Below are 55,695 nucleotides of genomic sequence, written 5' to 3'. Positions count from 1 at the left end.
TGCAGTCGGGATTCACGGTGTACGAGAGCGTCTCGTCGGTTTTGGTGGGAATTTTCCAGCGATGGAGCTCGTTTACGCGGTGTACGGCGCACGCTGCTCGGCGAACGCTTGGAGTCAAATGCGATTTTTGGAGTATTGCAACTCGTTTTAGCCCGACCGTAATGGCACGGCCAGACAAAAACGAGCGTGATTAGCCGTCAGTGTTCTGATGAGAGATGTCCCCAAGCAACGCGATTCGATAGCTTGTAGCGCGGGGACTCCTGCTGAACGCAGCTGTTGGTTTCGAGCGTCGGCAGCAATGATGAATGTGTTTGCTGCGAGCCAACACTTCCCGCCTCTGCTTACGGGTCTGGTGTCAGTTGCACGCGTCGAAACGCTTGCACCGGAAGAGACAAGAGCCTGCTCGCCAGCTTTGGCACAGTGAGTGCAGAAGGATTGCGAACCGAGCATCAAACGGCCGACATTGCGAGAAATTGCCATGGACCACACCATCGATTCCGAAATCCATCACCTGGAGCGCGTTCTATCGCTCGAGATAGCTCATCAGGTGTTCAGCGTCGACTACTGGCGCGGCAGAGTGAAGCAGTTGACCACGGCAAACGGCTTGGTGGCCGCGCAGATGCAAAGGCTACAGCGGCTTCTCGACTTTCTGGAGGACCGCGAACGCGCCGCTATTTGCTCTCAGGAGGGTGAAGGCAACGGCTCCAAAAGAGCGGGAATACGGTGCATGCAGTGGTCTCGGCGCCGAGTCTATTAGTTCTGGTGAGGCCTTATCGGTTAAGGAAACAAAATGATGACGGCTAGCGCTGCATTCGCATCAGCCTAGTCATCGGCATCATCTTCTCCATCCCCAATCAGGGGGATACAGCGCGCCTAGGCGCTCGAGGTAGCCTTCAACGTCAAGCTACCGAGGAGTGCAATGAGCGCCTACGTTTTCGCGGATGCCGAAAAACCAACATCGGCCGGTTCACCGTACACCCCGCGGATGACGCCACAGCGTCGGCTGGCCTACGCGGCGGTCGGTACGTTCATCGGATTGATGACGACCTTTCCGAACGCGCTCACCAACGTCAACCTCGGGACGATCTCGGGCTCCCTCGGCTTGTATACGGCCGAAGCGAGCTGGCTTCCAGCGCTGTATTTCGGGATGAATGCGAGCGCAAACCTAACCTTGGTGAAGGCTCGCGCGCAATTCGGCATTGAGCTGGTCACGCAGGGATTGCTGATCCTGTACGCGCTCGTCGCTGCCCTGCAGTTGCTGATGCCCGGCTTTGCAATGGCCGTTGCGGCGCGTATCGCCAACGGCCTGGAAACGGGCGCGCTGACGACCCTTTCCATCTACTACTTTTTGGTGATCCTGTCCGCCAAGCATCGCCCGTTGGCGCTCGTCATCGGTATCAGCCTGACCCAGTTCGGCACGCCACTGGCGCGCCTGGTACCGGTAGCGCTACTGAGCATCCGCGATTGGCAAGGCATGCATTGCATTGAATTGGCCGTGCCACTCCTGATCCTGGCCGCGATCCTACTGGCGCCCTTGCCGCCCAGCGATAAAGCGCGGGCATTCGAGCCGATCGACTTCATCAGCATCGCGCTGCTGGTGCCAGCAATCGTCCTCGGCTGCGAAATACTCGGTCTGGGGCGCTCAGTCTGGTGGCATGACACACCTTGGTTGGGTGACGTGCTAGCCGGCTGCGTGCTACTGCTCGCGATCGGGATCGGTATCGAAGCGAACCGCAAGCGGCCCCTGCTCGAACTGAAGTGGCTGTCGACGATCAATATCGCCCGGTTCGTCGGCATCGCACTCCTGATGCGACTCGCCTTGGCCGAGCAAACCTTCGGTTCGGTCGGGCTGCTGTCGGCGGCGGGGCTAGACAACGATCAACTGCACATCCTGTTCGTCCTGGTAGCACTGGCCATGGCGGCGGGAATGGGTGCCTGCGTCCTGACCTTGAGTGAAGCACGGCTGCCTTACCAAGTCATGCTGGCAGCCATCTGCATCGCCGCCAGCGCGTTGCTCGACAGCCATGCCAATAACCTGACGAGGCCGGAACAGCTCTACCTCAGCCAAGCCTTGATCGGCTTCGGCACCACCCTCTTCATCGGCCCGGCCATGCTCTACGGTTTCATCCAGATGATGCGCAAGGGTACCGACCACTACGTCACCCTGGTCGTCGTCTTCAGCATCACTCAGAACGTCGGCGCGCTTGCCGGCTCAGCCATGATGGGCAGCTATCAAATCGAACGCGCCCACGTGCACCGCGACGACCTATCGGCTCAGTTGGCGATCGGCGATCCGGCCGTGACCACGCGTCTCTCAGTGGGCGCGGCCGCGCTTGCGCCGATGATGAGCGACCCCGTGATGCGCGCTGCGCAAGGCGGCGCGCTGCTGGACCGATCCGTTTCCGACGAAGCGTCCGTCCTCGCCTACGACGATGTATTCCGCCTGCTGGCGTCGCTTGCTGCCGGAACGGCAGGCGCGGTCGCGCTTTCCCTGTTCTTCACCTACTTACGGCAATACGCTCGAGAGGGACAACCATGAATTCTCCGGCATCGACGTCCGCAACATGGGCGCCACCCCGCCGGCGCCACTGGGTGACGGCATTCATCGCGGTCATCGCGCTGATCGCACTACTCGCCATCGGCCGTGCCTGGGGCTGGTTTTCGCTTTACAGAGAGACGACGGAAGACGCCTATGTACGCGGGCGCACGACTGTCATTGCACCACAGGTGAGCGGGTATGTCGCGAAGGTGATGGTGCATGACTACGAGCGCGTGCGAGCAGGCGAGGTATTGGTACGCATCGACGACCGTAGCTATCTCGCTCGGGTCGAGCAAGCACGCGCGGGTCTTGAGGCGGCCGAGGACAATCTGGCCAACAACGCTCAGGCGCATGCTTCCAGCGAAGCAGCCTTGAAGAGCCAGGACGCGGGCATACTCAACGCGCAGGCGCAGTTGGCCAAGGCAAAGGCCGACATGGCGCGCATCGCGAAACTGGTCGCCGACGGTTCGGTGTCATTGCGCGAGCGCGATCAGACCGTGGCCGCGCTCGCGCTCAGCGAGGCGCAATTAAGGCAGTCACAGGCAGCGCGCGAACAAGCTCGGCAAGCGATCCTGACGGTCGAGACCGCACGCCTCGGCCTGCAGGCGGCCATTGCCCAGGCCAAGGCGCAGTTGGATGCAGCCCAAATCGACCTGGACCACACTGTCATCCGAGCGCCGGAGAGCGGGCAGTTGGGTGAAATCGCCGTGCGGCTGGGCCAGTATGTGACGAACGGAACGCAACTCATGGCGGTGGTGCCGGACGAACGCTGGATCATCGCCAATTACAAGGAGGCGCAAACCGCCCACATGAAGGTTGGCCAGCCGGTGAGCTTCACTGTCGACGCGCTTGACAGCGCGCGGTTGCAGGGGCACGTCGAACAAATCTCGCCGGCCGCGGCCAACGAGTTTTCCGTCCTCAAGCCGGACAATGCGACCGGCAACTTTGTCAAAGTGCCGCAACGCATCGGCGTTCGCATCAGCGTCGATCCGCGCCAGGATCTCGCGACGCGTTTGCGCCCCGGCATGTCGGTGGTCACGGACGTCGACACGCGTGCCGGCGCTCGCCCCAATAGCTCGACCGACACCCACGGCCCATCATGATACGTCGTCGTTTTATCGTATTGATCGGTGCCGCACTGGCCGGCTGCGCGGGTCCGCGCAAGCCGGCGCCGGTCGAATCGGCCGTGCGGGCACCTCAAGACTGGCGTGTGCCGACGAACGCCAGCGCGAACAGGCTGCGGCTCGACTGGTGGAAGGCGTTCGGCGATGCCGCGTTGGACGCCCTGGTCGCGCAAGCGATGCTGCATAGCGACGACATCGCCCTCGCCGCGGTCAACGTCGACGAGGCGCGAGCCGAGCTTGCCTATGCGCAGGCGCAGCGCATGCCGAACGTGCAGCTTGCCGTCGACGGCGGGCGCGAACGGGGAGTCAATCCGGGATTCGGCATTCCCGACGAGCAAGCCGCCGGCGAAGCCCTGGTACAAGCAAGCTATGACCTCGATCTGTTCGGCCGGCTCAAGGCTGTCAGCGCGGCTGCCCGCGCCTCGCTCCTGGCCAGCGAAGATGCACGGCAAACCGTGCGGCTGGGTGTGGCCGCCACCGTCGTGACCGGCTACTTTACGCTGCTCGCCCTCGACGCCCAACTGGCGATCGTGCGGCAAACCCTCCAGGTCCGGCGCGACGAATTGCGCATCGAGCAGCATCGCTTCGATGCCGGCTATTCAACAGCGCTCGACCTGACCCGCGCGCAAGCGGAGTTGGAGTCCACCGCGCAACGGGTGCCAAGCCTGGAGCTCGGCATCGCGCGTGCGGAAAACGGCTTGAGCATCTTGCTTGGCCGCGTACCCGGCACGATCGCGCGCCCACGCCGTTTCGATCAACTGACGCTGCCGGAGATACCGGTCGCGTTGCCGTCCGTCGTGCTTCGCAGTCGACCCGATATCGCAGCGGCGGAGGCCCGTCTCGCCGCGACCGACCACGCACTCGATGCCGCGCGCGCCGCCTTCCTGCCGGACATCCGATTGTCGGCAATGGGCGGCTTCGTCGGCTCTACACTCGTCAACGCCAGCCCTGTCAGCGTTTGGTCGATCGGCAGCAGCATCCTCGCGCCCCTGTTCGACGCAGGCCGACTGCGATCGCAACAAGACCTCGCCACGGCGCGCCGCGACGAAGCCGCCTTCGCCTATCGCAAAACGGTAATGCAGGCGTTCCGCGAGGTGGAGGATAGTCTGGCCGCCATTGCAAAGTATCGCGAACAATATGAGTCGCTATCGCGCACGCGCAACTTTTTGCAACGTACGTTCACGTTGGCCAGTAGCCGGTACCGCGAAGGCTACGCTACGTACCTGGACCAATTGGACGCGCAGCGCAACCTGCTTTCCGCCGAACTGTCATTGGTGCTGTCGCGCCTGGATCGTTTCGACGCCGCCGTCAGCCTGATACAAGCGCTGGGTGGCGGCTGGGCACCTGACAGTCAGCAGCATGGTCCGGAAAAGGATAAGTCAGCAACAGGTTGATCGGAAGCGACGCGGGGCTTCCTGAAACACAGGAAGCCCCGCTTTTTTGTGCCGCGCGCCGCATGGCAGCGCGAAACCTAGAGCGAGTCCCGGGCGGCCCTTCAGTGTCAAATGAAGTTTTCGGTGATCATCTCCCACACCTCGCCACCCTTGCCGTGCAGGACCGCCTTGGCGGTATACAACGCCATGCCGATCGCCGGTTCGGCGGCGACGAAAGGCGGCATCACCAGTTCCATCGCGTTGACTCTCACATCGAGCAGCGCCGGACCGGGCTCGGCCAACCAATCGACGACCGCTGCCTCGATCTCCTCCGCGTGGTCGACACGCCGCCCCCAAAGTCCCATGGCCTTCGCCACGTCGCCGAAATTCGGATTGTGCAGATGCGTGAAGGTGTTGAGCATGCCTTCAGCCTTCTGCTCGATTTCAACGAAGCCGAGTTTGCCGTTATTGAATACCACCACCTTGATCGGCAACCGCTCCTGGACGATCGTCAAGAGGTCGCCGAGGAGCATGCTGAAACCGCCGTCGCCGCACATGGCGATGACTTGACGTAGCGGTTGGCACTTTTGCAGCCCGATGGCCGAAGCCATGCCGCTCGCCATGGTCCCATGCAGGAGACTGGCAAAGAAGCGACGCTTGCCGTTCGCCCGCATGTGGCGCAAGGTCCACACGACAGGCGTGCCGTCATCGCAAGCGAAGAGCGTGTCGTCGTCGGCATGTTTGTCGATCAGCTCCGTTACATGGATGCCGGACAAGCCGCTGTGATATCCCGGGCGGGCGTGTTCGCGGGCGGCTTGCTCGCCTTGCTGGTAGCGCAGCACGAATTTGTCGCGGAACTCAGTGCTCTCTTGCTGCACCAGGCGCGGCAGGAGTGCCGCCAGCGTATCCTTGATGTCGCCCACCACGCCGAGCTCGACCGGATGGCGGCGGCCGATGTGGTTCGAGTCGATATCGATCTGCACGATCCTGGCTTTCGACGGGTAGAACTGGCTCCATGCAAAATCGGCACCCAACAGCAGCAAGGTGTCGCATTCCAGGATCGCCTTGTAGCCCGCTTCGTTGCCGATCAGTCCGGTCATCCCGATGTCGTAGGGATTGTCGGGCTGCAGCGCATCCTTAGCACGCGACGTGCGGGCGATCGGCGCATTCAGGCGAGATGCGGTCGCCATGATTTCCGCATGCGCGCCCACGCAGCCCGACCCGCCGTAGATAGTAATGTTGCCGCCCTCGTTCAGGATGGCCGCGATTCTGTCGAGCTCATCGTCATTGGGCCGGATGACGGGCTTGCTCACATGCACGCTGAACGGCAATTCGTCCACGGCGTCTTCGCGAGAGACGTCGGCGGGGACGATCAATACCGCCACGCCTCGCTTGGTCAAAGCGGCCTGGCATGCGGCGACGGTCTTGCGACGCGCCTGGTCCGACGAATAAACCATGTCGCAATACACGCTGCATTCGCCATAGACTTTCTTGAAATCGACTTCCTGCACCGATTGAAAGCCGAGGTCCTTGCGGACCAACTGGCTAGCGATGAGAATCACCGGCGCCCGGTTGCGATGGCCGTCGTACAGGCCGTTGATGAAGTGCAGGCTACCCGGGCCGCAGCTCCCAGCACACGCGACCAGCCCCCCCGTGAGTTGCGCTTCGGCGGACGCGGCAAACGCGCCCGCCTCCTCGTGGCGCATGGTGACCCATTCGATATTGCTTTCGGTGATCGATTCCGCGATCCGATTCAGCGTATCGCCGACGATGCCATAGCAGCGCTCGACGCCGGCGGACTCCAGAACTTCAACTATGACATCCGCTACCTTCTTGCTCATTTCAGCCTCCGCTTTGTCGGTTCCCCCGTTTGAACCAATCAAAAAACGGAGGCTCGGTTCTGCCTGATCCGGAAAGATGCGTACCTTCATCACAGGAGCACGGTCAGACTTCTCGGTCGACTATCGCACGGAGGCTCAGGCCGCTGTATCCCCCGGATGGGGGCGATGGCTTAACTGCCATCAATGCAGGACTTTCACGGGCACCCTATGCCCCGCGTGGGGGCCGCAAGGTTCGGTAGCAGTCACTGCTTATCGTGCGTCATTGCTCACGATGCCCTCGGCAATCGCGAGACGTACGATGTCGGCGTTGCTGCGCAGTCCGAGCTTTTGCATGAGTCGCGTCTTGTGCGTGCTGATCGTTTTCGCACTCAGTGAAAAGCGTTCCGCGATCTCAGTGACTGATGCGCCCGATGCGAGCAACCTGAAGACTTCGAACTCGCGGTCACTGAGCGCGGACATCGTCGGCACTTCCGTATCGAGCTTCGCGAACACGAGCGCCTCCATCAACATGGGGTCGACGAACTTTCCCCCAGACGCCACTTTATGGATGGCCGTGATCAGAACGTCAGGGTCACCGTCCTTCGTCAGGTAGCCACGGGCGCCGAGGCGCAGCGCCCGCGTCGCCAGCTCGGCCTCCGCATGCATGCTCAGCACCAGGATGCGTGGAGCCGGCCGGCTCGACGCAATTTGCTTGATCAGTTCCACGCCGTGGATACCGGGCATCGTCATATCCAGCAGAACGACATCGACACGATTGGAGCTCAGCCAGGCAAGTGCTTCCGCGCCGCTGCCCGCCTCCGCAGCCACCTCTAAATCGCGGTCCGTCTCGCAAATCCGCCGGAGCCCGCGACGGACGATCGCATGATCGTCAACGATAATGAGCCTGACCATTTAAAATGCTCCCGAAGGAATAGTTAAACTCACAGTCGTGCCAAGGCCCGGGGCGCTCTTGATCGACAGACTCCCTCCGCACATGCGTGCCCGTTCCCGCATGCTGAGTAATCCGTATGACTGAGATTCCAGCGAGGCATCGACGTCGAAGCCACATCCATCGTCGATGATCGACATGCTCAACGTCCCATCTTCGTTGGACCAATAGACCCGGACCGACCGAGCATGAGCGTGGCGAACGATGTTGGTCAAAGCGCCTTGTGCCAGCCGGAATATCGCCGTGGCAAACATTTCGTCCAGCAGCGGTTCTTCGCCATGATGGTGAAAAGCACAGGCGATGCGGTTGCGCTTCGTAAAGTCGGTCGTCAGCCACCTAAGCGCTGCCACGATCCCATAGTCCAGGGCAACCGGACGCAACGCGTTCGATACATTGCGGACAGTGGCGATCGTCCCCTCGATCATATCAATCATCTCGTCCGCGCTTCGCGTTGCATCCGCGGGCGTAATCCCGGGACGCTTCAGCAAAAACGCTTCGATCTTGAGCGCTGTGAGTGATTGGCCCAATTGGTCATGGACTTCGAGCGCGATACGCTTGCGCTCTTCCTCGCGTGCGGATTCGAGGTAGGCTGACACGCCGCTGATTCGGCCACTCAGCGCCAACGCCGCTTGGGTCCGCTCCTCGGCGCCCGCTCGGAGCCTTGATTGGCGCACGAAATGCAGGGCGACCAGCGCGACCGCGAACACCAAAGCCGCGGTCGCACCCAAGTTCCACGCGACGTCACGCCACCACCGGGCAAGTAGCTCATCCCTCGATATTCCGACCATGACGAAAACAGGAAAATGGGCGAGCCGGCGGTAGCTGTAGAGGCGGTGCACACCGTCCACTGTCGATCGCACAAGGATGCTGCCGACCGGCCCGTCGGATCGATATGAGGCGAACACCTGCCGGTTTGTAATCGGACGCCCGCTCAGCGCGTTATCCGACGGCCTGGCGAGAAACGTGTAGTCATCCTCTGAGTTGAGAAAGATCTTATCTTCCTGACCGATCGACAGCGATCGATAAAATGCTTTGAACAGCTCGATGTCGATGGTCACGAGCGCGACCCTGTGCGAGGCCGAGCGGGTGCGCGGGATGCGCCTTATCATGGGGATCACCAGCTTTCCGGTCCACGGGCTCACCACAGGGCGCAGAACGCACGGGTATTCACACTCGAGTCCTGCAAACACATTCAATGCCGATTTAGGTGGATTCGCATTGTCATAAAGGGCAATCGAATCGGCGTCGACCGTCATGGCGCCGTTATCTGTGTCGACCATCGCGACAGAATCGATGCCGGGCATACGCCGCTTGATTGCCGAAATGGCCGATTCAAATGCGCGGCCGCTCCCGCTGGCCGGATCAAGTGCCGCGTCGGCCACCGATGCAAGAACGAGTTGTGCTTGCAAGAACACACCGTCTGCGTGTTGCGCAGCCAGCTTCGCCAGTTCCTCTCCGCGGTCGTGCATCGAGCGCAACTCCTCAAGCCGCACTGTCCAGTTTCGCCACCCTTCAATGGCGAGCAGACAGACGCAAAAGAGCGTGACGAACAACACGACTGTGTGACCTTGGGGATAGTGTTTCGACATTTAGCGGCCCCGAAGCAAGAGGCTGCCGGCGATGCGCGTCGCAGCGTCTCGTGCCGGTGTGGCCGCAAATGCACGATCACAAGACATCGCGCAACGCTTTCTGTGTACCGGCGACGTCAAGCTGATGACGCCAGAAACGCATCAGGATGGCGCGAATCGCGTGGCTTTCGTCAGGCGACAGGAACATGTTCGCGTTGGGCACGACGTCGTCATGCCTCACGAGCGCCGCGAAGTGCTGCTGACACACGTTCAATCTATCGGTATCAACATCGAGACGCGCGGGAATCGAACCCTTCTCACGCGAAAAATTGATCTGCACCGTTGGATCGGTGGCCACCTCGGCCAGCAGGTCCTGTGCTTTTACCTTTGCCAACTCATCCGTTTTCGGAAACACCCATACGTCACCGCCAATCATCGCCGTCTGCACGGCCCCGATTCCGGGCAGACATCCAAAGTCTTTTCCGGCGGATAGCCCTCTCGCGATGAACTCGCCTTCGGCCCAGTCGCCCATGAACTGGACCGCTGCAAGATTGGAGATCACGAGTCGCGTTGCATCGCTCCACATGGGCGCTTGTAGCGAAGGCTCGGAGAGGTCTCTGATTTCGCCGAGGTAAGACAGGACGCGGGTGAGCTCGGGTGAAGCCGCCTGAGCCAGGTCATGATCGCGGTACAGCCTCAAGAACCGCTCCTTACCCGCCACGCCGAGCAGCAAAGTATCGAAAATTATTTCGACCTCCCAGTCTTGCTGCCCCACCGCCACTGGGACAAAACCGTGGCTTCGCGCTTTACGCAAGTCCGCGATCAACGCCTCTATATTGCCCGGGGGGACGTCCACCCCACTTTTTTTGAAGACCGCCCAGGAAAAAAAGATCGCGCCGTAGTTGTGGATGGCTAGCGGCACAGCATAGTAGTGACCGCTGCGCCGGATGATGCCTTGCACATAGGGCGGAAACACGTTCGCCCAATTATTCTTGCTCGATACGGAATCGAGCCGTCGAAGTTGCCCATCTTCGACGAGCTGATCGAATTGCCGCGAGATATTGAATTGTGCAACGTCCGGTGAATGACCCTCGCGCATCGACCGAATCGTCGTTCGCTCCGCGTCGAGCGCGCCGGGTGCAAACTGCACCGTCAGGTGTCCGCCCGACGCGTTGAAGGCGGCGACAATTTGGCTCAACGCAGCCGATTCTGAGGGCGACGACCACCAGGTCAAGAGGTTGAGATCCGATTCCTTGTGCCGGTACCGCGAGACGGCATATCCGACCGCGACGCCAAGGATGACCAGTGCCGCGAATACACCGGCTGCTGCACGTCGGGTTGACGGGCGCCTCATGTCATCTCACACGTTGAGCGGAAAATGCGGGAGATCGGCATTAATGCGCACGTTGTCGAACTGCGCCGGGCGGCAGTCAGAACATTGAAACCGTTGCCGATCGTTTGCGGGGGTAGGAATCGTCCTACGCGATATCTAAGGGTAATTTCCACGGCCGGCAAGGGGGTCGCTGATAGGCAGCTCGCAGCAGCGGAACTAAGATTTTTTTCCATAGTTAGGGAATTCAGAGCGCACCTTGATGGTGCGTGCGAACCTGTATCGAGCACGTCGATCACCGAGTCAAGAGCTTACATGGAGCGCCGAATGATCTCTTTTCCTCCTTTCCGACTGGACTGCAACAACAAATGCCTGTGGAAGTGCACTGCGACCGGCGCCATGCACAAGCTGACATTAGCTCCGCGCGCGTTCGATATGCTGGAACTCCTGATTCAGAATGCAGGCCGGCTGGTGACACACGAAGAGCTGTTGAGCGCATTGTGGCCCAATCAGTGGGTGCAGCCAGAAGTCATTAAAACGCACATCCGGTCGATTCGCTCCGTTCTGGAAGACAACGCCAGGCAGCCCGAATTCATCGAGACGCATCGTAGCCGAGGATATCGGTTCATTGCCGATATCGTATCGAGCACGTCCGATCGCCTTGTCGCGTCGCCGCCTACGGACAACATCGTCATGCCAACGTCCGGCGGGTATGCATCCGGCCATCTGGCGCTGCGGGAAATCGCTGCGCTTCTGGGACGGATCGAGGACGAGCAACCTGCCGTACCGGCGATCGAGGACACGCATAGGGCCCACTATTTGACGGTAGACTGGCTTTTCCCTTTCACACACAACTCCGAGCCTGCTCGCCTGACGGTGATCGTGAGCTATTTCCCCGAAGATGCCGTTATGACCGGTCGCCCCGCTAGCGTACTTCATTAAGACGTTCGTGCCCGGAATGTCTAGGTCAAGGCTTATGAGCGGCCTTCTCATCGTACGCATTACTGGCAGCCGATGTGCCCTCTGGCAACGCTGACCGCAAACGCCTTTTCTGGAAACTGTGACAGCCCGAGTCGAGTTGCCACTGTCACAGCTTCCGCGCGGTTTTTCACTGAGAGCTTCGTAAATAGATTCTTCGCATGGGACTTGACGGTTTCAGGCGCGATGCGCAAATGCATCGCAATCTGTTTATTGGTCATCCCTTGCCCCATGAGCCCAACGATCACGCGTTCGCGGTCGCTGAGACTCGCAGTCGAGGTCAATTCGCTGCGGGCGTTCGAATTCACATCTACGCTTCCGCCTGATTGCGACAGACGTCGCGCGCCCGATACAAGCGCAATCTGCCGTTCAACACGCTGCAGGACTACTAGGGCCTCCGTGGCATCCAACCGAACCAACATATGCCGCGCACGGGCCAGTTCAAGTCGGATTTTCGCTGCAGTTGCCGTCGACCGGTCCCTCGTAGGCGGTATGAATGGCAGAGGGCCGTCACCGGCCAATGCAAAGGTACGCCTGAATAAAGGTCCACAGGCCGTTTGCATGCCTGCCCGCGCGGAGCGAGCAGAGCAGGTATCCGCATCTAATGCCTGAGTACATCTGATACTTGCCTCGTTCATGCTTCGCTCCTGCCTATGGATCGTCGCAAGGTTACGACGATTCGATGGCTTTACAGCCTAGTCATGACTCGGCGAAGAAGCGTGATGACTTCGTTTCCGGTTGGTAAAGGATTCGTCGTTCGGGAGGATGACCGCCGTAACCCTTGCGAAAGGAGATCGCGTCAACCGGCTATTGCCCACTATCTGATTCCCGTGTGGTTTTCCCAGATCAATTCGAACTTCTCCATCGGCTCGAGCTTGCGCTGTTCGTTACGGTGGCGTTCCTCGCGATGCTTGGGTCGGCACAATGCCCGGCTTCGTGGCAAGCGTCGCGTCGTAGGACGCTCCGTCTCCGCAATGAGTCGCAACAGCTCGCGCATTCGGTCTTCGCAATTGAGAACATTATCGCTCAGCGTTCCGGTCACTTAACTGGAGTCTTGGCGCGCTTCGGGGGGAAGAACGTCACCGCGCCTTCGTGAACTTTTATTGCCAAGGCAAGATACAAACCACCCATGAGAAATAGCGTATCGCTCACGTCACATCAGCCCCCGGCGTTTGAACCAGACGACCGTGACGACAACGGACGATATTGGCAGGAGGACGCCGAGGAGCCCAAATGCAACGGGATTGTTGAGTCTCTCGATCATCCAGTTGAAATTCATCCCGAAATAGCCCGTCAGAAAGGTGATCGGCAGAAAGATGACCGATACGACTGTTAAGCGACTGATCTGCTCGCTTTGACGCTGCGCGATCGCGGTCGCGAAATGCTGAATGATCTCCGCGCCCCAACGATACCGCTCCTGGAGTCGGTGCTGTACGTCTTCCACCTGTTCGGCATAGTCATTCAGTTCCGCCGCACCCCTTTGGTCCATCCCCGGCATGGCCTCGATGCCGACGGTGGCTGATTTCACGGCAATGCTGTAACGATCAATGCTCGCCCAAGCAGTGTGCAACTGCTGGATACGACTGCTGAGGCTTCTGAAATCAATGGCGGTCGGATTCCGCTCGAACTGCACGTCAGTTGCCTGAAGCTGACCGTCGATTTCACTGACTGCATGTTCCAGTATTCCGAGTAGCAATTGCAGCACGATCGCGGCAGCACGATAAGGAGTCCCTTTCAACTGCCCAACGCGCTCGGCAAAACCTGTCATCGCTGCGTCTAGGGTGGCGGCGTCACCGTTCCAAATGGTCAGGATGAAGTTCCGCGTGCGCAGAAGGTGAATTTCGGTAAGGCCGCCGTTCGCCTCTTTGGCAAGCCATGTGACCGCACGCAATTTTTCGCGGTTGATGGTGATCCGGCCGGCTTGTCCAAAGCGCTGTGCCCATTCCCTATCGGTGTCTTCAAGCCCGAGTTGCTGCAATAGATCGGCTTGCGTGGGTTTCTCGCCGCCGACAATGTCGATCCAAAACAGGTCGTCGGAATCCAGCCACTTCGACAGATTGGCTCCGTTTTCCAGTTCTTCGACCCCACGAACGCTCGATATCCTCGCAAGAGGGAAAGACGCTTCGTGCATTTGTTCCATAGGACCTCCCGTGAGGCGGATGAGGCACATCCGGCCGCGAGGAGATCGACATCATTGAGCCGGCCGTGCGCGGACTGCGGGCGCGCGAGTGGTGGTATCAGATACGAGACCCGTACCATTCGGGACGCAAATGACCCGCCCCTCACTCCACCGTCACCGACTTAGCCAAATTCCGCGGCTTATCGACATCCGTCCCGCGCGCACACGCCGTGTGATAAGCGAGCAACTGCAGCGGCACGACATGAAGAATCGGCGAGAGCATCCCATAGTGCTCGGGCATCCGAATGACGTGAATACCCTCGCCGTTGACGATGCGCGTATCCGCATCGGCAAACACATAAAGCTGCCCGCCTCGCGCCCGCACCTCTTGAATATTCGACTTCAGCTTCTCGAGCAGCGCATCGTTCGGCGCGACCGTCACCACTGGCATCGCCTCGGTCACGAGCGCGAGCGGCCCGTGCTTGAGCTCACCGGCCGGATAAGCCTCGGCGTGAATATACGAAATCTCTTTAAGCTTCAACGCGCCTTCGAGCGCGATCGGATAGTGCATGCCGCGCCCGAGGAAAAGGGCATTCTCCTTGCGCGAAAACTCCTCCGACCAAGCGATGATCTGCGGCTCGAGCGCGAGCACGCTGTTAAGCGCCGCCGGCAAATGCCGCAAGTGCTTCACATAGTCAGCCTCGGCCGCCGCATCGACATGCCCGCGCAGTTTCCCAAGCGTCACCGCGAGCGAGAACAACGCGACGAGCTGCGTCGTGAAGGCCTTCGTCGAAGCAACGCCGATCTCCTGCCCGGCCCGCGTGAGAAATGCCATCTCGGTTAATCGCACCATCGCGCTCGTCGCAACGTTGCAGATGGAGAGCGTATGACGATGCCCGAGCTTCTGCGCATGCTTCAACGCAGCCAACGTATCGGCGGTCTCGCCCGATTGCGAAATCACCACGACGAGTGCCTTCGGATTCGGCACGGAATCGCGATAACGATACTCGCTCGCAATTTCCACCTGCGTCGGAATCTTCGCGATCGATTCGAGCCAATACTTCGCCGTGAGCCCCGAGTAATGGCTCGTGCCGCACGCCAGAATCAGCAAGCTGTCGATCTCGCGAAATGCCGCTTCGGCCGCATCGCCGAAGAGCGGCGCGTCGAACGTATCCGTCTGCGGCACCGTGTCCGCAATCGCGCGCGGCTGCTCGAAAATCTCCTTCTGCATGAAGTGGCGATAGGGTCCAAGCTCGACGGCCCCGCCGTAAGCATGCACGGTGCGGACCTCGCGCTCCGCGTCGCGGCCTTCGCGATCGCGAATGCGCACGCCGCCGAGCGTCAGTTCGGTCACATCGCCTTCTTCGAGGAAAACGAATCGCTCGGTGCTGCCCGCGAGTGCAAGCGCGTCCGATGCAAGGAAGTTCTCGCCTGCTCCTAGCCCGACGACGAGCGGCGATCCTTGTCGCGCACCCACCACGGTATTCGGCTCGTTCTTGTGCACGACGGCGATCGCATAGGCACCGTGCAGTTGCTTCACGGCCTCGCAAACGGCGTCGTACAGGCTGCCGCGGTAAAGACTGTGAATCAAATGCGCGATCACTTCGGTATCGGTCTGCGTGACGAACTCGTAGCCCTTGCCGCGCAACACCTCCCGCAGCGACTCGAAGTTCTCGATGATCCCGTTGTGCACGAGTGCGACCGCATCGCGCGAGAAAATCGGATGCGCGTTATCGGTGACGGGCGCTCCATGCGTTGCCCAACGCGTATGCGCGATGCCCGTCGCGCCCTCCAGGCGCGCCTCGCCCACCTGGGCGTCCAGATCGGCCACTCGCGAAACGCTGCGCGCACGGTGCGGCTCGCCGCCCGCCAACACGGCCACGCCGCACGAGTCATAGCCGCGATACTCGAGCCGGCGAAGTCCTTCGATGAGGACGGAAACGATGTTACGTTGCGCAACCGCGCCGACAATGCCGCACATGGGTCGTTCCTTTTTCGAGTGATGCTGTGGCCGTTTGGGCGGGCGCGCATCGTGCGCGCGCCGGCTCGCGAAACGGTCAGCCGTTTCAGCCTTTTTTCTTCACGGGACGCGTGTAATCGCGCGTCTTCTGCGTCTTCTCGTTCAGCACGAGCGTGCCCTCGGGCACGTCCTTCCAGACAGTCGTGCCCGCGGCGATCGTCACGCCGCGGCCCACGCGTACAGGCGCGACAAGCTGCGTATCGGAGCCGACGAAGACGTCGTCTTCGATGATGGTGCGATGCTTGTTCGCGCCGTCGTAGTTGCAAGTGATCGTGCCCGCCCCGACGTTCACGCGCGCGCCCACGTCGGCATCGCCGATGTACGTCAAATGATTGGCCTTCGAGCCCGCTCCGATGATCGCGTTCTTCACCTCGACGAAGTTGCCGACATGCACTTCGTCGGCCAGCGTCGCGCCCGGTCGCAGCCGCGCGTACGGACCCAGAACGGCTTGTGCGCCGACCGTCGCGCCGTCGATATGCGTGAACGGCTCGACGCGCGTCCCGGCACCGATCGTCGCGTTGCGCAGCACACAGTGCGCCCCGATCGTCACGTCGTCGGCAAGCGTCACGGCACCTTCGAAGAGGCAATTGATGTCGATTGACACGTCGCGCCCGCACGTGAGCGTCCCGCGTACGTCGAGCCGCGCGGGATCGGCGAGCGTCACGCCCGCCTGCAGCAGCGATTCGGCGATATTGCGCTGGTGTATCCGCTCGAGCTCGGCGAGCTGCGCCTTGCTGTTCACACCCAGCGTTTCCCATTCCTGATCGGGCTGAGCCGTGACGATCTCGAAGCCCGCTTCGATCGCGCGCTCCACCACATCGGTCAAATAGAACTCGCCCTGCGCGTTGTCGTTCTTCAGCGAGCCGAGCCACATCGCGAGCTGGCCCGTCGGCGCGACGACGATGCCGGTGTTGATTTCGGCGATGCGCAGTTGCTCGGGCGTCGCATCCTTCTGCTCGACGATACGCACGACGGAGCCGGCGGAATCGCGCACGATCCGGCCGTAACCGTGCGGATCATCGAGCGTGACCGTCAGGACTCCGTAACATCCGTCGATGGCCGCATCGACGAGGCGCTTCAACGTGGACGCCTTCGTCAGCGGCACATCGCCATAAAGCACGAGTGTCGGCTCGGCCGGATCGAGCAGCGGCAACGCCTGCCGCACGGCATGGCCCGTACCGAGCTGCTCGGTCTGCAGCGCGAACTTGATGTCGGGCGCGGCAACGGCCTCTTGCACGGCTTGCGCCCCGTGCCCCACCACCACCACGATGCGTGACGGATGAAGCGCCCGCGCCGTATCGATCACATGGGACAAGAGCGGCCGGCCGGCCAAAGGATGGAGCACTTTCGGCAACGCCGAACGCATGCGCTTGCCTACACCTGCGGCCAAAATGACGATGTTCATTACGTCGGCGATAAAGTCGGATTCAAGGGAGCGATTTTAGCATCGCGTCGTGCGCCTTCATGTGGGGTGACGCACGGCACAAAGCGCCGCGGCGAGGCGCAAAAGAACGATCGCCGCGCCTTCAGAGATCGTCGAACTGGGCGAATGAAATCCGCTGCGCGCCCGGCTCGTCGCCGCCACTCGCTCCCGAGTCCGCACCACCGGCGCTCGTCGAGCAAGGGTCGTCGTCGAACGCGATATCGCCGAGCGGATCGGCGGTGCCCGTCGCCCGCAATCCCGAAAACGGAAAAAGGTTCGCATCCATCAGATGCGAAGGAACGACATTCGCCAGCGCGTTGAACATATTGTCGACGCGCCCCGGAAAACGCTTCTCCCATTCGCGGATCAGCGCCTTCATCTCGGCACGCTTCAAGTTCGGCTGAGAGCCGCAGAGGTTGCAAGGAATGATCGGGAAATCGCGCAGTTCGGCATATTTCTCGAGATCGGCTTCCTTCACATAAGCAAGCGGCCTGATGACGATGTTCTTGCCATCGTCCGACTGCAGCTTGGGCGGCATGCCCTTCAACTTGCCGCCATAGAACAGGTTCAGCAAGACGGTCTGCAAGATGTCGTCGCGATGGTGCCCGAGCGCGATCTTCGTCGCCCCCAGCTCGCCGGCCACGCGATAGAGAATGCCGCGCCGCAGCCGCGAGCAGAGCGAGCACGTCGTCTTGCCCTCGGGCACGAGGCGCTTGACGATACTGTAGGTGTCCTGGTTTTCGATGTGGAACGGCACGTTGCGGCTCGACAAATACTCCGGCAGCACATGCTCGGGAAATCCAGGCTGCTTCTGGTCGAGGTTGACCGCGACGATCTCGAAGTCGATCGGCGCGCGGTCTCGCAGACGCAGCAAGATATCGAGCAGCGCGTAGCTATCTTTGCCGCCCGACATGCAGACCATCACCTTGTCGCCCTGCTCGATCATGTTGTAGTCGCCGATCGCCTGGCCGACCTGCCGCGCAAGCCGCTTGAAGAGCTTGTTGTTCTCGTAGGCTTCCTTCTGCTCGCGGCGCGTGATCGGGCGGCTCGTGCCGCGCGCGTCGCCGCTGACCTCGGCGGCCCCGTGCTCGCCACGCGCGGCGCGTTCTTCCGTCGTCTCTCGTGAGATGGATACCGTCTCGGGCGCGTTCATGCCTGGTCCTCTTTGAAGCGAAAGATCTCGACGCCCACGGCGTCGCAATCCGGGTAGACGTCGGGCTTTTCCGTCGATATGCAAACCGCCCGCACTTGAGGATGCTCGAGCATGGCCTCGGCGACGTCGTCGCAAAGCGTCTCCTGCAGGTGGATGTGTCCCTTGCCGACGCGGTGCGCGATCGTCGCGCGCATGAAATCGTAGTCGACGACCTCGTGCAACTTGTCTTCGACGGGCGTCGTCTCCTTCAACGGCACGAACAGCTCCACGTTGATGACGACGCGCTGCTCGCCGCGCTTCTCGAACTCGTGCACGCCGATGTTGATGTAAACCTCGTAGTTGCGCAGAAACAGCCTGCGGCAATCGGCGAGCCGGGGGTCCAAAAGAGCGGCAACCATGTTCGTTCCATCCAAAATGTTCGCGCCTCGCTAGAGCGACGGCGCAAAGCGGCTCGTGCGCGACTTACTGCGCCAGAAACATCACATCGCGCGGCAGCGGCACGAGGTGCTGACCGCCATCCACCAGCAACGTCGCCCCGGTCATGCCGCGGGCATCGGCCAGATAGCGCGCCGCGGCAACGATATCCTCGAGCTTCGTCGCGCGGCCGAGCGGCGTCACGCGGTGCGCGGCGGCGAAGCTCTCGGGCGTCTGGTCCCCCGATTGCAGCGTCAGCCCGGGCGCCAACCCGACGACGCGCACTTTCGGTGCCAAGGCCTGCGCAAGCGCCACGGTCGCGGTCTGCAGCGCCGCTTTCGTCAGCGTGTACGACAGATAGTCCGGGTTCAGGTTATAGAGCTTCTGATCGAGCACGTTGATCACGACCGAGCGCAACGTCTCGTCCTCGCGCGCCGCCTCGGGCGTTGCGTCATACAACTTGCGCGCGAGCACGAGCGGCGCGCCGACGTTGACGGCCATCAGCCGCAGCAGCATGTCGTAGCCGACATTTTGCGCGGTATCTTCCTCGAAAATCGAGGCGTTGTTGACGACGCAAACGGGCCGCCCGAGCGCCGCCGTGCATGCCGGCACGAGCTCGGCGACGGCCGCCTCGACGGCAAAATCGGCATGGAGCGCGCAGGCACGGCGGCCGAACGCCCGAATCTCGGCGACGGTCGCTTCGGCCTCGGCGCGCGCGCCACCGTAATGAACGGCCACGTCCCAGCCCGCCGCCGCGAACCCGAGCGAGAGCGCACGGCCGATGCGCCGGGCGCCACCGGTCACGAGGACGACGCGGCTCGTCGCAGCGGCCTGTGGGGATGCGGCGTCAGTGCCGGTACCGGATTCGGGAAACGCGCTCATTTACAATGGCCACATGATTCAGAATGCTCACGAACCCGATAGTTTACCTGTTCCCGACGCGGACGCGCTCGCGGCCTCGGCGGCGCTTGCCGGCCTGATTCGCGAAGAGATTGCCGCCGCGGGCGGCTGGCTCCCCTTCGACCGCTACATGGAACGCGTGCTGTACGCTCCGCGCCTCGGCTACTACAGCGGCGGCGCGCGCAAGTTCGGCCGGGGCAGCGGCGACGGCAGCGACTTCATCACCGCGCCGGAGCTTTCGGCGCTTTTTGCGGCCACGCTCGCCCGGCCGCTCGCGCAAGCGCTCGAAGCAAGCGGCACGCGCCATCTGATGGAGTTCGGCGCCGGCACGGGAAGGCTCGCGGCAGGGGTTCTCGATGCCCTTGGCGCGCTCGGCGCGGAATTCGACAGCTACTCGATCGTCGAGCTTTCGGGCGAATTGCGCGAACGGCAGCGCGAAACGATATCGAAGCTCGCGGGGCCGCTGGCCTCGCGCGTGCGCTGGCTCGATGCGCTGCCGGACCGGTTCGAAGGCGTCGTGCTCGGCAATGAAGTGCTCGATGCGATGCCGGTCAAGCTTTTCGCTCGCGCGGGGGGAATCTGGCACGAACGCGGCGTGGCGAAGAGCGGCGATGGCGGCTTCGCCTTTGAAGATCGGCGGGCAGGCGAGGCAGGTCTCGATTTGTCCGAGCTCGACGCGGCGCTGCTGGCCGAAATCGATGCGGAAACGGACGTCGGGACTGACTATGTGACCGAAACGCACGCCGCCGCTACCGGCTTCACGCGAACGGTGTGCGGGATGCTGACACGCGGCGCGGCGTTCTTCGTCGATTACGGCTTCCCGCGCCGCGAGTACTACCACGTCCAGCGCACGGAAGGCACGCTGATGTGCCACTACCGGCATCGCGCCCACGGCGATCCCTTCGTCTATCCGGGCCTTCAGGACATCACGGCGCACGTGGAGTTCACGGGCATCGCCGAGGCCGGCGTGGAAACAGGGGCGGATCTGCTCGGATACACGTCGCAAGCGCGGTTTCTGATGAATGCCGGGATCACCGAAGCGCTAGGCGAGCTCGATCCGGCCGATCCGGCACGCTTTCTCCCGGCCGCCAACGCCGTCCAGAAGCTGCTGTCGGAAGCGGAGATGGGGGAGCTCTTCAAGGTCATCGCCTTCTCGCGCGGTGTCGACGGTACGCTCGACGCGTTCGCGCGCGGCGATCGATCGCACACGCTCTAACGGAGCGCCGCCTCCACCGCCTCCACGCGAGCGCGGTGCACCGCCTCCTTGATCTTCGAAGGCTTGTCGGCGTACTGCTGCGCAACGGCTCCCGCATCGACGCCGCGCGCGGCCACGAGGGCTACCCTTAGCCGCTCCGCCTGCGGATATTCGCGCGTCTCGAAGCCGAGCCGTCCGCGCGCATCGGCCTCGCATGCCTGCAGCGCCTCGGCGAACCGCGCGGGCTTGCGCAGTGCGTCGGAACGCTCGAAGAGCCGCACGAGCGCAGCCGCGCCCATCTCGATCACGCGATGAATGTTGCCGTGCTCACGGGCGACGAGCACCGCGAGATCCCGGCATTCGTTCGGCACGCGCAAACGCTCGCAAAGCCCCTTCAACAGATCGACGCTGCGCATTTCGTGGCCGATATGGCGAGGCAATACGTCCTCGGGCGTCGTCGCCTTGCCCAGATCGTGCGTGAGCGCCGCGAAACGCACGGGCAAGGCATAGCCGCGCGCGGCCGCATAGTCGACTACCATCATCACGTGCACGCCCGTATCGACTTCGGGGTGGTAGTCGGCGCGCTGCGGCACCCCGTACAACGCGTCGACTTCGGGCAGCACGCGGTTCAGCGCGCCGCACTCGCGCAACGTCTCGAACATGCGCGACGGCTTTTTTTCCATCAGCCCGCGCGAGATCTCCTGCCACACGCGCTCGGGCACGAGCGCATCGACCTCGCCGGCCGAGACCATCGTCTTCATCAAAGCGAGCGTTTCGGCTGCGACGTGAAAGTCATGAAAGCGTGCCGCGAAACGCGCAAGCCGCAGGATGCGCACGGGATCCTCGACGAACGCGCGCCCCACATGACGAAACTGCTTCGCGGCGAGATCGGCCTGCCCGCCGAAGGGGTCGATCACGGGCCCCGTCAGCTCGCCGTCGGGCCGCAGCTCACGCGCCATCGCGTTGATCGTCAGATCGCGGCGCTCCAAGTCCTGCTCGAGCGTCACATCGGGCGCGTAGTAGAACTGGAAGCCGTGATAGCCGGCCGCCGTCTTGCGCTCGGTGCGTGCGAGCGCATATTCCTCGTTCGTCTGCGGGTGCAGGAAAACGGGGAAATCCTTGCCGACGGGGCGAAACCCTTGCGCGATCATCTGCTCGGGTGTCGCCCCGACGACGACGTAGTCGCGGTCCACCACGGGCACGCCGAGCAATTCATCGCGGATGGCGCCGCCGACTGCATAGATCTTCATCGAGCTTCAGGAAACGATGCTGTCGTATTTGTCGATGCGGTGCGTTTCGCTTCGCGCCGCCTCGATCCACTCGTTCACGGCCGGCAACGCCGTGACGCGGCCGGCGTAGGCACGCGCGGCCTCGGAAAGCTTCGGCGCGTACGAATTGAAGCGCATGACGACGGGCGCATACATCGCGTCGGCAATACCGAACGCGGCCCCGAAGAGGAACGGGCCGCCATGGCGCGCCAGACACTCGGACCAGATCGCGTCGATCCGCGCGACATCGGCGAGCGCCGCCGGCGTACCGCCGATACCGGGCCCCTTCGCGCGGATGTTCATCGGCATCGCCGAACGCAGCTCGCCGAAACCGCCATGCATCTCGCTCGCGATCGAGCGCGCGTGCGCACGCATCGCCGCATCTTCGGGCCAAAGCGCGCGGTCCGGATAGCGCTCGGCGAGCGTCTCGAAGATGGCGAGCGACTCCCAGATCGATTGGCCGTCATCGGTCACGAGGCACGGCACCTTCCCCGAGGGCGAGTATTCGCGGATGCGCGCCGCCGAGTCGGGTCGATCGAGCTCGACGAGCACTTCCTCGAAAGGAATGCCGGCGTGCCGCATGAGCACCCAAGGCCGCATCGACCACGACGAATAGTTCTTGTCAGCGATTATCAGTTTCATCGATCACCTTGAAGACGGACGTAGAAACAGGTTCAGGAAGTGTTGCCGAATGGGATACTACCGGCCCGCCGTCGTGCGAAAAGTACTGAAGCGCGAGCCGAACGACGCATTGCCGAGATAGGCGGGCGCGATCGCCTCCATGCTCGCCGGCTCGACGCCGAGCTCGGGCGCAAGCGGCCCGTGCATGACCGAATCGATCTTCATCGAATCGAGATTATCGCGCGTGATGAGCGGTGCGCCCGGTAGCAGCTCGAACGTCATCGCCTGCATATAGGCAAACGTCTCGGGCAGCCTCACGACGCGCGCGTGCCGCCCCGTCGCCTCGCCGCAAAAACGCACGATCGCCTCGAGCGAATAAACGGAAGGACCGCCGAGCTCATAGGTCCGGCCCGTGGCTGCGTCGAGATCGAGCGTATTGACGATGGCCCTCGCCACATCGCCGACGAACACGGGTTGAAATTTCGCGTCGGGCTTCGCGAGCGGTATCACGGGGAAAAACCGCTGCAGCAGCGCGAATGTATTGAGAAAGCGATCCTCGGGCCCGAAGACGACCGACGGCCGAAAGATCGTCGAAGCAATCCGCATCGCGCCGCGCACGGCCTTCTCGCCATCGCCCTTCGAGCGCAGATACATGCTCGGCCCTTGAGGGTCCGCGCCGAGCGCGCTCAAGTGGATGAGCCGATGCACGCTCTTGCCCTCGCAAGCCGCGACGATTTTCGTCGGCAACTCGACATGGAGCCTCGCGAACTCGGGGCCGTACGGATCGCATCGTCCGCCTTGCAAGGTGCCGACGAGGTTGACGACGGCATCCGTGCCCTCCACGAACCGGGCAAGATCGACGGGATCGAACACGTCGATCTCGATGACGTCGAGCGGCAGCAGCGTCAGGTGCCGCGCGTTGTCGCGGCGGCGTGTCGCGATGCGCACCCGCTTGCCGGCCGCGACGAGCGCGTTGGCGAGATGACTGCCGATGAAGCCGGAGCCGCCGATCAAAGCAATCGATTCATGTCGCATCTTCGCCTCCTGACGCAGCGCCGCCAAGCCGTCGCGCCCGAATGCGCCATGCATCGCCGATCACCCCGGGCGCGGGGCCCGGAGCGAGCGCATCAAAGCATCACTGCTCGGGCAGAATGACGCCGAGCCGCGCTTTCAGCGATTGAGGACGGCCTTCGAACAGCGCCGCATAATAGACGGTGTTGGACATTACGTTCTTGACGTAGTCGCGCGTTTCGTTGAACGGAATCGTCTCCGCGAAAATGGCACCGTCGACGGGACGCGTCAACGCTGCCCGCCACTGGCGCGGACGGCCCGGCCCGGCGTTATAGCCGGCCGTGGCAAGCACGGGCTGGCCGTCGAACTGATTGTAGATCATCGACAAATAACTCGTGCCGAGCAGGATGTTCGTGTTGATGTCGCTCAGCTGCTCAGCCGTGACGGGCCCGAGCCCGATCTTCTTGGCGACCATGCGCGCCGTGGCCGGCATCAGCTGCATCAAGCCGCCCGCGCCGACACCGGAGCGCGCATCGATGATGAAGCGCGACTCCTGACGGATGAGACCGTAGGCCCATTCGACGTCGAGCCCGTTCGTCTGCGCGTCGCGCTCGACGATATCTCGGAACGGCGACAGATAGCGCAACGAGAAATCATGCTCGGCCTGCGTGCGATCGGCCGTGTTGACGGTGCGATCGTAGAGCTCGATACGGCGCGCGTATTCGGCGACGGCGAGCAGTTGCCTATCCGTCATGCCGCGCAGCGGCCAGTTCCATTCGCGATTGCCTTCGAGCCGCAAATTGAGCGCATAAAAGCGCCGCGCGAGTTCGAAGCCCGGCGTCTTGCTCGCGGCGTCGACTTCCGCGTCGGTCACGACTGTCTTCGGCGGCAGCGTGATCTTGCGGCCCAGCTCTTCGGCCGCCAGTTGACCGTAGAAGTCGAAGCGCGAGGCGATGCGCTCGAACTCCGCGTTGGCCGTCGCGGTGTCGCCGGCCTGCTTCAGCGCGCGCGCGTGCCAATAGATCCAGGCCGGCCGGGCACGCAGTGCCTCGGGCATCTGCTCGATCGACCAGCGCACCATCGTCCAATCGCCGGCCGAAAGCGCGCTGCGCGTGCGCCACTCATAAGCCGGATACGAGAGCGGCGCGTTGGCCGACAGGCGGTACCAGTCGACGGCGCCCGGCACCTGATGCACGGCGGCCTGATAGCCGATCGTGCCCCAGCCGATCGCGCGCTCGGCGAGCGACAGCGACGGCGCGATCGTCGCGAACGCGGCCGCGGCGGTGGCGGCGTCGTTATGCGCCATCTCCGTGATCGCGAGCAACGCGAGCTGGTGCGAAGCGGCATCGATCCCCACCCCGCGCGCGAGCACGAGGGGCGGCGCGCTCGTCGCCTGATCGATCAGCGTCGGATCGGGCCGCGCCGTGCCGAGCGCGTCGAAGAGCCGGCTGCCCGTCGTGGTCGCGCCTTGCTCGTAAGAAAGGCGAATCTGCTGCCAGACGTCGTCGGACGTGAATTGCCCATTGATGGCCAGCGCCGTGATGAGATCGACGCAGCCGTCGCCATACCAGCGCGGCTCGACGAGCAATGCGCGCGCCACATCGGCCACGCTTTCACCGCGCGCCGCGCGCGATTCGAGCGCGTAGCATTTCACCTGCGTGTCGTCGTTGAGGACGAAACGCGCGTATTGCGCATCGAAGTTCTTCCAGTCGTGACGCCCCCCGAGCACGACGAGGTAGTCGTTGCGTAGACGATCGGCGATGGCCTCGCCGTCGTGACGCTGCAGGAACGAAAGCACGGGCGCATCGGGCGCGTCGAGCCGTGCATGGCCGGAGCTGTCGAAGAGCTGCGGCTTGATCTGGAAATATTCGACGTACGACGGTGCCGGATAGTCGGGGATCATGCTCGCGAGCTGCGCCGCGCGCGCCGCATCGTTGTTGCGCGCCGCTTCGCGAAGCTGCACGAACATCTGATCGTCTGTCAGGGCCGAGGGAGAAGTGCTGTGACGCCCGGCGGACGCGGTGGCGCACGCAACGAGTGCCGCCGCGGCCAGAGCGGAGCAAGCCGCGCGATATACTCGAAAAAGGCGATTCGACATCTTGGATCGTGGAGCAAAAATTGAGCGAAAGCATAGCACGCAACCCTGCCGAAAAATCGAAAGCCGAATGGCGAAAAGCCTTGCGCGAAGCGCGGCTCGCGGCGGCCGCCGAGAACGGCGCCGAGATCGCGTTGAAGGCCGCGATGCTCGATGTGCTGGCTCGCTACGAGCCGCGTACGGTCGGCTTCTATTGGCCGCTCGCCGGCGAATTCGATGCGCGCGGCACGCTCGCCGAATGGCTCGCGGGCGATGTCCGCAGGCAGGCCGCGTTGCCCGTCATCGCCGTGAGAGGGCAGGCGCTCGCGTTTCACGCATGGACGCCCACGACGCCGATGCGCGTCGGCGAACACCGGATTGCCGAGCCGCAGGATACGCCCGCCGTGCTGCCCGATCTGCTCTTCGTGCCTTGCGTCGGCTTCGATGAAGAGTGCTACCGCCTTGGCTACGGCGGCGGCTACTACGATCGCACGCTGGCCGCGTGGCCCGGCACCGCAAAACCGGTGACGGCCGGCGTCGCGTTCGAAGCATGCCGCGTAACGGCGCTGCCGCGCGAGCCGCACGACGTGCCGCTCGACGCGGTCGTCACCGAACGGCGCGTGCGGATTCGATCCGCACGCTGAACTTTACGCCCGTCGGAAGCAACGGGACGCTCGCGGACTCAGGAACCGGCCGCGATGCCGTCGCGCCGGCTATCGCTCGCCGCGACGTAGCCGTGATCGGGGTTCGCGCCGTCGAGACGCCAGATGAACTGTCCCGAGCCGAAATCCATGTAGGGATCGTCGACCGACTTCAGTCGATGCCCGCGCGCCTGAAGTCCCGCGACGGTTTCGCGACTCATCGCCGTTTCGACATCGAGCGAGAAATCGCGATTGACCTTCCAGCGCGGCGCGTCGCAGGCCGCCTGCGGCTGCTGGCGATAGTCGAGCATGCGCACGACCGTCTGCAGATGGCCCTGCGGCTGCATATCGCCGCCCATCACGCCGAAGCTCATCACGCCTTCGCGCCGACCGTTCACGCGCCGCGTGAGAAAGGCGGGGATGATCGTGTGAAACGGGCGCTTGCCGCCCGCGACGACGTTCGGCGAGCCCGGGTCCATCGAAAACCCGCTGCCGCGGTTCTGCAGCGAGATGCCGTAGTCCGGCACGACGAGCCCGGAGCCGAACCCCATGTAGTTCGACTGGATGAAGCTCACCATCATGCCCTTCTCGTCGGCGGCCGAGAGATAGATCGTGCCGCCCGCGCGCGGCATGCCGAAATCGAACTGCGTCGCCCGGTCCGGATCGATGAGCTTCGCGCGCGCCGTGAGATAGGCGTCGTCGAGCATTTGCCCCGGCGTCACTTCCATCGAACGCGGATCGGCCACATAGCGATAAACGTCGGCGAACGCGAGCTTCATCGCTTCGATTTGCAGGTGCTGCGACGCGACGCTGTCGAGCGGCAAGTCGCCGACGCCGAACTTCTCGAGAATGCCGAGTGCGATCAGCGCGGCGATGCCCTGACCGTTCGGCGGGATCTCGTGCACCGTGTACCCGCGGTAATCCTTCTCGATCGGCTCGACCCATTCGGCCTTGAACGCGCGCAGGTCCTCCTTCGTCATGGCGCCGCCGCACTGCGCGACAAAGGCCGCGATACGCTCGGCAAGCTCGCCTTCGTAGTAGGCGCGCGGGCCCTGCTTCGCCAGGATCCTCAGCGCGTGCGCATGGCCGGGAAACCGGACGAACTCGCCCGTCGTCGGCGCGCGGCCATGCGGCATGAACGTCGCGGCATAGCCGGGCAAGTCTTTCAGCTCGGGGACGGCGGCCGCCCACTTGTGCGCGACGACAGGGGCGACGGCGTGCCCGCGTTCGGCGATCTCGATCGCGCTCGCCATCAGATCGGCGAACGGCAGGCTGCCGAAGCGCGCGTGCAGCGCCTCCCAACCGGCGACGACGCCCGGCACCGTGATCGAGTCAGGGCCGCGCTTCGGCTGGCGCGCGATGCCGCGCTCCTCGCCGTATTTCTTCCTGAAGTAGTCGACGCTCCACGCGGCGGGCGCGACGCCGGACGCGTTGAGGCCGTGCAGCTTCTCGCCGTCCCAGACGAGCGCGAAGGCATCGCTGCCGAGGCCGTTCGAGACCGGCTCGACGATGGTCATGACGGCCGCCGCGGCGATGGTCGCGTCGACCGCGTTGCCGCCTTGCCAGATCGCGCGCAGCCCGGCCTGCGCGGCCAGCGGATGCGAGGTGGCGACGACGTTGCGCGCGAAGACGGGCATGCGGACGGTCGGATAGGGGTTCTGCCAGTTGAATGTCGACATGGGAGTGAAAGGCAAAGGGGAGGGAAGCGAATCAGTCAACGATTGCCCAAGCATAAGGCAATGCGCCGATTCGCCGCTGCAAAGCCGACGCCAAGCCGACGCCGCGCGCTTCCCCGATAATGTCGATCGTGCCGGCAAAAGGCGATGCCGCGTGCAGCGTCTTGAATGCCGATGCCCCCTATCGCCGAGACTGCGACCATGACCGCGCCCCGTATCTTCCCTTTCGGTGAAGCCGCGCTCGTCTGCGAAGCGCCGCCGCCGGCGACACTGGCCTGGCAAGAGCGTGTCTGGGCCGTCGCCGAAGCCGCGCGGCAGTGGCCGAACGTGGTCGAGGTCGTGCCCGGCATGAACAATCTGACCGTCGTTTTCGATCCGTTCGCCGCCGACGCGTCGACGCTCGCTTCGATGCTCGCGGAGGCGTGGGAGCGCCCCGCGCAGCCCCGGCCGCCCGCGCGCGAAATCGAGATTCCCGTGCGATACGGCGGCGAGTTCGGCCCCGATCTCGCCGATGTGGCCGCCCACACCGGCCTCGACGCCGAGGAGGTGGTCAAGCGGCACACTCAAGGCGAATACGTCGTTTTCTTTCTCGGCTTTCAGCCGGGATTCGCCTATCTCGGCGGCCTCGACGCGTCGCTCCACACGCCGCGTCGCGCGGCGCCGCGCATCGAAGTGCCGGCCGGGTCCGTCGGCATCGGGGGCGCGCAGACGGGCATCTATCCGGCTTTGTCCCCGGGCGGCTGGCAGTTGATCGGGCGCACCGAGGTCGCACTTTTCGACCCGGCCCGCACGCCGCCGACGCTGCTGCAGCCGGGTGACCGCGTACGGTTCACGTTAGCGGGGTTCGCGCGATGATCGAAGTGCTGCGCGCCGGCGCGATCGCGTCGGTGCAGGATCTCGGCCGGCACGGCTTCCGCCACCTCGGCATCGCGGCGGCCGGCGCGCTCGACACGCTGGCGCTCGAAGTGGGCAACCGGCTCGTCGGCAACATGCCGTCGGCGGCTGCGATCGAGGTCACGGTGGGCCCGACGGCGCTGCGCTTCACGGAAGCGACGCGCATTGCCGTGACGGGCGCGGAGTTCGGCGCAACGCTCGACGACGCGCCCGTTCCCGCCTGGTGGAGCGTGCCCGTGCGCGCGGGGCAGGCGCTCATTTTGCACGGAGCAAGGCGAGGCATGCGCGGCTACGTTTGCGTCCGCGGCGGCATTGACGTGCTCCCGATGCTCGGCTCGCGCAGCACGGACCTTGGCGCGCAGTTCGGCGGCATCGGCGGACGCTCGCTGCGAGAAGGCGACCAGCTCGCCGTCGGCGCGACGGTCGCGAGGGTCGGCGCGGCAGTGCCCATCGACGCACCGCCCGTCGGCGTCAAAGCGCCTGAATGGTGCCGCTTCGCGCAGGTCGTGCACGAGCGCGCGCGGCGCGGCAAGCATGCGGCCGGCGCCGAGCCCGGCGTTCCGATCCGCGTGCTGCGCGGTCCGGAATACGATAGCTTCGCGAACTCGGCGCACGAAGCGCTATGGTCCGAGGAATGGCGCGTGACGCCGCAAAGCAACCGTATGGGGTACAGGCTGTCGGGCCCGCAACTCGTGCGCGAGTCGCCCGGCGAGTTGGCCTCGCACGCGGTGCTGCCGGGCACGATCCAGGTGCCGCCGAACGGCCAGCCGATCGTGCTGATGAGCGATGCGCAAACGACGGGCGGCTACCCGCGTATCGGCGCCGTGATTCGCGCTGATCTGTGGCGGCTCGCTCAAGTCAGATTGAACGGCACGATTCGATTCGTGCCTAGTACGACTGAGGAGGCGCGTTTCGCACTCGGCGAGGAAAATGCCTATTTGCGGCAAATCGATGCCGCGATGGCCATGTATGAAGAGCGGCTGCAACGATCGGCGCGCGCCGCTTGAGCGCAGCTCATAGAGGAAGTCATGGAAATCGATCTGAATGCCGATCTCGGCGAAGGCGGCGGTTCCGACGAGGCGCTGCTCGATCTCGTCAGCTCGGCGAACATTGCCTGCGGCTGGCACGCCGGCGGCGCGAACGCGATGCGCGACTGCGTTCGGCTCGCCCTCGCGAAAGGGGTCGCGATCGGTGCGCACCCGAGCTTTCACGATCCCGAGAATTTCGGCCGCAGGAAAATGGATCTGCCCGCCGACGACATCTACGCGGGCATCCTCTACCAGCTCGGCGCGCTCTCCGCGATCGCCCAGGCGCAGGGCGGGCGCGTCGCGCACGTCAAGCCGCACGGCGCGCTTTACAACCAGGCGGCGAGCGATCCCGACATCGCCGAAGCCATCATTTCGGCCGTGCACGACTTCGACCCGTCGCTCGCGGTGTTCGGCCTGGCCAACAGCCGTTTCATCGATACGGCCCGCGAGGCGGGGCTCATCGCGATCGAAGAAGGCTTCGCCGACCGCGGCTATCGTGACGACGGCTCGCTCGTGCCGCGCAGCGAGCGCGGCGCGTTGATCGAAGGCGAAGAGGAAATGCTCGAGCACGTGCTTTCGATGGTGCGGGAAAAGCGCGTGCGCTCGGTGGATGGCCGCTGGGTGCCGCTCAATGTCCGTACGCTTTGCCTGCATGGCGATGGCGCGCACGCCCTCGAATTCGCAAGGCGGCTGCGGGCGACGCTCGAAGCGAACGGCATCGGCGTGCATGCGGTGTCAGGGGGGCGCGGCTGAGCGGCCGGTTTCCGATACACCCTCGACGGTCTGCAATCGCCGGCCGCCGGCCGCCTCGACTCACGCGAGGCCATCCGGGACTCACCGCCGTCAGCGCCCCCTCAATTCGGTTCGACGACATACCCCCGCTGCCGGAGCAGCGCAAGCACACCCTTCGGGCCGCCCAGATGCAGCGAGCCGATCGCGACGAAAACGGGCTTGTTCGGCGCGGCGATTGCCAGCATGCGCGTCACGAAACGCCGATTGCGGTCGTAGACGATCCGATTGTCGAGCGCGCGCGCCAGGGCTCGAGAACTCGCGAAGCGCTCCGTCTTCGCCGTCGACCAGGCGGCAATCGCATCGGCGTCGCCAATGCGCCAGAGGCGATGCAGTTCCTTCACGTCCGCCACCGTTTCGTCAGGCGTCTCCGCGAGGTCCTGCGCGAGCATCTCGCGCTGCTCGGCATGCGTGAGGTTCGTGAACGAGCGCATCTGCTCGGCAAGCGTCTCCAGCCCCACGATCTTGCCGTGCGAGCGCAGATAGACGTTCTGCAATTGCGCCTCGGTCCCGTACTCGGTCTGCAACCCCGCCGACAGCGAGCCATAGGTCTCGACGAGCAGCGCGGCGAGCCACGGCCGCGTCTTCTTGATTCCGTCCAGCGCGGCCGGATTGTCGCGCAGCCGCGTGGCGAGCTTGTTCCACAACGAGGCCGGCAACAGCCGCGGCAGGCATGCATACGAGCAGACGCCATACTTGGCGACATCGTCCTGCGATTCGATCAAGTCGTCGGGCGAAAGCTCGAGCGCAAGCGTGGGCGATGCGGCCAGCGCGGCGAGAATCGGGCGCCGGAACGGCTGGCCGACAGGGTAGTCGGCAGGATCGCCAACATGGAGCGTGCCGAGCAGATAGATCGTGACGGGCCCCTTCGTCGCCACATAGAACGGCATATGCGCCGGCTCGGCGCGCACGGGGCCGCTCACGGTCGTCGGCGAGCCCGGTGGTCCATGGAAGCCGGGAATCGGCGTATAGGGATCGGCAGGCGCGGCCGTACGGGCCGGCGCGGGTGACGCGGGAGCGGGCTGAGCGACAGCCCGCACCGCGCCCAGCAGGTTTGCCGCGGCATGAGCCGCCTCCATCGGGCCGTCGCGAGAAAGTCCGGCGGCGGCGAGCAACAAGAGCGTCAGCGCGAGCGCACGCGCCGGCCGCGCGCAGACCGTGATCCGGCCATACGGCGAACGGCGCGCGTCGGGCGCCGCCCCTGCTTCAGGCATCCGCGTCCCCCACCTCCTCGGCGCGATGGCACGACACGAGGCGCCCGTCGACTTCGCGCAGCGCGGGCTCTTCGATCCGGCAACGCTCGATCGCATATGGACAGCGCTGGTGGAACGTGCAGCCCGACGGCGGATCGAGCGGCGACGGCAATTCGCCTTCGAGCTTGATCCGAATGCGCCGGTCCGACTCGAAGATGGCCGGCGTCGCCGACATCAGCGAGCGCGTGTACGGATGGCGTGGATTCGCGAAGATCGTCCGCTTGGTGCCGAGCTCCGCTACGCCCCCGAAGTACATGACCATCACGTCGTTCGCAATATGCTCGACGACGGACAGGTTATGGGAAATGAACACGTAGCTCGTCTTGAATTGATCCTGCAGATCCATGAACAGGTTGAGGATCTGCGCCTGGATCGAGACGTCGAGCGCGGAAACAGGCTCGTCGGCCACGACGATGCGCGGATCGAGGATCATCGCCCGGGCGATCGCGATGCGCTGACGCTGCCCGCCCGAAAACATATGCGGGTAGCGCTTCGCATGCTCGGGCCGCAGCCCCACGGTGCGCATCATTTGCGCGATCCGCTCGGCGCGCTCCGCCGCGCTCATCGGCGCGTTGATCAGAAGCGGCTCGCCGAGCGTTTGCTCGACCGTCTTGCGTGGATTGAGCGAAGCGAACGGGTTTTGAAAGACCATCTGCACGCGGCGCCGCAGCGCAGCAATCTGCGCCTTGTCGGCGCCGGCGACGTCGTGGCCTTCGATCGCAAGCGCGCCCGACGTCGGCGATTCGATCATCGTGAGTTGTCTCGCCAGCGTCGATTTGCCGCAACCCGACTCGCCGACGACCGCGAGCGTCCGCCCGCGCGCCAGCGAGAACGAGACGCCGTTCAGCGCCTTCACCGTGCCGTGGCCGAAGAGCCCCCGACGTACCGGGTAATGTTTCGCGAGGCGCTTGGCGACGAGCACCTCGCCATCGTGCGAAGGCGCGCGCGGTGCATCGTGTACTGCGTTCATCGTGCGCCTCCCTGCGTTTGCGTGGTCGTCCCTTGCGGCATCATGCCAGACTGTAGGCCATCGAGATTGAGCGGCTTGATGCAGCGCGCGCGCATGCCTTCGTTGCGCGGATCGAGCGGCGCCAAGGCCGGCCGCCCCTTCCAGCAACCGTCGACGACGTACTTGCAGCGAGGGGCGAACAGGCACCCGCTCGGCCGGTCTTCGCGGCCGGGAACCATGCCCGGCAACGCGGCAAGGCGCTTTGCGCCGAGATTGTGCTCGGGAATCGCGGCAAGCAGGGCCTCGGTGTAAGGATGATGGGGGCTCGCGAAGATGTCGGGGACGCGGTTCGTCTCGATGACCTCGCCCGCGTACATGACGGCCACACGCTGAGCGACCTGTGAGACGACGGCGAGATCGTGTGAAATCAGCACGAGCGCCATGCCGCGTTCCTTCTGCAGTTGCACGAGCAGGTCCATGATCTGAGCCTGGATCGTCACGTCGAGCGCCGTCGTCGGCTCGTCGGCGATCAGCAGCTTCGGATTGCACGCCACGGCCATCGCGATCATCACGCGCTGGTTCATGCCTCCCGACATCTGATGAGGAAACGCCGAAATGCGGTTCTTCGCGTCGGGGATGCCGACCTGATCGAGCAGCTCCAGCGCGCGTTTGTCCAGCGCGGCTCCGCGCAGCCCTTCGTGCAGCTTCAGCACTTCCTTGATCTGATAGCCGACCGTGTAGCTCGGATTGAGACTCGTCAGCGCGTCCTGGAACACCATGGCGATGTCCTTGCCGACGATCTTGCGCCGCTCGCGCGGCGCCGCATGCAAAAGATCGACGCCGTCGAAGCGGACTTCGTCGGCCGTCACGACGCCCGGTGCGTCGATGAGCCCCATCACGGCCATCATCGTCACACTCTTGCCCGAGCCCGATTCGCCGACGACGCCGACGACCTCGCCCGGCGCGATCGTCAGGTCGACGCCGTCGACGGCCGGTGCGCCGCCGAAGTTGACGGCCAAATTGCGGATGGTGAGAAGGTCGTTCATCGTCTTTACCCTATCCGCTTGAGTTTAGGATCGAGCGCGTCGCGCAAGCCGTCGCCGAGCAGGTTGATGGCCAACACCGAGATCACGATGGCGAGTCCCGGAAACGTGACGATCCACCAGGCGTTGTCGATGTAATCGCGCGCCGAGGCGAGCATCGCGCCCCATTCGGCCGTCGGCGGCTGCACGCCGAGCCCGAGAAATCCGAGCGCGGCCGCATCGAGAATGGCCGACGAAAAGCCGAGCGTCGCCTGCACGATCAGCGGGGCGGCGCAGTTGGGCAGCACCTGCGAGAACATGAGCCTCGGCGTGCTGGCGCCGGCCACGCGCGAGGCCGTCACGTACTCCTTGTGCAATTCGCCCTGGGCCGAGGCGCGCGTGAGCCGCACGTACCCGGGCAGCGCGACGATCGCAATCGCGAGCATCGTATTGAGCAGGCCCGGGCCGATGATCGCGACGACGGCGACCGCGAGCAACAGGGAAGGCAACGCGAGCAGCACGTCCATCAGACGCATGATCGGCGTATCGGCCCACTTCTCGAAGAATGCGGCGACGAGCCCGAGCACGATGCCGGGAATCAGCGCGAGGACGACTGACACGCAGCCGATCCAGAACGACATGCGCGCGCCGTAGATGAGACGCGAAAGCATGTCGCGGCCCGCCTCGTCGGTGCCGAGCACGAAGCGCCAATTGCCGCCGCTCTCCCAGACGGGCGGAATCTTGACGAAGTCGCGGTATTGCTCGATGGGGCTGTGCGGCGCGACGACGGGCGCCGCGATCGCCACGACGATGAGCGCGAGGACGATGATGCCGGCCGCGACGGCACCGCGATTGCGGGAGAACTGCGTCCAGAACTCGCGAAGGGCCAGCGCGCGGCCGCTCGCCGGCGTAATGGCCTCGGGGATTGCGTTTTGTATGTCTGCCATGTCAGCCTCTTAGCGTGTATGGCGAATGCGCGGATTGAGCACACCGTAGAGCAGATCGACGATGAGATTGACGACGATCACGAGCGTGGCAATCAGCAAGATGCCGCCTTGCACGACGGGATAGTCACGCCGGCTGATCGCGTCTATGAGCCACTTGCCGATGCCAGGCCACGAAAACAACGTCTCGGTCAACACGGCGCCCGCGAGCAGCGTGCCGACTTGCAGACCAATGACGGTCACGACCGGAATCAACGCATTACGCAGCGCATGCACGACGATCACGCGCACGGGGGAAAGCCCTTTCGCCCGCGCGGTGCGGATGTAATCCTCGCGCAGCACCTCGAGCATCGACGAGCGCGTCATACGCGCGACGACGGCAAGCGGTATGGTGCCGAGCACGATCGACGGAAGAATCAGGTGGCTCACGGCCGACCTGAACGAGCCTTCGTCGGGCACGAGCAACGAGTCGATCAATAGGAAGCCCGTCACCCGCGGGATGTCGTACTCGACGGCGATGCGCCCCGACACGGGCGTCCATCCGAGCGTGACCGAAAAGAACATGATGAGAATCAGCCCCCACCAGAAGATCGGCATCGAGTAGCCGGTGAGCGCGGCGCCCATCACGCCATGGTCGAGCAGCTTGCCGCGCCTGAGCGCCGCGAAAACGCCGGCCGGCAGGCCGACGACGAGCGCGAACAGCATCGCGCAAACCGACAGCTCGACGGTGGCGGGAAAGCGGGCGAGGAACTCGCCCATGACGCTCGTGTCGGTGATGAACGAATTGCCGAGGTTGCCGTGCAGCGCCCGCCAGACATAGTGCAGGTACTGCATGGGCAGCGGCTCGTCGAGGCCGAGCCGGTGCAGCGCGGCCGCGTGCAGGGCGGGGTCGACGCCGCGCTCGCCCATCATCACTTCGATGGGATCGCCCGGAATCAGGTGGATCAGCGCAAACGCGAGAATGGTGATGCCGATGAACGTCGGCACCACCATCCCGATCCGGCGCAAAGCGAATCGGAACATGGTTCGTCCCTATATCGTCGAGAAAGAAAACGCGATCGGCGACGAGGAGCATGCCGCCCCTGTCGCCGGATCCGTGTCGCGGTCGTGCATCACCGCCCGTTCAAAGGTAACGCCGATCGCCTACTTCATGCTGACGCCATCGAAGCGCGAGTAGCCGAGCGGATCGATCTTCATGTCGACGACGTTCTTCGTCGCCGGTTGATAGACGGTCGAGTGCGCGATCGGTGAGAACGGCAGTTGATCCGCGAAAATCCGCTGTGCCTCTTCGTAGTATTTCGTGCGCTGCGCTTTATCGTTCGTGGTGCGGCCCTTTTGGATCAGGTCGTCGAAAGGCTTGTAGCACCACTTCGAGAAGTTGTTGCCGTTGATCGCCTCGCATCCGAGCAGCGTGCCGAGCCAGTTGTCGGGATCGCCGTTGTCTCCGGTCCAGCCGATCAGCATGGTGTCGTCCTCTCCGGTATGCGCACGCTTGATGTACTCGCCCCATTCGTACGTGACGATCTTCGCGTTGACGCCGATCTTCTTCCAGTCGGCCTGGATCATCTCGGCCATCAGTCGAGCGTTCGGATTGTAGGGACGCTGCACCGGCATCGCCCAGAGCGTGATATCGAATCCGTTCGCATGGCCAGCCTTCGCGAGCAGCTTCTTGGCCTCGTCGGGATCGTACTTCTGGGCTTTCAGGTCTTTGACGTACGACCACTGCGTCGGCGGCATCGGGTTCGTCGCGAGTTGGCCCGCGCCCTGATAGACCGACTCGATGATGGCCTGCTTGTTGATCGCCATGTCGAGCGCCCGACGCACGTCGACATTGTCGAGCGGCTTGTGCTGCACGTTATAGGCGAGATAGCCGAGATTGAAGCCGGCTTGCGACGCCATGTCGATGTTCGAGTCGCTCTTGAGCGTGGCGATATCGGCGGGCTTCGGATAGCTCATCACCTGACACTCGCCGCGCTTGATTTTCTGCGCGCGCACGCTCGCATCGGTCGTAATCGAGAAGATCAGCTTCGAGAGCTTGACCTCGCCGGGCTTCCAGTAGTCGGGGTTGCCGTCGTAGCGGATCGTCGCATCCTTCGTATAGCTGCGGAAGATGAACGGGCCCGTGCCGACGGGCTTCTGATTGATGTCGGCCGCCTTGCCTTCCTTCAACAGTTGATCGGCATACTCCGCCGACTGAATCGACGCATACTCCATCGCCATGTTCTGGATGAACGGGGCGCTGACCTCGCTCAACTCGAAACGAACGGTGTAAGGATCGACCTTCTCGACGTGCTTGATCAGCTTGTCGAGACCCATGTCGGTGAAATACGGGAACGTCGCGGGATACGCCTTACGGAATGGCTGGTTCGGATCGAGCATGCGCTCGAACGTGAAGACGACGTCGTCCGCGTTGAACTCTCTCGTCGGCTTGAAAAAGGCCGTCGTCTGAAATTTGACGCCATGGCGCAAATGGAACGTATAGGTTTTGCCATCCGCGGAGACATCCCATTTCTCGGCGAGCCCGGGTTCCACATTGGTGCTGCCGCGCGCGAATTCGACGAGCCTGTTATAGACGGTAAACGTATTGGCCGTGAAGTCGGTGCCCGTCGTGTATTGTGCGGGATCGAAGCCCGCCGGGCTGCCCTCGGAACAATAAACGAGGGTCTTGTTCGGAATCGTCGCGGCCTGCGAGATCGTCGCGGCGCCGAGCGATACCGCCACGGCTGCGGCCGCGCAGGCGGTGGCCCGCGCGAATCGCAAACGTTTGTTTTGGTTCATATATCCTCCAGTCGTATGCCGGCTCCGCCGGCGTAGGCGGATATTACTGAGCTTTAATTACCCGAACAAGCGGTCGAAAATACCAATGCCGCACAGGTCGAACCGGCGAACTGTCAGGACGGAAAAAGAAAAAAGCGCGAGGCGATGCGGCCCTCGCGCCAATTCCTCGATAAGAACACTCCTACTGGAGCAGTGTGGTTCGCTTACGCGCCGTGCCCGTATCCGAGCCGCTCGCAAATCGCCTTCGTGGCGGCCGCTCCGTTGAGCGTGTAGAAGTGCAGCCCCGGAGCGCCTTCTTTCACGAGCCGCTCGCAAAGCTGCGTGACGACATCGAGCCCGAACGCGCGGATCGCCTCGCGATCGTCGCCGAAGCTTTCGAGCCGGCGCGCAATCCAGCGCGGCACTTCGGCGCCGCAGTTCTCCGAGAAACGCATGAGTTGCGTGTAGTTCGTGATCGGCATGATGCCAGGCACAATCGGCACCTCGACGCCGAGCTTGCGCGAATCGTCGACGAAACGGAAGTACGCGTCCGCGTTGAAGAAGTATTGCGTGATCGCCGAATTGGCGCCCGCCTTGACCTTGCGCGCGAAGTTCTCGAGATCATGCCGCGGCGAGCGCGCCTGGGGATGGTACTCGGGGTAGCCGGCCACTTCGATCCAAAACCAATCGCCGTGCTCAGCGCGAATGAAAGAAACGAGATCCGACGCGTGGCGGCACTCGCCCAGCTCGACCATGCCCGACGGCAGATCGCCGCGCAGCGCCACGATATGCCGAATGCCATTCGCGCGGTAGCGCTCGAGGATCGCGCGCAGATCGTTCTTCGACGAGCCGATGCAAGACAGATGCGGGGCGGCCTCGAGGCCGTCCTTCACCATTTCGAGGACGGTGTCGAGCGTGCCCTCTTGCGTCGAGCCGCCCGCGCCGAACGTGACGGAGACGAACTTCGGCTTCAGTCGCGCGAGTTGCCCGCGCGTGGCGCGCAGCTTCTCGACGCCTTCGGACGTCTTCGGCGGAAAGAATTCGAAAGAGATTTCGATGGGGTTCATGTTGCCTGCGCTTCGAAATGCCGCGGCCGTCAGCCAAGACTGCGATTGCCGAGTATCACGGCCGACAGCAGCCACGACACGATGCTGTAAAGGATGGAGCCGAAAAACGCCGACCAGAATCCCGACACTTCGAAGCCCTTCAACAGCGCCGCCGCGAGCCAGAAGCAAAGCGCGTTCACGACGAGGATGAAAACGCCCAGGGTGACGATCGTCACGGGCAGCGTGAGCACGATCAGGACGGGACGCAGCACGGCGTTGATGAGGCCGAGCACGAGCGCCACGATCAGCGCGGTGCCGAAGCTGCGGATGTGAATCGACGGCACGATGTACGTGATGATCAGAAGGGCGAGCGCATTGATCACCCAGGTCAGCAGCACGGTCATGTCAGCTCCAGTGGTTGTTTTCGAGACAGGTTGCCGGTCTTCGGTCTTCGGTCATCGATTGTCCAGGCGGCCGATTGCACCGCCCATCCGAGGCCGGGGCGCCGATCGCGTCCGTGGCGAAGCATGCCACGGACGCACCTTCCCTGTCTTGCGCGAGACCGGCGATCAGTAACGGTAGTGATTCGGCTTGAAAGGCCCGTTCTTGTCGACTCCGATATAGCCGGCCTGCTCGTTCGAGAGCTCGGTCAACTGCGCGCCGATGCGTGCCAGGTGCAGGCGCGCGACCTTCTCGTCGAGTTGCTTCGGCAACACGTAGACCTTGTTCTCGTACTCGCCGCCGCGCGTGAACAGCTCGATCTGCGCGAGCGTCTGGTTGGCGAACGAGTTCGACATCACGAACGACGGGTGGCCCGTCGCGCAGCCGAGATTCACGAGGCGGCCTTCGGCGAGCAGGATGATGCGCTTGCCGTCGGGGAACACGATGTGATCGACCTGCGGCTTGATGTTTTCCCACGTGTACTGACGCGTCGACGCGACGTCGATTTCCGAATCGAAGTGGCCGATGTTGCAGACGATCGCATTGTGGCGCATCGCCTTCATGTGATCGTGCGTGATCACGTGGTAATTGCCCGTGGCCGTCACGAAGATATCGGCCTTGTCCGCCGCGTACTCCATCGTCACGACGCGGTAGCCTTCCATCGCCGCCTGCAGTGCGCAGATCGGATCGATCTCAGTGACCCAGACCGTCGCGCCGAGCCCGCGCAGCGATTGCGCGCAGCCCTTGCCGACGTCGCCATAGCCGGCCACGAGGGCGATCTTGCCCGCGATCATCACGTCGGTCGCGCGCTTGATGCCGTCCACGAGCGATTCGCGGCAGCCGTAGAGGTTGTCGAACTTCGATTTCGTGACCGAGTCGTTGACGTTGATCGCCGGGAACGGCAGCCGGCCGTCCTTTTCCATTTGATAGAGGCGGTGCACGCCCGTCGTCGTCTCTTCGGTGACGCCGCGGATCTGCGCAAGACGCTTCGAATACCAGGTACCGTCGATGGCGAGATGACGCTCGATCGCCTTGTAGAGCGCAACCTCTTCCTCGTTGGTCGGCTTCGCGATGACGCTACGGTCCTTCTCGGCCTTCGAGCCGAGGATCAGCAGCAACGTGGCGTCGCCGCCGTCGTCGAGGATCATGTTCGCGAACTCGCCGTTCGGCCACTCGAAGATGCGGTGCGTAAACTCCCAATACTCGTCGAGCGATTCGCCCTTGAAGGCGAACACGGGCGTGCCCGTCTTCGCGATCGCGGCGGCCGCGTGGTCCTGCGTCGAGAAGATGTTGCACGAGGCCCAGCGGACTTGCGCGCCGAGCGCCGTGAGCGTCTCGATCAGGACGGCCGTCTGGATCGTCATATGCAGCGAGCCGGCAATGCGCGCGCCCTTCAGCGGCTGTGAGTCCTTGTATTCGGCGCGGATCTGCATGAGACCAGGCATCTCGGTCTCGGCGATGTTCAGTTCCTTGCGGCCCCAGTCGGCCAGCGAGAGATCGGCGACGACGAAATTCTGGTCTTGCTTGGATTCGAAGACAGCGGCGTTCATCACGCCCTCCTTTCTAAAAAGTCATAGAAAAAGTAGACGTGAGCGCCGTTCGATGGAGCCGCGAAACGCGCACGTGCGCGCACCGGTCCGATTGAAGTTTCCGAGCCTGGCGGAGTGATCCGTCGCAACGCTCCTCGGAAACGGCAGAAATTGTAGCAAAAACGCGGGGAGGGCGAGCGTCGCATCGATTTGGCCCGCAGCCACAGCCGCGATCGGTCGCTCGATCGACCGATCACGCGCCGTTTCAACCGAAGGCGCCGCCGAACACCGTGCCGATGAGCGGCGCGATCAGCACCATGACGACACCGGCGATCATCATCGTCAGGCTTGCGATCACGCCTTCCTCGCTGCCGAGCTCGCGCGCCTTGACGGTACCGACCCCGTGCGCGCCCGCGCCGAAGAGCGCGCCGCGCGCGAGACGCGTGCGCAGCGGCAGCAGCGCGAGCACGAGCTCGCCGACGAAGATGCCCACGATGCCGGTGGCGATGACGAAGAGCGCCGTCAGTTGCCGCGGCGCGTGAATGGCGTCTGAGACGGCCAGCGCGAACGGCGTCGAAACCGAGCGCGTGAGCAGGCTGCGCGAAGCCTCCGGCGAGATATGCAAGAGCTTGGCGAGCGCGAACGATCCGCAGACGGCGACGACGATGCCGACCGTCACCCCGGCTGTCAGCGAAAGCCAGTGACGCTTGATCAGCTCGCGATACTCGTAGATCGGCACGGCGAAGGCGACCGTCGCGGGCCCGAGCAGCCACATGAGCCAGCGCGTATCGGCGAAATAGACGGAATAGGGGATATGCGCCGCCAGCACGACGATGGCGAGCAGCGCCGGCACGACGAAGAGGGGCGTGAGCCACGGGCTCCTCACGCGCGCATAAAGCCGCTTCCCGACCGCGTAAAGCACGATCGTCAGCACGAAGCAGGCGGCGGCGACCCACCTGGGGCCGGCGGCCAGCAGCGAATGGAACGAAGCGATCATCGGCTTCTCAGCGTGACAGGGATCGATCGGCGGCGCTCTTGCTCGCCGCCGGCCTCAGTGCGCGTTGCGCGCGACCGGCGGGCGCGAGACACGCACGCGGCGCAGCGCAAGCCGGCGCTCGAGCCGCGCGGTCTGGTCGACCGTAACGGCAACCGCCACCATCACCGTGAGCGTGCCGGCGACGACGGCAAGCGCGAGGCGCCAACCGTCCGACTTGAAGAGGCCGCCGTATTGCACCACCGCAACGGCCGCCGGCACGAAGAAGAGCAGCATGTCGGCGAGCAGCCAGTCCGCGCCCGCCTTCACCCAGCGCGGCGCGACGCGCCCCGAAAGCAGCAGCGCGAGCAGCGCCGCAAGCCCGAGCACGCTGCCCGGCACCGGCAGACCGAGCCGGCGGGACACGAAATCGGCCGCGAACCACAGCGCGGCGAGAAACGCCGTCTGTCCCGCAATGCGCACCAAGCCTTCCATTCGCTTCATCGCCGACATCGCACAACTCCCTATTGACTCCATGGCGAAATTGTAGGCTCATCGACTTCATAAATAAAATGACTTAAACTCATTGCGTCCATTCCAATTCGGAACAATGCGCGGCTGAGCCTCCGGTCAGTGATGTGATTCCCGGCGGCGCCGACCGGAGCGGCCCAACGGTGAAACGGTGACACGGACCGCTCAGTGACAGCAAACCATCGTGAGGCTGGGAGTCGTCGTTTATGGAATTGCGCGCGTTGCGCTACTTTGTCGAAGTCGTTCGGCAGCAAAGCTTCACCGCGGCCGCCGAGCGGCTTTTCGTGACTCAGCCGACCATCAGCAAGATGGTGAAAGCGCTCGAAGAGGAGATCGGGGCGCCGCTTCTTTTGCGCGAAGGCCGTCAGATGGTGCTGACCGACGAAGGTCGCATCGTCTTTCAGCGCGGACAGGAAGTGCTTGCCGCGCACGCGCAGTTGCAAGCGGAGCTCGACGATATCGGCACGCTCGGGCGCGGCGAACTGACGATCGGCACGCCGCCAATGGGGGGCTCACTTTTCACGCCCGCGATCGCCGAATTCAAGCGACGCTACCCGAAAATCGAGCTCAAGCTCTTCGAGCAAGGCTCGCGCGGAATCGAAGCGGCGTTGCTCGCGGGTGAGCTCGAGCTCGGGGGCCTGCTGTTGCCGGTCGATGCCGAGCTTTTCGACGTCCTGCCGATCTCGCGCCACCCGCTTTGGCTCGTCGCGCGCCACGGCTCGCGCTGGGATGCCGCGCGCGAGGTGCGGCTCGCCGAACTCGCGGCGGAGTCGTTCGTGTTCTATGGCGAAAGCCTGGCGCTCAACGACGTCGTCACGCGTGCCTGCCGGGATGCGGGCTTCGCGCCGACCATCGTCGCGCGCAGCGGGCACTGGGATTTCATGGCGGCGCTGGTTCACGCCGGCCTCGGGATTGCGCTGTTGCCGGCGCTCTATTGCCGCCGGCTCGATGCGGCACAGTTCACCTGCCGGCCTGTCATCGAGCCCGACATTTCGTGGGAGATGGCGGTCGGCTGGCGCCGCAATGGCTACCTCTCGCATGCGGCGCGCGCCTGGCTCGAAGTGGCGCGCGAAACGTTGCCAGGCCGTTTCTCCACCGAATTCGATCTCCTATCTCCAATGCGAGCGGGATCGCCCCCGGCATGACTGCGCGCCATTGCTGTTCGGTATGCGTTGCGCATGAAGACGGTGCGCGCGCGTCCGCGGCACTCGACGGCAGAGGCCGTCCTCTAAACGGATCAGCCGTACCGAACCTATCATGCAGGGACGCCCGACGGCGACATGCACGCCGCGACGAATGGACAACGCGGAACGCGTAACTCGCATGAAAGCCGGTTGACGCCCAAACGCGGCGCCGCCCGCAAGGTCAAAAGCAGAGAAACCCGAGCAAGGCCGAGACAACGGGGATAACGGGAGACAAAGTCGATGAAAGCACAGGTTCCGCAGGCCACGCACGCCGTGACGAACCAGACGCCGCCGCTCGAGCACTACAACCTCTACGCGACGGATGCGGCCCTCGTCGCGGCCGTCGAGCGCGAAGGCGCCGGCTGGCATGGCAAAGCGCTGGCGGGCCTGGGCGCGCTCCTCGGTACGCCCGAGGTCCTGGCACTCGGGAGCCAGGCGAACCGTCACGCTCCCGAGCTCTTCACTTACAGCCCGCGCGGCGAGCGGATCGATACGATCGAGTTTCACGCGAGCTGGCACCGTCTGCTCGCGCTGCTGCGCGAGCAAGGGCTCCATGCGCTACCGTTCTCAGATCCGCAACGCGGTGCGATGGCCGCACGTTGCGCCGGCTATTTTCTGCACGGGCAACTGGAGTCGGGCTCGCTCTGCCCGCTGACGATGACGTTCGCCAGCATCCCGGTGCTGCGCCGTGAGCCGGCGCTCTTCAGCGGGTTCGCCGATAAGCTCTACTCGCGCGAGCACGATGCGCGCGATGTGCCGCTCGCAGAAAAGCGTTCGATGATGGTCGGCATGGGGATGACGGAAAAGCAGGGCGGCTCGGACGTGCGCGCGAATCAGACGCGCGCCTATGCACTCGAAGCTGGCGGTCGCGGCGGCGCATACCGGCTCGTCGGCCACAAATGGTTCTTCTCGGCGCCGCAATGCGACGCCCATCTCGTCCTTGCGCGCATCGACGACGACGAGGCCATCTCGTGCTTCTATGTGCCGCGCTTCGCGCCCGACGGCAAGCGCAATGCAATACAGCTGAACCGGCTCAAGGACAAGCTCGGCAACCGCTCGAACGCCAGCGGCGAAGTCGAATTCCTCGACGCGTACGGTGTGCTGATCGGCGAGGCCGGGCGGGGCGTGCCGACGATCATCGAGATGGCGAACTACACCCGGCTCGACTGCGTGATCGGCAGCGCCGCGCTGATGCGGGCGGCGCTCGTTCAGGCGATCCACCATGCCCGGCACCGGACCGCGTTCGGCCGACTGCTCGTCGATCAGCCGCTCATGCGCAATGTGCTGGCCGACCTCGCGCTCGAATCGGAAGCGGCGACGATGCTCTTCATGCGTCTTGCAGGCGCTTTCGATGCCCACTTGGCAGCCGAGGCGGGTAGCAGCGAACGCGAGGGCGACGTAGACCGCGCCTGGCGCCGCATCGTCACGCCGGCCGCGAAATTCTGGGTCTGCAAGCGCGCGCTGGCGTTTTGCGGAGAAGCGATGGAAGTGCTCGGCGGCAACGGCTACGTCGAGGAAGCGCCGATGGCGCGCTACTACCGCGAAGCACCCGTCAACTCGATCTGGGAAGGGTCCGGCAACGTCATGTGCCTCGATGTGCTGCGCGCGCTCGAACGCGATCCGGTAGCCGCGCAGGCCCTGATCGCACATTGGCGGGGCGAGGCAAAAGGTCATCGCTCGATGGAAGCGGCGCTGGACGGCCTCGAGCGGTCCCTCGCCGCACCGCCCGAGGCCCGCGAGGCGCTGGCGCGCCGCCTCGCGCAGCAGCTCGTGCTGTGCGCTCAAGCGGTACTGATGCTGCGGCATGCTCCCGCGTCGAGCGCCGAGGCGTTCATCGCCACGCGTCTTCCCGACCCGCCCGGTTTGTCCAGCAGCCCAGCAGCCGGCGGCGGCGCCGAATGGGGGCGCGTGCACGGGACCCTGCCGGGGGGACTCGATCATGCCGCCATCGTCGAGCGAGCATTCGCGCTTTGAGCCGAAAGCGGCTACCCCAACACCGGACCGACATTGAGTCGATTATTTTGCATCCTCGGCCAGTCGCGCCGAGGTCTTCCGGAGTGCACGGATGAAAAACGACTTGCCCGATGACGCGGCGCTCACCGAGCTGTTGCGCGCGCAACGAGCGGCCCACATGCGCGAGCCCTATCCGCCGTGGGACGCGCGTGCAGCCCATCTGACGGCGCTGCGCACCATGCTGCTCGACAACAGCGACGCGCTTGCCGACGCGCTCAGCGCCGATTTCGGACAGCGCGCGAAGGCCGAGCTGTTGCTGTCCGAGCTGTGGCTCGCGAGAAACGAGATCGACTCGGCGCTCAGGCACGGCCGCCAATGGATGAAGACGCAACGTCGAGCGACAGGTCTCTGGCTGTGGCCCGCGCGCGCCGAGGTCATGCCGCAGCCGCTCGGCGTCATCGGCATCATCGCGCCGTGGAATTACCCGGTGCTGCTCGCCGCCGGCCCACTCATCTGCGCGCTCGCGGCCGGCAATCGCGCGATGATCAAGATGTCCGAGTGGACCCCGCACACGTCGGCGCTGATGGAGCGGCTCATCGGCGCGACTTTCGCGCTCGATCACGTCGCCGTCGTCAACGGCGACGATTCCGTCGGCGCGGCGTTCAGCGCGTTGCCGTTCGATCATCTGCTGTTCACGGGCTCGACGTCCGTCGGCAGAAAGATCATGCGCAGCGCCGCCGAGCATCTGACGCCCGTCACGCTCGAGCTCGGCGGCAAATCGCCCGCGATCGTGGGGCCGCATGCACGCTTTCATGCCGCCGTCGACAGCATTGTCGCGGGCAAGACGCTCAACGCCGGCCAGACCTGCATTGCGCCCGACTATGTGCTCGTGCCGCGCGGCAGCGAGGAGGCGTTTATCGCACGCGCCCGACATCGTGTCGCGAAGCTCTACCCCGACTTCGCGCACAATCGCGACTACACAACGATCGTGTCCGATCGGCATTTCTCCCGGCTCGTGCATCTCGCCGACGAAGCCGTCGCGGGCGGCGCGCAGGTGCACCCGCTGGCGGACATGCCGCAGCCGCTGGCCAATGGGCTCGAGCCGGAATTCTCACGATCGGAAGGGGACCTGCAGGGTGACTCAGAATCCGCGATCGCGCAGACGCGGCGCCGGAAGGCCTCGATCCCGGCAGACCCGGCGAGCCGTCGCGTCGCACCTTGCATCGTGACGAACGCGCCGGCGGACTGTTCGTTGATGCGAGAGGAAATCTTCGGCCCGCTGCTGCCGCTCGTTCCCTACGACACACTCGACGAAGCCATCCATTACGTCAACGCGCGCGAACGGCCGCTCGCGCTCTATCTGTTCGACGAGGAACGCGCGACGGTCGACCGCGTGCTGCGCGAAACGGTATCGGGCGGCGTCGCGATCAACGAAACCCTGCTGCATATTGCCTGCGAAGGATTGCCGTTCGGCGGCGTCGGCGCGAGTGGAATGGGCGCGTATCACGGCTACGAGGGCTTCATGACGTTCTCGAAAATGAAGCCCGTGTTCAGGCAGACGCGCTTGAACGGCCGCGCGCTGTTGCTGCCGCCTTACGGAAGGCGATTCAATACGGTAATGAACCTGATGCTCAGGCGCTGAGCGGCGGTTCCTGCATCGCTCCAATCTGCTCGCGCAACTCGAGCACGCGGGCTTCCCAGTAGCGCTGCGTGTTGAACCAGGGAAATGCAGCCGGAAATGCAGGGTCGTCCCAGCGGCGCGCAAGCCACGCGGCGTAGTGAATGAGCCGCAGCGTGCGCAGTGGTTCGATCAGAAGCAGCTCGCGCCGCTCGAATTCGCAAAAATCCTCGTAACCGGCCAGCAAATCGGACAGCGCACGAGTCGCATCGGCGCGCCCGCCCGGCAGCATGAGCCACAGATCCTGCACGGCCGGCCCCATGCGACTGTCGTCGAAGTCGACGAAATGCGGGCCCGCGTCGGTCCAAAGCACGTTGCTCGCATGGCAATCGCCGTGCAGACGGAGCTGCCGCACGTCGCCGGCCTCCTCCAGCGCGCGCTCGACGCCCTCGAGCGCGAGCGCCGCGGCCACCGCGTAGGCGGGGCGAACGTCGTCGGGCACGAAGCCGCTTTCGAGCAGAAAATCGCGCGGCTCATAGCCGAACGAGCGAATGTCGAGCGACGGCCGCGCGACATACGGCGCCTGGCCGCCGACAGCATGAATACGCCCGATGAACCGCCCCATCCACTCCAGCGTATCGCTGCGCTCTAGCTCGGGCGCGCGCCCGCCGCGCCGGTCGAAGACGGCGAAGCGGAACCCGTCGAACGCGTGCAGCGTACGCGCTTCGACCACGCGTGCAGGCACCGCCGGAATCTCGCGCGCGACCAACTCCGCGACGAAGGCGTGCTCCTCCAGGATCGCTTCGTCGGACCAGCGCTCGGGCCGGTAGAACTTGGCGACGACGGGCGGACCGTCTTCGACCCCGACCTGATAAACGCGATTCTCGTAGCTGTTGAGCGGCAGCAGCCGCCCGTCCGTGCGCTGTCCGGCCGGAGCCAGGACGCTGTCGAGGGCGTCCAGCACGCATTCGGGCGTAAGCCGCGTGAAGGGATGCGCACCGTCGGCCTCGGGCCGATGCGTGGCGGGATGCCCGGGCGGGTGTGCGTTCGCCGCGCGGGAAGACTCCGACGAATCGGACGGATCGGGCGAATCAAAAGGGACGTCGTTCATTCCGGCATTGTGCCGCAACGGCGGCGGACCGGCGCTCAATATCCGAGCCGAATCTTCGAGGGCTGCGATCGGCGCGCTGGAGTCCGGCTCAGTGGACGAGCGCGCCGGCGGGGCGGGCGACGAGCTCCCCCGTATCGATGAGGTCCTCGAGGAAGAACGGCTCGGTATTGAGTTGCAGCGATGCGCCCGGCTCGCCCGCATACCAAACGACCATCGCCATGTTGCCGAGAATGCGCATGACGATGCCGCGCGCGCCCGCGGGCACCGCGATATGCACGGACCTGACGATCGAACCGACTTGCATGATGTTTTCCCCGTGGTCAGTAGTGGGTGGTTGGGCCGTGGCGCATCAAGCGATTGTTCACGGAACCTTCACGGCACGAAAGCCGAATCTAACGACCTATCTGCCGTCATTTCCCGCATTCATCCTTACGAATGGCTGTCTGCCGAAAGACGCTGCACGCGGTACGATTGTCGGTATGCGTGAAGTATGCCGCCAATGCGAAACCGCGGCGGCAATTCACATCGCGAAGGAGTGGGATTCGTATGGGCATTTCATTGCTGGCGGGAACGGCGCGCGTCGCCTGCGTTGCGGCAGCCGCCGTCGCGCTGGGCGGCTGCGCCGAGACATCTCCCGATTACGTCAAGCCGACAGCAACCACGGCAAGGGCCACCGATGCGCCGCAACCGGCGCCAAGCCAGGCGGCGCCGGCCAGCGACGCTCGGTAACCGCACCCGAGCCCCGGCGTCACGCACGTCGGGTCTCGCTCGAGCGCCAATTCGGCGGCCGCATGGGCGTTCGCTGAAGATAACACCATTGGCTGAACCGTCTCCTATACTGGTTTGAGGCAGGGTGCGCTGCGGACCGATCGTCCGAAGCGCACCCACGGCGAACCCAGGGCGGCGAACGCGGCAAACGCGAACGCTCTGCCCATTGGGGCACCGCGCGCCGAACAAAGAAAGGAGGAGACAGGCATGATGCACTACTTCACGATCAGCGACTTCATCCTCATTATTCCGATGGCGCTCGCGGGCGCGCTGTTCCTCGGGGCGTGTCCCACCTCATCCACGTTCGTCCACAACTTTTTGCGGGTGATCGGCGCGATGCTCGGCGTCGTGTTCGCGGTTGTGCTCGTGGAAGGATTGCCCGCACTCGTCTAGCGGCGCGGGCCCCGGCCCGCCCGCCTTACCGGATCGGCTGATCGGTCGACGGCTTCTCCCAAAGGTTGATGCCGGCCTCCGTCGCATAGCGGTCGATCTCGGCCAGCTCGTCGGCTGAAAAGTCGAGGCGCGCCAGCGCCGCGACGTTTTCGCGTACCTGCTCCGCCCGACTCGCGCCAATGAGCGCGGACGTGACACGCGCATCGCGCAACACCCACGCGAGTGCCATTTGAGCCAGGCTTTGCCCGCGACGCTCGGCGATCGCATTGAGCTTGCGCACGCGCTCGATGTTTTCGGCGCTCAAATGGCTCTGTTGCAGCGACCCGCCACCCGGCTTGTTGACACGCGCATCGGCGGGCACGCCGTTCAGGTACTTCGAGGTCAGTAGCCCCTGTGCAAGCGGCGTGAACGCAATGCAACCGGTACCACTTTCGTCGAGTGCGTCGAGCAGACCGCCTTCGATCCAGCGGTTGAGCATGTTGTAAGCGGGCTGATGAATCAGGAGCGGGACCTTGTGCTCGCGCAGCAATTCGGCGATCTCGCGCGTCTTGGCCGCCGAATAGGAAGAGATGCCGACGTAGAGCGCCTTGCCCTGCTGCACCGCGCTCGCCAGCGCGGCGGCCGTTTCCTCGAGCGGCGTCTCGGCATCGAAGCGGTGCGAGTAGAAGATATCGACGTAGTCGAGCCCCATGCGCTGCAGGCTCTGGTCGAGGCTCGCGAGAACGTACTTGCGCGAACCGCCGCCTTGGCCGTATGGGCCCGGCCACATATCCCATCCGGCCTTCGTCGAAATGAGCAGCTCGTCGCGGTAGGGGCGGAAGTCGTCCTTGAAAAGGCGACCGAAGTTGATCTCGGCCGTACCATATGGGGGGCCGTAGTTGTTCGCGAGATCGAAATGTGTGATGCCGAGGTCGAACGCCGTGCGCAGAATGTCGCGCTGCGTGGAAAGCGGCGTCGTATCGCCGAAGTTGTGCCAAAGACCGAGCGACAACGCCGGCAGCTTCAATCCCGATTTGCCGCACGTGCGGTATTGCATTTCCGCGTAGCGGCTCGAAGCGGCTTCATAGGCCATTTTGGGTCCCCATGGATAGACTTGAAACACGACCGGCGCCCTCGGGTACGCACCATGCGGCGACTCGGCGGCGAGCGGGCTTGAAAAAACACACGGGCACGCGCCACACTACTTCCCGGGCGGCGACGTCCCCATTCACGCAAATTGCCATGACGAAAGCGGTTTCCATTGCATTGATCGTAGGCGGCGTCGTACTGCTCTATTTCGGCGGCCAATCGATCCATTCGTTCGCGAACGACATGTCGCGCATCTTTACGGGCGCGCCGACGAACAAGACGATCTGGCTCGTTGCGGGTGGCGTCGTCGCCACGATCGCCGGGCTCATCGGACTGGCTTCGTCCGTGGGTTCATCGCGCAGACGCTAGCCGCCCACCCGCTCAGAGCACCACCTCAGGTTTCGACGCCGAGCGCGAGCCCGGCAACGGCACGTTGCTCGCGCCGTGATAGGTGAAGACGAGCGAATACTTCACTTCGTCTGTGACGTTGCGGCTCGCCGAGTGGAGCGTGTTGCAGTGAAAGAATACGACATCGCCCGCCTCGAGTTCGGGCGAGACGGCAGTCGCGATCAGCGCGCTGTTTTCCGGAATATCCGAACGGAAGAACTTGGCCGCGTCGAAGCGATCGGATGTGAACGCCAGATTGTGCGAGCCGGGCACGAACCAGAGTGCGCCGTTATCGACGAATTCGGGACCGAGCGCAAGCCAACTCGAGACGAGATCGTCGCGCTCGAACGACCAATAGCGTGCATCGCGATGCCAGCCCGTGAGGCTGCCGTAAGCGGGGTGCTTCGTCATGATGCAGTTGTGATGCGCGCGCGAAAGATGCGGCGTCTCGCCGAAGTAAAGCTCCATCCATCCGCGCACTTCCACGGCCGTGGCCCATTCACGCAGCAGCGCGTGTCGCGCGTAGGCGTCGAGCAAGCGGCGCACGGTATGGCCGCCTGGCGCTTGCCTCGATTCGGGGGCGCCGGGATAGCGCAGATCGGCTTCGTATTCGATGGGCGGCTTCGCTTCGTCCAGCTCCTTCAACGCTAGTGCTTTCAGCGCGGCGCACCGCTCGGGAGAGACGAGCCCTTTCACCACGACGTAGCCGCGCTTACGTAGCGTGTCTACCTGCTCTTTCTTCGATTGCTCTGACATCGAAACGGTCCATTCCCGAAAGGCGGTTGTTGTAGCTGCACCGCCTATTGTAAAGCGGGCGCGAACGGTGTGCCTCCGGGTCGCGCATGGGCTGCAGGACAATCCAGGTCGCGCGACACCGCGCAGGTGCACCGGTACACCGGACCCGTGCAGAGCTGCCCCGGGGTGATACCGACTTTCCTCTGTCACCATCCCCGTGTAGGCTTCAGCGCTATATGGATCGCACTACCCCTTCTCCGGCGACGCGGCTCGGCCGCCGTTCTGACGCCGGACCGCGCGCCGTCTGTCCCTCGAGCTTGACATGGCACGATTGCTGCGTCGAACGCGGCGCCCTTGGACGGCCCTTGCTCATTTCCTTCACTGACTGCTCCCCAAGGGGATTGGCTGTGCGCGCCCGCGACGCAGCTGCGGGGCGCTCGCGGACCGATACTCCGCTTCGCGCGGCTCAGCGCGCACCGACTTTGTTACCAAACCATCCATGAAAAGACGAATTGCCTTTCGCCTGAAACAAGCCGCGCTGAAGGCGGCGCGCCCGGCACGGCGCGGCATCGTTCGCGCGTTGCGCCACCATGCCGCAAGCGCCCGCAGGCAATCGGCCCGCGCGAATCCGAGCGTGAGGTCCGAGCCGGCCGGCGTCCTGCGCGCTTGGCTCCGCGCGCTCGTTGCCGCGCTGCTGGCGAGGAATACAGCGCGGTCGTTCTCGCTGAACACCCTCCTGCGCCACAACACACGGCCTCGCGCCGCGGCGGCGCGCAACTCGTATCGAGCGACGAGCAGTCGGCGCGTGCGGCGGCTGGCAGGCAGCGCGGGATGGTTCTCGTTCGCACCGTGAGCACGGAAATTGCACAATCGTCAGAGGACCGCTAACGATCGGCGCTGAAGCCCCGAACCGTTGACGAACAAGTATCTTCACGAGGTCGGGAGGGACGACGGCTCGTGCCGCGGCGCGCGAGCGCGCATGCCGAGCCCGCCCCGGCGGTCGGCAGCGCACTAGAATACAGCCTATGAAACCGCGCTCGATGCCTCCGAATATGGCTCCTAACGAAGAAAGGCCGCGTAAGCGCATCTCGAAACGGATGCTGAACGTCCTCACCGCACTGGTCGGCGTGGGCACGCTTGCGGCCGGGATCGGCTGGCTCGTCTATAGCTGGGTCGTCGACCTCGAAGTGCCGTATTTCGCCATTCCGCTCGTGATGTGCATGCCCGTGATCGTGGCCGTCGCATTCCGAAACTGCTTCGATTGAAATGTCGAACAGCTAACGCTCGCTCCGCCCGCGCTATCGCGCGGGTATGCGCATTGCGCGGCTTTCAATCGTCATTGTTGACGAATGGGAGCTGATGATGCCGATACCGACTTTCCGCGGCTTGAACGTCGATGAGTCGATAAAGCGCTTTTTCGGCGGCGGCGGTGCGGACGGCGATGGCGCGTCCGAACACCCGGCCGATGAGCCCGAACAGCAACAGGAAGAACCCGCGCAGCCGGAGTTGCCCGATCCGGCCGAGGTAGGCGAAGACGGCTAGTCTCGCCAGCGCCAGGACGACACGCCCTTATCCAGATAAAACGAAACCCGGTAGCCGCCGCAGCGAGCCACCGGGTTTCCTATGATCCTGACCGAATTCGGCCGTCAGCGCCCGACCCGGGCGCCTTCGCGTCACCCGACCATCTCGCGACTTATGCCACGGCTGCTACGGGTTCCGTGCCGGCCGCCTCCGCCAAAGCAAGCGCCTTATCGGTCGCTTCCCAGGAGAACTCGGGCTCTTCGCGGCCGAAGTGGCCATACGCAGCCGTCTTCTCGTATATAGGACGCAACAGGTCGAGCATCTGAATGATGCCCTTCGGACGCAAATCGAAATGCTCGCGCACGAGTTCGGTGATCTTCGCATCCGAGACGCGTCCCGTGCCGAAGGTGTTGACCATCACCGAAGTCGGCTGCGCCACGCCGATTGCGTAGGACACCTGGATCAGGCAGCGCGAAGCGAGTCCCGCCGCGACAATGTTCTTCGCGACGTAGCGGCCCGCATAGGCGGCCGAACGGTCCACCTTCGACGGATCCTTGCCCGAGAACGCGCCGCCGCCGTGCGGCGCCGCGCCGCCGTACGTATCGACGATAATCTTGCGGCCCGTCAGGCCGCAGTCGCCCTGAGGACCGCCGATGACGAACCGCCCCGTCGGGTTCACGAGGAACTTGATATCGCCTTTGACGAGCTCGGCCGGCAGCGTCGGCTTGATGATCTCTTCGATCACGGCCTCGCGCAGCGCGGGGAGCTCGACGTCGGGCGCATGCTGCGTCGAGAGGACGACGGTGTCGATCGAATGCGGCTTACCGTCGACGTAGCGCACCGTCACTTGCGACTTCGCGTCGGGACGCAGCCAAGGCAGACGGCCATCGCGACGCAAGCTCGCCTGGCGCTCGACGAGCCGGTGCGACAAGTGGATCGGAAGCGGCATCAGCTCGGGCGTTTCATCGCAGGCATAGCCGAACATCAGGCCCTGGTCGCCCGCCCCTTGATCGAGGTTGTTGTCGTGCGCGCGATCGACGCCCTGTGCAATATCGGGCGATTGCTTGTCGTAAGCGACGAGCACCGCGCAGCCACGATAGTCGATGCCGTAATCCGTATTGTCGTAGCCGATGCGCTTGATCGTATCGCGCGCGACCTGGATGTAGTCGACGTTGGCCGTCGTCGTGATCTCGCCGGCCAGTACCACGAGACCGGTGTTGCAAAGCGTCTCGGCCGCGACACGCGAGTACTTGTCCTGCGCGAAGATGGCGTCGAGGATGGCATCCGAGATCTGGTCGGCCACCTTGTCGGGATGGCCTTCAGAAACGGATTCGGAGGTGAAGAGATAGTCGTTTGCCACGTTTCGGACTCCTTATTGGTTACGGTTCTTTGCGTTTCACGTAGCCAACTTCGGGAGCCTGAAGCGGCGACGCTTTAGCGGATTCCTGCACCGCGGGAACGCTGATCGCGCCCTGCGGCTTCGCCCCGCAAGTTGTCAATTAACTCGGCGAAGGTCGTATTATAGCGGCTTTCCGAAATCGTCACATACCGAGCCTCGTGAATCACCCTGCCAGTAATCTGGTCTTTCTGTCGCCGATCCGCCTTTCCTCAGCCCTTTGTGCGCTCGCCACGCCGGCCCGTTCGCGAGGCCGTGCATGCTGACGCGAGTCGGCACGAAGATCGCCATCGGGCTGCTCAGGCTGCTCGCCATGCTGCCGTACGGCCTCGTCGCGCGCGCGGGAGACGGCCTCGGCTGGCTGCTCTATCAGATTCCGAGCCGGCGGCGCCGCATCGTCCACACGAACCTCAAGCTCTGCTTTCCCGAATGGAGCGACGAAAAGCGCGAGGAAGTCGCCAGCAAACATTTTCGCCAGGCGATCCGCAGCTACCTCGAGCGCAGCGTCCAATGGTTCGCGTCGGCGAAGAAGCTCGACAAGCTCGTTCAGGTCGACAGCGAAATAGATCTGACCGATCCCGACATGCCGCCGACGCTGCTGCTCGGCTTTCACTTCGTCGGCATCGAGGCGGGCTCGATCTACATCAACCGGGCGCTCAGGCGCCAATGCGCCTCGCTCTATCAGCCCATGTCGAACCCTGAGCTCGAGGAGGTGGCCAAGCATGCGCGCGGCCGCTTCGGCGCCGACATGGCGAGCCGCGCCGACAGCGCACGCATCGTGCTGCGCTGGCTGCGCGAGCGAAAGCCCGTGATGCTCGGCGCCGACATGGACTACGGCTTGCGCAACTCGACCTTCGTGCCGTTCTTCGGCATTCCGACCTGCACGCTGACCGCGGTCGGCCGGCTCGCGAAGGCCGGCAATGCGCAGGTCGTACCGTTCATCGGCGAGGTGCTGCCCAATTACAAGGGATATCGGCTGAAAGTCTTCAAACCCTGGGCCAACTACCCGAGCGGCGACGACGAAACCGACGCGCGCCGCATGAACGCGTTTCTCGAGGAACAGATCCCGCTCATGCCCGAGCAGTACTACTGGGTCCATAAGCGATTCAAGACGCGTCCGCCCGGCATGCCGAGCTTCTATTGAAAGCGGGCCTCGCGAGCGCCGCGCGTCGCTTACAATAGCCCGCCATGAGACTCAAGTTCACCAAA

General features: G+C 64.0%; 53 protein-coding genes and 1 riboswitch (1 of these 54 running past the window's edge). Of the genes, 20 read left to right on the top strand and 33 right to left on the bottom strand.

The annotated features are described in order from the left end of the window. Nucleotides 1-478: 478 nt before the first annotated feature. The 4 genes from AB4Y31_RS10245 (at nucleotide 479) to AB4Y31_RS10230 (ending at nucleotide 5,057) form a co-directional block, all read left to right on the top strand. Nucleotides 479-757, top strand: coding sequence for a hypothetical protein (locus tag AB4Y31_RS10245; protein WP_368673830.1), 279 nt, complete (start codon nucleotides 479-481; stop codon nucleotides 755-757). 162 nt (nucleotides 758-919) lie between these two features. Then, nucleotides 920-2,539 (top strand): MFS transporter, encoded by a 1,620-nt coding sequence (locus AB4Y31_RS10240; RefSeq protein WP_368673829.1) that lies wholly within the window; start codon nucleotides 920-922, stop codon nucleotides 2,537-2,539. Between the two features lie 53 nt (nucleotides 2,540-2,592). After that, on the top strand, nucleotides 2,593-3,642 hold the full coding sequence (locus tag AB4Y31_RS10235; RefSeq protein WP_368673828.1) for an HlyD family secretion protein: 1,050 nt from the start codon (nucleotides 2,593-2,595) through the stop codon (nucleotides 3,640-3,642). Then, nucleotides 3,639-5,057: an efflux transporter outer membrane subunit gene (locus AB4Y31_RS10230; protein ID WP_368673827.1), complete on the top strand. Its 1,419-nt coding sequence runs from the start codon at nucleotides 3,639-3,641 to the stop codon at nucleotides 5,055-5,057. The genes AB4Y31_RS10235 and AB4Y31_RS10230 overlap by 4 nt, the downstream gene beginning before the upstream one ends. Before the next feature lie 107 nt (nucleotides 5,058-5,164). Here the strand turns inward: AB4Y31_RS10230 and AB4Y31_RS10225 are convergent, their stop codons facing one another. The 4 genes from AB4Y31_RS10225 to AB4Y31_RS10210 form a co-directional block, all read right to left on the bottom strand. After that, nucleotides 5,165-6,877, bottom strand: coding sequence for a thiamine pyrophosphate-dependent enzyme (locus AB4Y31_RS10225; RefSeq protein ID WP_368673826.1), 1,713 nt, complete (start codon nucleotides 6,875-6,877; stop codon nucleotides 5,165-5,167). Nucleotides 6,878-7,126: 249 nt separating this feature from the next. Further along, on the bottom strand, nucleotides 7,127-7,768 hold the full coding sequence (locus tag AB4Y31_RS10220) for a response regulator (protein WP_368673825.1): 642 nt from the start codon (nucleotides 7,766-7,768) through the stop codon (nucleotides 7,127-7,129). Then, nucleotides 7,769-9,394: a histidine kinase gene (locus AB4Y31_RS10215; protein ID WP_368673824.1), complete on the bottom strand. Its 1,626-nt coding sequence runs from the start codon at nucleotides 9,392-9,394 to the stop codon at nucleotides 7,769-7,771. Nucleotides 9,395-9,470: 76 nt separating this feature from the next. Beyond that, complete coding sequence (locus tag AB4Y31_RS10210; RefSeq protein WP_368673823.1) at nucleotides 9,471-10,607, bottom strand: ABC transporter substrate-binding protein; 1,137 nt, start codon at nucleotides 10,605-10,607, stop codon at nucleotides 9,471-9,473. A 423-nt stretch (nucleotides 10,608-11,030) separates the two neighbouring features. Here AB4Y31_RS10210 and AB4Y31_RS10205 point away from each other — a divergent pair, with 423 nt between their 5' ends. Continuing rightward, nucleotides 11,031-11,645: a transcriptional regulator gene (locus tag AB4Y31_RS10205; RefSeq protein ID WP_368673822.1), complete on the top strand. Its 615-nt coding sequence runs from the start codon at nucleotides 11,031-11,033 to the stop codon at nucleotides 11,643-11,645. Between the two features lie 59 nt (nucleotides 11,646-11,704). Here AB4Y31_RS10205 and AB4Y31_RS10200 read toward each other — a convergent pair whose 3' ends face one another. From AB4Y31_RS10200 to AB4Y31_RS10170, 7 genes are all read right to left on the bottom strand, one after another. Continuing rightward, on the bottom strand, nucleotides 11,705-11,989 hold the full coding sequence (locus AB4Y31_RS10200) for a response regulator transcription factor (protein ID WP_368673821.1): 285 nt from the start codon (nucleotides 11,987-11,989) through the stop codon (nucleotides 11,705-11,707). A gap of 845 nt (nucleotides 11,990-12,834) precedes the next feature. Continuing rightward, on the bottom strand, nucleotides 12,835-13,821 hold the full coding sequence (locus AB4Y31_RS10195; protein ID WP_368673820.1) for a CorA family divalent cation transporter: 987 nt from the start codon (nucleotides 13,819-13,821) through the stop codon (nucleotides 12,835-12,837). A gap of 142 nt (nucleotides 13,822-13,963) precedes the next feature. Further along, a complete protein-coding gene (gene glmS / locus AB4Y31_RS10190) occupies nucleotides 13,964-15,781 on the bottom strand; it encodes a glutamine--fructose-6-phosphate transaminase (isomerizing) (RefSeq protein ID WP_368673819.1) in 1,818 nt (605 codons plus the stop codon). Between the two features lie 85 nt (nucleotides 15,782-15,866). Further along, on the bottom strand, nucleotides 15,867-17,225 hold the full coding sequence (gene glmU / locus AB4Y31_RS10185; protein ID WP_368673818.1) for a bifunctional UDP-N-acetylglucosamine diphosphorylase/glucosamine-1-phosphate N-acetyltransferase GlmU: 1,359 nt from the start codon (nucleotides 17,223-17,225) through the stop codon (nucleotides 15,867-15,869). 121 nt (nucleotides 17,226-17,346) lie between these two features. Continuing rightward, complete coding sequence (ttcA, locus tag AB4Y31_RS10180; RefSeq protein ID WP_368673817.1) at nucleotides 17,347-18,396, bottom strand: tRNA 2-thiocytidine(32) synthetase TtcA; 1,050 nt, start codon at nucleotides 18,394-18,396, stop codon at nucleotides 17,347-17,349. Beyond that, nucleotides 18,393-18,794 (bottom strand): dihydroneopterin aldolase, encoded by a 402-nt coding sequence (locus AB4Y31_RS10175; RefSeq protein WP_368673816.1) that lies wholly within the window; start codon nucleotides 18,792-18,794, stop codon nucleotides 18,393-18,395. Before AB4Y31_RS10175 ends, ttcA begins: the two co-directional genes overlap by 4 nt. A gap of 64 nt (nucleotides 18,795-18,858) precedes the next feature. Then, entirely contained in the window at nucleotides 18,859-19,692 is an 834-nt protein-coding gene (locus AB4Y31_RS10170; RefSeq protein WP_368673815.1) for an SDR family oxidoreductase, read from the bottom strand. A 13-nt stretch (nucleotides 19,693-19,705) separates the two neighbouring features. On the opposite strand from AB4Y31_RS10170, the gene AB4Y31_RS10165 reads away from it, so the two are divergent. Beyond that, nucleotides 19,706-20,926: a class I SAM-dependent methyltransferase gene (locus tag AB4Y31_RS10165; protein WP_368673814.1), complete on the top strand. Its 1,221-nt coding sequence runs from the start codon at nucleotides 19,706-19,708 to the stop codon at nucleotides 20,924-20,926. Here AB4Y31_RS10165 and AB4Y31_RS10160 read toward each other — a convergent pair. From AB4Y31_RS10160 to AB4Y31_RS10145, 4 genes are all read right to left on the bottom strand, one after another. Then, nucleotides 20,923-22,155 carry a multifunctional CCA addition/repair protein gene (locus AB4Y31_RS10160; RefSeq protein ID WP_368673813.1) on the bottom strand — a complete coding sequence of 411 codons (1,233 nt, stop codon included), beginning with the start codon at nucleotides 22,153-22,155 and terminating at the stop codon, nucleotides 20,923-20,925. The genes AB4Y31_RS10165 and AB4Y31_RS10160 overlap by 4 nt on opposite strands. Before the next feature lie 6 nt (nucleotides 22,156-22,161). Then, complete coding sequence (locus AB4Y31_RS10155) at nucleotides 22,162-22,815, bottom strand: glutathione S-transferase family protein (protein ID WP_368673812.1); 654 nt, start codon at nucleotides 22,813-22,815, stop codon at nucleotides 22,162-22,164. A gap of 57 nt (nucleotides 22,816-22,872) precedes the next feature. Continuing rightward, the gene (locus AB4Y31_RS10150; RefSeq protein ID WP_368673811.1) at nucleotides 22,873-23,829 is read right to left on the bottom strand and encodes a complex I NDUFA9 subunit family protein; all 957 of its coding nucleotides are present in this window, start codon (nucleotides 23,827-23,829) and stop codon (nucleotides 22,873-22,875) included. Nucleotides 23,830-23,929: 100 nt separating this feature from the next. Then, nucleotides 23,930-25,903: a transglycosylase SLT domain-containing protein gene (locus AB4Y31_RS10145; RefSeq protein ID WP_368673810.1), complete on the bottom strand. Its 1,974-nt coding sequence runs from the start codon at nucleotides 25,901-25,903 to the stop codon at nucleotides 23,930-23,932. Between the two features lie 20 nt (nucleotides 25,904-25,923). Between AB4Y31_RS10145 and AB4Y31_RS10140 the strand changes: the two genes are divergently transcribed. Beyond that, nucleotides 25,924-26,523, top strand: coding sequence for a 5-formyltetrahydrofolate cyclo-ligase (locus AB4Y31_RS10140; RefSeq protein ID WP_368673809.1), 600 nt, complete (start codon nucleotides 25,924-25,926; stop codon nucleotides 26,521-26,523). 38 nt (nucleotides 26,524-26,561) lie between these two features. Here the strand turns inward: AB4Y31_RS10140 and AB4Y31_RS10135 are convergent, their stop codons facing one another. Further along, entirely contained in the window at nucleotides 26,562-28,199 is a 1,638-nt protein-coding gene (locus AB4Y31_RS10135; protein ID WP_368673808.1) for a gamma-glutamyltransferase family protein, read from the bottom strand. Between the two features lie 198 nt (nucleotides 28,200-28,397). On the opposite strand from AB4Y31_RS10135, the gene pxpB reads away from it, so the two are divergent. From pxpB to pxpA, 3 genes are read left to right on the top strand one after another with little or no spacing between them, the layout of a single operon-like run. Continuing rightward, nucleotides 28,398-29,051 (top strand): 5-oxoprolinase subunit PxpB, encoded by a 654-nt coding sequence (gene pxpB / locus AB4Y31_RS10130; RefSeq protein WP_368673807.1) that lies wholly within the window; start codon nucleotides 28,398-28,400, stop codon nucleotides 29,049-29,051. Beyond that, nucleotides 29,048-30,097 carry a biotin-dependent carboxyltransferase family protein gene (locus AB4Y31_RS10125; RefSeq protein ID WP_368673806.1) on the top strand — a complete coding sequence of 350 codons (1,050 nt, stop codon included), beginning with the start codon at nucleotides 29,048-29,050 and terminating at the stop codon, nucleotides 30,095-30,097. Before pxpB ends, AB4Y31_RS10125 begins: the two co-directional genes overlap by 4 nt. A 21-nt stretch (nucleotides 30,098-30,118) precedes the next feature. Then, nucleotides 30,119-30,871, top strand: a complete 753-nt coding sequence (gene pxpA / locus AB4Y31_RS10120; RefSeq protein WP_368673805.1) for a 5-oxoprolinase subunit PxpA — start codon at nucleotides 30,119-30,121, stop codon at nucleotides 30,869-30,871. A gap of 101 nt (nucleotides 30,872-30,972) precedes the next feature. Here pxpA and AB4Y31_RS10115 read toward each other — a convergent pair whose 3' ends face one another. The 11 genes from AB4Y31_RS10115 to AB4Y31_RS10065 all read right to left on the bottom strand — a co-directional run bounded on the left by AB4Y31_RS10115 (nucleotide 30,973) and on the right by AB4Y31_RS10065 (nucleotide 42,334). After that, a complete protein-coding gene (locus tag AB4Y31_RS10115; RefSeq protein ID WP_368673804.1) occupies nucleotides 30,973-32,121 on the bottom strand; it encodes a TraB/GumN family protein in 1,149 nt (382 codons plus the stop codon). Continuing rightward, a complete protein-coding gene (locus AB4Y31_RS10110; RefSeq protein ID WP_368673803.1) occupies nucleotides 32,114-33,130 on the bottom strand; it encodes a peptide ABC transporter ATP-binding protein in 1,017 nt (338 codons plus the stop codon). The genes AB4Y31_RS10115 and AB4Y31_RS10110 overlap by 8 nt, the downstream gene beginning before the upstream one ends. Then, nucleotides 33,127-34,155, bottom strand: a complete 1,029-nt coding sequence (locus AB4Y31_RS10105; RefSeq protein WP_368673802.1) for an ABC transporter ATP-binding protein — start codon at nucleotides 34,153-34,155, stop codon at nucleotides 33,127-33,129. Before AB4Y31_RS10105 ends, AB4Y31_RS10110 begins: the two co-directional genes overlap by 4 nt. Before the next feature lie 5 nt (nucleotides 34,156-34,160). Then, on the bottom strand, nucleotides 34,161-35,078 hold the full coding sequence (locus tag AB4Y31_RS10100; RefSeq protein ID WP_368673801.1) for an ABC transporter permease subunit: 918 nt from the start codon (nucleotides 35,076-35,078) through the stop codon (nucleotides 34,161-34,163). 9 nt (nucleotides 35,079-35,087) lie between these two features. Further along, complete coding sequence (locus tag AB4Y31_RS10095; protein WP_020566240.1) at nucleotides 35,088-36,098, bottom strand: ABC transporter permease subunit; 1,011 nt, start codon at nucleotides 36,096-36,098, stop codon at nucleotides 35,088-35,090. Between the two features lie 120 nt (nucleotides 36,099-36,218). Continuing rightward, complete coding sequence (locus AB4Y31_RS10090; RefSeq protein WP_368673800.1) at nucleotides 36,219-37,853, bottom strand: ABC transporter substrate-binding protein; 1,635 nt, start codon at nucleotides 37,851-37,853, stop codon at nucleotides 36,219-36,221. A gap of 203 nt (nucleotides 37,854-38,056) precedes the next feature. Next, complete coding sequence (metF, locus tag AB4Y31_RS10085; RefSeq protein ID WP_368673799.1) at nucleotides 38,057-38,899, bottom strand: methylenetetrahydrofolate reductase [NAD(P)H]; 843 nt, start codon at nucleotides 38,897-38,899, stop codon at nucleotides 38,057-38,059. Between the two features lie 29 nt (nucleotides 38,900-38,928). After that, nucleotides 38,929-39,282: a phage holin family protein gene (locus tag AB4Y31_RS10080; RefSeq protein WP_018441227.1), complete on the bottom strand. Its 354-nt coding sequence runs from the start codon at nucleotides 39,280-39,282 to the stop codon at nucleotides 38,929-38,931. A gap of 165 nt (nucleotides 39,283-39,447) precedes the next feature. Further along, nucleotides 39,448-40,869, bottom strand: a complete 1,422-nt coding sequence (gene ahcY / locus AB4Y31_RS10075) for an adenosylhomocysteinase (RefSeq protein ID WP_368673798.1) — start codon at nucleotides 40,867-40,869, stop codon at nucleotides 39,448-39,450. A 33-nt stretch (nucleotides 40,870-40,902) separates the two neighbouring features. Next, nucleotides 40,903-41,011, bottom strand: a riboswitch (S-adenosyl-L-homocysteine riboswitch). Nucleotides 41,012-41,113: 102 nt separating this feature from the next. Continuing rightward, nucleotides 41,114-41,845, bottom strand: a complete 732-nt coding sequence (locus tag AB4Y31_RS10070; RefSeq protein WP_368673797.1) for an LrgB family protein — start codon at nucleotides 41,843-41,845, stop codon at nucleotides 41,114-41,116. A 54-nt stretch (nucleotides 41,846-41,899) separates the two neighbouring features. After that, nucleotides 41,900-42,334, bottom strand: coding sequence for a CidA/LrgA family protein (locus AB4Y31_RS10065; RefSeq protein WP_018441231.1), 435 nt, complete (start codon nucleotides 42,332-42,334; stop codon nucleotides 41,900-41,902). 224 nt (nucleotides 42,335-42,558) lie between these two features. Here AB4Y31_RS10065 and AB4Y31_RS10060 point away from each other — a divergent pair, with 224 nt between their 5' ends. The 3 genes from AB4Y31_RS10060 to AB4Y31_RS10050 all read left to right on the top strand — a co-directional run bounded on the left by AB4Y31_RS10060 (nucleotide 42,559) and on the right by AB4Y31_RS10050 (nucleotide 47,131). Beyond that, nucleotides 42,559-43,497, top strand: coding sequence for a LysR substrate-binding domain-containing protein (locus tag AB4Y31_RS10060; protein ID WP_368673796.1), 939 nt, complete (start codon nucleotides 42,559-42,561; stop codon nucleotides 43,495-43,497). Between the two features lie 279 nt (nucleotides 43,498-43,776). Next, nucleotides 43,777-45,510, top strand: coding sequence for an isovaleryl-CoA dehydrogenase (locus tag AB4Y31_RS10055; protein WP_368673795.1), 1,734 nt, complete (start codon nucleotides 43,777-43,779; stop codon nucleotides 45,508-45,510). Between the two features lie 91 nt (nucleotides 45,511-45,601). Continuing rightward, a complete protein-coding gene (locus AB4Y31_RS10050) occupies nucleotides 45,602-47,131 on the top strand; it encodes a coniferyl aldehyde dehydrogenase (protein WP_368673794.1) in 1,530 nt (509 codons plus the stop codon). Here the strand turns inward: AB4Y31_RS10050 and AB4Y31_RS10045 are convergent. The 3 genes from AB4Y31_RS10045 to AB4Y31_RS10035 form a co-directional block, all read right to left on the bottom strand. Continuing rightward, the gene (locus tag AB4Y31_RS10045) at nucleotides 47,121-48,218 is read right to left on the bottom strand and encodes a serine/threonine protein kinase (RefSeq protein ID WP_368673793.1); all 1,098 of its coding nucleotides are present in this window, start codon (nucleotides 48,216-48,218) and stop codon (nucleotides 47,121-47,123) included. The two genes, AB4Y31_RS10050 and AB4Y31_RS10045, sit on opposite strands and share 11 nt — an antisense overlap. A gap of 88 nt (nucleotides 48,219-48,306) precedes the next feature. Continuing rightward, entirely contained in the window at nucleotides 48,307-48,522 is a 216-nt protein-coding gene (locus tag AB4Y31_RS10040) for a hypothetical protein (protein ID WP_018441236.1), read from the bottom strand. Nucleotides 48,523-48,856: 334 nt separating this feature from the next. Continuing rightward, complete coding sequence (locus tag AB4Y31_RS10035) at nucleotides 48,857-49,036, bottom strand: hypothetical protein (protein WP_368673792.1); 180 nt, start codon at nucleotides 49,034-49,036, stop codon at nucleotides 48,857-48,859. A gap of 157 nt (nucleotides 49,037-49,193) precedes the next feature. Between AB4Y31_RS10035 and AB4Y31_RS10030 the strand changes: the two genes are divergently transcribed. After that, nucleotides 49,194-49,379, top strand: coding sequence for a hypothetical protein (locus AB4Y31_RS10030; protein WP_018441238.1), 186 nt, complete (start codon nucleotides 49,194-49,196; stop codon nucleotides 49,377-49,379). A 25-nt stretch (nucleotides 49,380-49,404) separates the two neighbouring features. Here AB4Y31_RS10030 and mgrA read toward each other — a convergent pair whose 3' ends face one another. Further along, nucleotides 49,405-50,451, bottom strand: coding sequence for an L-glyceraldehyde 3-phosphate reductase (gene mgrA / locus AB4Y31_RS10025; protein WP_368673791.1), 1,047 nt, complete (start codon nucleotides 50,449-50,451; stop codon nucleotides 49,405-49,407). A gap of 149 nt (nucleotides 50,452-50,600) precedes the next feature. Here mgrA and AB4Y31_RS10020 point away from each other — a divergent pair, with 149 nt between their 5' ends. Continuing rightward, nucleotides 50,601-50,816, top strand: coding sequence for a DUF3185 family protein (locus tag AB4Y31_RS10020; RefSeq protein WP_018441240.1), 216 nt, complete (start codon nucleotides 50,601-50,603; stop codon nucleotides 50,814-50,816). 12 nt (nucleotides 50,817-50,828) lie between these two features. Here AB4Y31_RS10020 and AB4Y31_RS10015 read toward each other — a convergent pair whose 3' ends face one another. After that, a complete protein-coding gene (locus AB4Y31_RS10015) occupies nucleotides 50,829-51,590 on the bottom strand; it encodes a phytanoyl-CoA dioxygenase family protein (protein ID WP_018441241.1) in 762 nt (253 codons plus the stop codon). Nucleotides 51,591-52,068: 478 nt separating this feature from the next. On the opposite strand from AB4Y31_RS10015, the gene AB4Y31_RS10010 reads away from it, so the two are divergent. The 3 genes from AB4Y31_RS10010 to AB4Y31_RS10000 all read left to right on the top strand — a co-directional run bounded on the left by AB4Y31_RS10010 (nucleotide 52,069) and on the right by AB4Y31_RS10000 (nucleotide 53,111). Continuing rightward, nucleotides 52,069-52,422: a hypothetical protein gene (locus AB4Y31_RS10010; RefSeq protein ID WP_368673790.1), complete on the top strand. Its 354-nt coding sequence runs from the start codon at nucleotides 52,069-52,071 to the stop codon at nucleotides 52,420-52,422. Between the two features lie 199 nt (nucleotides 52,423-52,621). Then, nucleotides 52,622-52,834 carry a hypothetical protein gene (locus tag AB4Y31_RS10005; protein ID WP_368673789.1) on the top strand — a complete coding sequence of 71 codons (213 nt, stop codon included), beginning with the start codon at nucleotides 52,622-52,624 and terminating at the stop codon, nucleotides 52,832-52,834. Between the two features lie 94 nt (nucleotides 52,835-52,928). Then, nucleotides 52,929-53,111: a hypothetical protein gene (locus AB4Y31_RS10000; protein WP_368673788.1), complete on the top strand. Its 183-nt coding sequence runs from the start codon at nucleotides 52,929-52,931 to the stop codon at nucleotides 53,109-53,111. Between the two features lie 151 nt (nucleotides 53,112-53,262). Here the strand turns inward: AB4Y31_RS10000 and metK are convergent, their stop codons facing one another. Beyond that, a complete protein-coding gene (gene metK, locus AB4Y31_RS09995) occupies nucleotides 53,263-54,450 on the bottom strand; it encodes a methionine adenosyltransferase (protein WP_018441245.1) in 1,188 nt (395 codons plus the stop codon). A 295-nt stretch (nucleotides 54,451-54,745) separates the two neighbouring features. Between metK and AB4Y31_RS09990 the strand changes: the two genes are divergently transcribed. Both AB4Y31_RS09990 and dapF read left to right on the top strand, forming a co-directional pair. Next, complete coding sequence (locus tag AB4Y31_RS09990; RefSeq protein WP_368673787.1) at nucleotides 54,746-55,630, top strand: lipid A biosynthesis lauroyl acyltransferase; 885 nt, start codon at nucleotides 54,746-54,748, stop codon at nucleotides 55,628-55,630. Between the two features lie 44 nt (nucleotides 55,631-55,674). Continuing rightward, a protein-coding gene (dapF, locus tag AB4Y31_RS09985; protein WP_368673786.1) for a diaminopimelate epimerase crosses the window boundary here: on the top strand, nucleotides 55,675-55,695 show its 5' end (the start). Its footprint extends 846 nt past the window's final position; only the first 21 of its 867 coding nucleotides appear in the window; the start codon lies at nucleotides 55,675-55,677; its stop codon lies beyond the right edge, outside the window.

The sequence above is a fragment of the Trinickia sp. EG282A genome (assembly GCF_040965455.1).
GTDB lineage: Bacteria > Pseudomonadota > Gammaproteobacteria > Burkholderiales > Burkholderiaceae > Trinickia > Trinickia symbiotica.
Note: the sequence above shows the minus strand (reverse complement) of the source record. Positions and strands in the feature narration are given on the sequence as shown.

Bases quoted from the DNA above. Each gene is read 5' to 3' on its own strand.
- mgrA (WP_368673791.1), bottom strand. From the start codon at position 50,451: ATGGCCTATGAAGCCGCTTCGAGCCGCTACGCGGAAATGCAATACCGC.
- AB4Y31_RS10145 (WP_368673810.1), bottom strand. From the start codon at position 25,903: ATGTCGAATCGCCTTTTTCGAGTATATCGCGCGGCTTGCTCCGCTCTG.
- AB4Y31_RS10125 (WP_368673806.1), top strand. From the start codon at position 29,048: ATGATCGAAGTGCTGCGCGCCGGCGCGATCGCGTCGGTGCAGGATCTC.
- AB4Y31_RS10090 (WP_368673800.1), bottom strand. From the start codon at position 37,853: ATGAACCAAAACAAACGTTTGCGATTCGCGCGGGCCACCGCCTGCGCG.
- AB4Y31_RS10080 (WP_018441227.1), bottom strand. From the start codon at position 39,282: ATGACCGTGCTGCTGACCTGGGTGATCAATGCGCTCGCCCTTCTGATC.
- AB4Y31_RS10230 (WP_368673827.1), top strand. From the start codon at position 3,639: ATGATACGTCGTCGTTTTATCGTATTGATCGGTGCCGCACTGGCCGGC.
- AB4Y31_RS10060 (WP_368673796.1), top strand. From the start codon at position 42,559: ATGGAATTGCGCGCGTTGCGCTACTTTGTCGAAGTCGTTCGGCAGCAA.
- AB4Y31_RS10110 (WP_368673803.1), bottom strand. From the start codon at position 33,130: ATGAACGCAGTACACGATGCACCGCGCGCGCCTTCGCACGATGGCGAG.
- AB4Y31_RS10035 (WP_368673792.1), bottom strand. From the start codon at position 49,036: ATGGTGTTATCTTCAGCGAACGCCCATGCGGCCGCCGAATTGGCGCTC.
- AB4Y31_RS10050 (WP_368673794.1), top strand. From the start codon at position 45,602: ATGAAAAACGACTTGCCCGATGACGCGGCGCTCACCGAGCTGTTGCGC.
- AB4Y31_RS10170 (WP_368673815.1), bottom strand. From the start codon at position 19,692: ATGAGCGCGTTTCCCGAATCCGGTACCGGCACTGACGCCGCATCCCCA.
- AB4Y31_RS09990 (WP_368673787.1), top strand. From the start codon at position 54,746: ATGCTGACGCGAGTCGGCACGAAGATCGCCATCGGGCTGCTCAGGCTG.
- AB4Y31_RS10225 (WP_368673826.1), bottom strand. From the start codon at position 6,877: ATGAGCAAGAAGGTAGCGGATGTCATAGTTGAAGTTCTGGAGTCCGCC.
- AB4Y31_RS10070 (WP_368673797.1), bottom strand. From the start codon at position 41,845: ATGATCGCTTCGTTCCATTCGCTGCTGGCCGCCGGCCCCAGGTGGGTC.
- AB4Y31_RS10000 (WP_368673788.1), top strand. From the start codon at position 52,929: ATGATGCCGATACCGACTTTCCGCGGCTTGAACGTCGATGAGTCGATA.
- AB4Y31_RS10020 (WP_018441240.1), top strand. From the start codon at position 50,601: ATGACGAAAGCGGTTTCCATTGCATTGATCGTAGGCGGCGTCGTACTG.
- AB4Y31_RS10065 (WP_018441231.1), bottom strand. From the start codon at position 42,334: ATGTCGGCGATGAAGCGAATGGAAGGCTTGGTGCGCATTGCGGGACAG.
- AB4Y31_RS10095 (WP_020566240.1), bottom strand. From the start codon at position 36,098: ATGTTCCGATTCGCTTTGCGCCGGATCGGGATGGTGGTGCCGACGTTC.
- ttcA (WP_368673817.1), bottom strand. From the start codon at position 18,396: ATGAACGCGCCCGAGACGGTATCCATCTCACGAGAGACGACGGAAGAA.
- glmU (WP_368673818.1), bottom strand. From the start codon at position 17,225: ATGAACATCGTCATTTTGGCCGCAGGTGTAGGCAAGCGCATGCGTTCG.
- AB4Y31_RS10135 (WP_368673808.1), bottom strand. From the start codon at position 28,199: ATGTCGACATTCAACTGGCAGAACCCCTATCCGACCGTCCGCATGCCC.
- AB4Y31_RS10165 (WP_368673814.1), top strand. From the start codon at position 19,706: ATGATTCAGAATGCTCACGAACCCGATAGTTTACCTGTTCCCGACGCG.
- ahcY (WP_368673798.1), bottom strand. From the start codon at position 40,869: ATGAACGCCGCTGTCTTCGAATCCAAGCAAGACCAGAATTTCGTCGTC.
- AB4Y31_RS10240 (WP_368673829.1), top strand. From the start codon at position 920: ATGAGCGCCTACGTTTTCGCGGATGCCGAAAAACCAACATCGGCCGGT.
- pxpB (WP_368673807.1), top strand. From the start codon at position 28,398: ATGACCGCGCCCCGTATCTTCCCTTTCGGTGAAGCCGCGCTCGTCTGC.
- AB4Y31_RS10195 (WP_368673820.1), bottom strand. From the start codon at position 13,821: ATGGAACAAATGCACGAAGCGTCTTTCCCTCTTGCGAGGATATCGAGC.
- metF (WP_368673799.1), bottom strand. From the start codon at position 38,899: ATGAACCCCATCGAAATCTCTTTCGAATTCTTTCCGCCGAAGACGTCC.
- AB4Y31_RS10175 (WP_368673816.1), bottom strand. From the start codon at position 18,794: ATGGTTGCCGCTCTTTTGGACCCCCGGCTCGCCGATTGCCGCAGGCTG.
- AB4Y31_RS10040 (WP_018441236.1), bottom strand. From the start codon at position 48,522: ATGCAAGTCGGTTCGATCGTCAGGTCCGTGCATATCGCGGTGCCCGCG.
- AB4Y31_RS10045 (WP_368673793.1), bottom strand. From the start codon at position 48,218: ATGAACGACGTCCCTTTTGATTCGCCCGATCCGTCCGATTCGTCGGAG.
- glmS (WP_368673819.1), bottom strand. From the start codon at position 15,781: ATGTGCGGCATTGTCGGCGCGGTTGCGCAACGTAACATCGTTTCCGTC.
- AB4Y31_RS10215 (WP_368673824.1), bottom strand. From the start codon at position 9,394: ATGTCGAAACACTATCCCCAAGGTCACACAGTCGTGTTGTTCGTCACG.
- AB4Y31_RS10220 (WP_368673825.1), bottom strand. From the start codon at position 7,768: ATGGTCAGGCTCATTATCGTTGACGATCATGCGATCGTCCGTCGCGGG.
- AB4Y31_RS10105 (WP_368673802.1), bottom strand. From the start codon at position 34,155: ATGAACGACCTTCTCACCATCCGCAATTTGGCCGTCAACTTCGGCGGC.
- AB4Y31_RS10005 (WP_368673789.1), top strand. From the start codon at position 52,622: ATGGCTCCTAACGAAGAAAGGCCGCGTAAGCGCATCTCGAAACGGATG.
- AB4Y31_RS10205 (WP_368673822.1), top strand. From the start codon at position 11,031: ATGATCTCTTTTCCTCCTTTCCGACTGGACTGCAACAACAAATGCCTG.
- AB4Y31_RS10030 (WP_018441238.1), top strand. From the start codon at position 49,194: ATGATGCACTACTTCACGATCAGCGACTTCATCCTCATTATTCCGATG.
- AB4Y31_RS10150 (WP_368673811.1), bottom strand. From the start codon at position 23,829: ATGCGACATGAATCGATTGCTTTGATCGGCGGCTCCGGCTTCATCGGC.
- AB4Y31_RS10055 (WP_368673795.1), top strand. From the start codon at position 43,777: ATGAAAGCACAGGTTCCGCAGGCCACGCACGCCGTGACGAACCAGACG.
- AB4Y31_RS10160 (WP_368673813.1), bottom strand. From the start codon at position 22,155: ATGAAGATCTATGCAGTCGGCGGCGCCATCCGCGATGAATTGCTCGGC.
- pxpA (WP_368673805.1), top strand. From the start codon at position 30,119: ATGGAAATCGATCTGAATGCCGATCTCGGCGAAGGCGGCGGTTCCGAC.
- AB4Y31_RS10245 (WP_368673830.1), top strand. From the start codon at position 479: ATGGACCACACCATCGATTCCGAAATCCATCACCTGGAGCGCGTTCTA.
- AB4Y31_RS10015 (WP_018441241.1), bottom strand. From the start codon at position 51,590: ATGTCAGAGCAATCGAAGAAAGAGCAGGTAGACACGCTACGTAAGCGC.
- AB4Y31_RS10115 (WP_368673804.1), bottom strand. From the start codon at position 32,121: ATGCCTGAAGCAGGGGCGGCGCCCGACGCGCGCCGTTCGCCGTATGGC.
- AB4Y31_RS10010 (WP_368673790.1), top strand. From the start codon at position 52,069: ATGAAAAGACGAATTGCCTTTCGCCTGAAACAAGCCGCGCTGAAGGCG.
- AB4Y31_RS10100 (WP_368673801.1), bottom strand. From the start codon at position 35,078: ATGGCAGACATACAAAACGCAATCCCCGAGGCCATTACGCCGGCGAGC.
- AB4Y31_RS10155 (WP_368673812.1), bottom strand. From the start codon at position 22,815: ATGAAACTGATAATCGCTGACAAGAACTATTCGTCGTGGTCGATGCGG.